59 protein-coding genes (2 of these 59 running past the window's edge) are annotated in these 56,328 nt (G+C 54.5%); 15 read left to right on the top strand and 44 right to left on the bottom strand.

What is annotated here, in order from left to right; all coding sequences use genetic code 11:
- Positions 1–6, bottom strand: partial view of an NADP-dependent oxidoreductase gene (locus tag E5K02_RS23690; RefSeq protein ID WP_135398685.1) — the 5' end (the start) only. 960 nt of this gene lie to the left of the window's left edge; only the first 6 of its 966 coding nucleotides appear in the window; its start codon is at positions 4–6; its stop codon lies beyond the left edge, outside the window.
- Positions 7–135: 129 nt separating this feature from the next.
- On the opposite strand from E5K02_RS23690, the gene E5K02_RS23685 reads away from it, so the two are divergent.
- Positions 136–483 (top strand): winged helix-turn-helix transcriptional regulator, encoded by a 348-nt coding sequence (locus E5K02_RS23685; protein WP_135398683.1) that lies wholly within the window; start codon positions 136–138, stop codon positions 481–483.
- 522 nt (positions 484–1,005) lie between these two features.
- Here E5K02_RS23685 and E5K02_RS23680 read toward each other — a convergent pair.
- From E5K02_RS23680 to E5K02_RS23675, 3 genes are all read right to left on the bottom strand, one after another.
- Positions 1,006–2,865 (bottom strand): hypothetical protein, encoded by a 1,860-nt coding sequence (locus E5K02_RS23680; RefSeq protein ID WP_167856570.1) that lies wholly within the window; start codon positions 2,863–2,865, stop codon positions 1,006–1,008.
- 46 nt (positions 2,866–2,911) lie between these two features.
- Positions 2,912–3,058 carry a hypothetical protein gene (locus E5K02_RS25730; protein ID WP_167856569.1) on the bottom strand — a complete coding sequence of 49 codons (147 nt, stop codon included), beginning with the start codon at positions 3,056–3,058 and terminating at the stop codon, positions 2,912–2,914.
- A 542-nt stretch (positions 3,059–3,600) separates the two neighbouring features.
- Complete coding sequence (locus E5K02_RS23675) at positions 3,601–4,038, bottom strand: hypothetical protein (RefSeq protein WP_135398679.1); 438 nt, start codon at positions 4,036–4,038, stop codon at positions 3,601–3,603.
- Between the two features lie 241 nt (positions 4,039–4,279).
- On the opposite strand from E5K02_RS23675, the gene E5K02_RS23670 reads away from it, so the two are divergent.
- Entirely contained in the window at positions 4,280–4,528 is a 249-nt protein-coding gene (locus tag E5K02_RS23670) for a helix-turn-helix domain-containing protein (protein WP_135398677.1), read from the top strand.
- A 1,141-nt stretch (positions 4,529–5,669) separates the two neighbouring features.
- Here E5K02_RS23670 and E5K02_RS23665 read toward each other — a convergent pair.
- The 3 genes from E5K02_RS23665 to E5K02_RS23655 form a co-directional block, all read right to left on the bottom strand.
- On the bottom strand, positions 5,670–6,419 hold the full coding sequence (locus E5K02_RS23665; protein WP_135398675.1) for a Fic family protein: 750 nt from the start codon (positions 6,417–6,419) through the stop codon (positions 5,670–5,672).
- A gap of 233 nt (positions 6,420–6,652) precedes the next feature.
- Positions 6,653–7,846 carry a DUF5712 family protein gene (locus E5K02_RS25820; RefSeq protein WP_206026012.1) on the bottom strand — a complete coding sequence of 398 codons (1,194 nt, stop codon included), beginning with the start codon at positions 7,844–7,846 and terminating at the stop codon, positions 6,653–6,655.
- A 15-nt stretch (positions 7,847–7,861) separates the two neighbouring features.
- A complete protein-coding gene (locus tag E5K02_RS23655) occupies positions 7,862–8,521 on the bottom strand; it encodes a hypothetical protein (protein ID WP_135398673.1) in 660 nt (219 codons plus the stop codon).
- Positions 8,522–10,334: 1,813 nt separating this feature from the next.
- On the opposite strand from E5K02_RS23655, the gene E5K02_RS23650 reads away from it, so the two are divergent.
- The 4 genes from E5K02_RS23650 (at position 10,335) to E5K02_RS23635 (ending at position 14,060) form a co-directional block, all read left to right on the top strand.
- Positions 10,335–10,685 carry a hypothetical protein gene (locus E5K02_RS23650; RefSeq protein ID WP_135398671.1) on the top strand — a complete coding sequence of 117 codons (351 nt, stop codon included), beginning with the start codon at positions 10,335–10,337 and terminating at the stop codon, positions 10,683–10,685.
- A 910-nt stretch (positions 10,686–11,595) separates the two neighbouring features.
- A complete protein-coding gene (locus tag E5K02_RS23645) occupies positions 11,596–12,579 on the top strand; it encodes a replication initiation protein (RefSeq protein ID WP_135398669.1) in 984 nt (327 codons plus the stop codon).
- A 217-nt stretch (positions 12,580–12,796) separates the two neighbouring features.
- A complete protein-coding gene (locus E5K02_RS23640) occupies positions 12,797–13,693 on the top strand; it encodes a ParA family protein (RefSeq protein WP_135398667.1) in 897 nt (298 codons plus the stop codon).
- On the top strand, positions 13,683–14,060 hold the full coding sequence (locus tag E5K02_RS23635; protein WP_135398665.1) for a hypothetical protein: 378 nt from the start codon (positions 13,683–13,685) through the stop codon (positions 14,058–14,060). Before E5K02_RS23640 ends, E5K02_RS23635 begins: the two co-directional genes overlap by 11 nt.
- A 511-nt stretch (positions 14,061–14,571) precedes the next feature.
- On the opposite strand, the gene E5K02_RS23630 is transcribed toward E5K02_RS23635, so the two are convergent.
- The 27 genes from E5K02_RS23630 to E5K02_RS23510 form a co-directional block, all read right to left on the bottom strand.
- Complete coding sequence (locus E5K02_RS23630; RefSeq protein ID WP_135398663.1) at positions 14,572–15,000, bottom strand: response regulator; 429 nt, start codon at positions 14,998–15,000, stop codon at positions 14,572–14,574.
- A gap of 61 nt (positions 15,001–15,061) precedes the next feature.
- Positions 15,062–17,500, bottom strand: a complete 2,439-nt coding sequence (locus E5K02_RS23625) for a PAS domain-containing protein (protein ID WP_135398661.1) — start codon at positions 17,498–17,500, stop codon at positions 15,062–15,064.
- Positions 17,501–17,619: 119 nt separating this feature from the next.
- Complete coding sequence (locus E5K02_RS23620; RefSeq protein ID WP_135398659.1) at positions 17,620–20,262, bottom strand: PAS domain-containing sensor histidine kinase; 2,643 nt, start codon at positions 20,260–20,262, stop codon at positions 17,620–17,622.
- A gap of 186 nt (positions 20,263–20,448) precedes the next feature.
- Complete coding sequence (locus E5K02_RS23615) at positions 20,449–20,880, bottom strand: response regulator (protein WP_135398657.1); 432 nt, start codon at positions 20,878–20,880, stop codon at positions 20,449–20,451.
- 208 nt (positions 20,881–21,088) lie between these two features.
- The gene (locus E5K02_RS23610) at positions 21,089–21,667 is read right to left on the bottom strand and encodes a BLUF domain-containing protein (protein ID WP_135398655.1); all 579 of its coding nucleotides are present in this window, start codon (positions 21,665–21,667) and stop codon (positions 21,089–21,091) included.
- 26 nt (positions 21,668–21,693) lie between these two features.
- Positions 21,694–22,128 carry an STAS/SEC14 domain-containing protein gene (locus tag E5K02_RS23605; RefSeq protein ID WP_135398653.1) on the bottom strand — a complete coding sequence of 145 codons (435 nt, stop codon included), beginning with the start codon at positions 22,126–22,128 and terminating at the stop codon, positions 21,694–21,696.
- 264 nt (positions 22,129–22,392) lie between these two features.
- Entirely contained in the window at positions 22,393–22,677 is a 285-nt protein-coding gene (locus E5K02_RS23600) for a hypothetical protein (protein WP_135398651.1), read from the bottom strand.
- 1,039 nt (positions 22,678–23,716) lie between these two features.
- On the bottom strand, positions 23,717–24,616 hold the full coding sequence (locus E5K02_RS23595) for a helix-turn-helix domain-containing protein (protein ID WP_167856568.1): 900 nt from the start codon (positions 24,614–24,616) through the stop codon (positions 23,717–23,719).
- A gap of 96 nt (positions 24,617–24,712) precedes the next feature.
- Positions 24,713–24,940 (bottom strand): cyclophilin-like fold protein, encoded by a 228-nt coding sequence (locus E5K02_RS26280; protein ID WP_167856571.1) that lies wholly within the window; start codon positions 24,938–24,940, stop codon positions 24,713–24,715.
- A 4-nt stretch (positions 24,941–24,944) separates the two neighbouring features.
- Positions 24,945–25,055, bottom strand: coding sequence for a cyclophilin-like fold protein (locus E5K02_RS25720; RefSeq protein WP_167856567.1), 111 nt, complete (start codon positions 25,053–25,055; stop codon positions 24,945–24,947).
- Positions 25,056–25,120: 65 nt separating this feature from the next.
- Positions 25,121–25,894 (bottom strand): glucose 1-dehydrogenase, encoded by a 774-nt coding sequence (locus E5K02_RS23590; RefSeq protein ID WP_135398647.1) that lies wholly within the window; start codon positions 25,892–25,894, stop codon positions 25,121–25,123.
- Between the two features lie 73 nt (positions 25,895–25,967).
- The gene (locus tag E5K02_RS23585) at positions 25,968–26,153 is read right to left on the bottom strand and encodes a tautomerase family protein (protein ID WP_135398645.1); all 186 of its coding nucleotides are present in this window, start codon (positions 26,151–26,153) and stop codon (positions 25,968–25,970) included.
- Positions 26,154–26,166: 13 nt separating this feature from the next.
- Positions 26,167–26,655, bottom strand: coding sequence for a (R)-mandelonitrile lyase (locus E5K02_RS23580; protein WP_135398643.1), 489 nt, complete (start codon positions 26,653–26,655; stop codon positions 26,167–26,169).
- A 109-nt stretch (positions 26,656–26,764) separates the two neighbouring features.
- Positions 26,765–27,511 carry an SDR family oxidoreductase gene (locus tag E5K02_RS23575; RefSeq protein ID WP_135398641.1) on the bottom strand — a complete coding sequence of 249 codons (747 nt, stop codon included), beginning with the start codon at positions 27,509–27,511 and terminating at the stop codon, positions 26,765–26,767.
- A gap of 150 nt (positions 27,512–27,661) precedes the next feature.
- On the bottom strand, positions 27,662–28,084 hold the full coding sequence (locus E5K02_RS23570; RefSeq protein ID WP_135398639.1) for a putative quinol monooxygenase: 423 nt from the start codon (positions 28,082–28,084) through the stop codon (positions 27,662–27,664).
- Positions 28,085–28,096: 12 nt separating this feature from the next.
- Entirely contained in the window at positions 28,097–28,498 is a 402-nt protein-coding gene (locus tag E5K02_RS23565) for a cupin domain-containing protein (protein WP_167856566.1), read from the bottom strand.
- 91 nt (positions 28,499–28,589) lie between these two features.
- On the bottom strand, positions 28,590–29,780 hold the full coding sequence (locus E5K02_RS23560; protein ID WP_135398635.1) for an aldo/keto reductase: 1,191 nt from the start codon (positions 29,778–29,780) through the stop codon (positions 28,590–28,592).
- Positions 29,781–29,824: 44 nt separating this feature from the next.
- The gene (locus E5K02_RS23555; protein WP_240737428.1) at positions 29,825–30,484 is read right to left on the bottom strand and encodes a carboxymuconolactone decarboxylase family protein; all 660 of its coding nucleotides are present in this window, start codon (positions 30,482–30,484) and stop codon (positions 29,825–29,827) included.
- Positions 30,485–30,599: 115 nt separating this feature from the next.
- On the bottom strand, positions 30,600–31,019 hold the full coding sequence (locus E5K02_RS23550) for a cupin domain-containing protein (protein WP_135398631.1): 420 nt from the start codon (positions 31,017–31,019) through the stop codon (positions 30,600–30,602).
- Positions 31,020–31,254: 235 nt separating this feature from the next.
- Positions 31,255–31,683 (bottom strand): putative quinol monooxygenase, encoded by a 429-nt coding sequence (locus E5K02_RS23545; RefSeq protein ID WP_167856565.1) that lies wholly within the window; start codon positions 31,681–31,683, stop codon positions 31,255–31,257.
- A 39-nt stretch (positions 31,684–31,722) separates the two neighbouring features.
- Positions 31,723–32,130, bottom strand: a complete 408-nt coding sequence (locus E5K02_RS23540; RefSeq protein WP_135398629.1) for a DoxX family protein — start codon at positions 32,128–32,130, stop codon at positions 31,723–31,725.
- A gap of 74 nt (positions 32,131–32,204) precedes the next feature.
- Positions 32,205–33,161, bottom strand: a complete 957-nt coding sequence (locus E5K02_RS23535) for an MBL fold metallo-hydrolase (protein WP_135398627.1) — start codon at positions 33,159–33,161, stop codon at positions 32,205–32,207.
- A gap of 89 nt (positions 33,162–33,250) precedes the next feature.
- Positions 33,251–33,622, bottom strand: a complete 372-nt coding sequence (locus E5K02_RS23530) for a DUF2255 family protein (protein WP_135398625.1) — start codon at positions 33,620–33,622, stop codon at positions 33,251–33,253.
- Between the two features lie 9 nt (positions 33,623–33,631).
- Positions 33,632–34,636 carry a zinc-dependent alcohol dehydrogenase family protein gene (locus E5K02_RS23525; RefSeq protein ID WP_135398623.1) on the bottom strand — a complete coding sequence of 335 codons (1,005 nt, stop codon included), beginning with the start codon at positions 34,634–34,636 and terminating at the stop codon, positions 33,632–33,634.
- A gap of 23 nt (positions 34,637–34,659) precedes the next feature.
- Positions 34,660–35,298 (bottom strand): SDR family oxidoreductase, encoded by a 639-nt coding sequence (locus E5K02_RS23520; RefSeq protein WP_135398621.1) that lies wholly within the window; start codon positions 35,296–35,298, stop codon positions 34,660–34,662.
- Positions 35,299–35,313: 15 nt separating this feature from the next.
- Positions 35,314–36,309 (bottom strand): aldo/keto reductase, encoded by a 996-nt coding sequence (locus E5K02_RS23515; protein WP_135398619.1) that lies wholly within the window; start codon positions 36,307–36,309, stop codon positions 35,314–35,316.
- A gap of 71 nt (positions 36,310–36,380) precedes the next feature.
- Positions 36,381–36,848, bottom strand: coding sequence for a putative quinol monooxygenase (locus E5K02_RS23510; RefSeq protein WP_206026011.1), 468 nt, complete (start codon positions 36,846–36,848; stop codon positions 36,381–36,383).
- 51 nt (positions 36,849–36,899) lie between these two features.
- Here E5K02_RS23510 and E5K02_RS23505 point away from each other — a divergent pair, with 51 nt between their 5' ends.
- A complete protein-coding gene (locus E5K02_RS23505; RefSeq protein ID WP_167856564.1) occupies positions 36,900–37,598 on the top strand; it encodes a HEAT repeat domain-containing protein in 699 nt (232 codons plus the stop codon).
- A gap of 46 nt (positions 37,599–37,644) precedes the next feature.
- On the opposite strand, the gene E5K02_RS23500 is transcribed toward E5K02_RS23505, so the two are convergent.
- The 3 genes from E5K02_RS23500 to E5K02_RS23490 all read right to left on the bottom strand — a co-directional run bounded on the left by E5K02_RS23500 (position 37,645) and on the right by E5K02_RS23490 (position 39,153).
- Positions 37,645–38,115, bottom strand: coding sequence for a hypothetical protein (locus E5K02_RS23500; RefSeq protein WP_135398615.1), 471 nt, complete (start codon positions 38,113–38,115; stop codon positions 37,645–37,647).
- Between the two features lie 66 nt (positions 38,116–38,181).
- Positions 38,182–38,520: a hypothetical protein gene (locus E5K02_RS23495; RefSeq protein WP_135398613.1), complete on the bottom strand. Its 339-nt coding sequence runs from the start codon at positions 38,518–38,520 to the stop codon at positions 38,182–38,184.
- Between the two features lie 171 nt (positions 38,521–38,691).
- A complete protein-coding gene (locus E5K02_RS23490) occupies positions 38,692–39,153 on the bottom strand; it encodes a hypothetical protein (RefSeq protein ID WP_135398611.1) in 462 nt (153 codons plus the stop codon).
- Between the two features lie 330 nt (positions 39,154–39,483).
- Between E5K02_RS23490 and E5K02_RS23485 the strand changes: the two genes are divergently transcribed.
- From E5K02_RS23485 to E5K02_RS23465, 5 genes are all read left to right on the top strand, one after another.
- Complete coding sequence (locus E5K02_RS23485; RefSeq protein WP_135398609.1) at positions 39,484–40,293, top strand: 3'-5' exonuclease; 810 nt, start codon at positions 39,484–39,486, stop codon at positions 40,291–40,293.
- A gap of 109 nt (positions 40,294–40,402) precedes the next feature.
- Positions 40,403–41,053, top strand: a complete 651-nt coding sequence (locus tag E5K02_RS23480) for a BRCT domain-containing protein (RefSeq protein ID WP_135398607.1) — start codon at positions 40,403–40,405, stop codon at positions 41,051–41,053.
- A 169-nt stretch (positions 41,054–41,222) separates the two neighbouring features.
- Positions 41,223–41,693: a hypothetical protein gene (locus E5K02_RS23475; protein ID WP_135398605.1), complete on the top strand. Its 471-nt coding sequence runs from the start codon at positions 41,223–41,225 to the stop codon at positions 41,691–41,693.
- A gap of 138 nt (positions 41,694–41,831) precedes the next feature.
- Positions 41,832–43,385: a DUF4041 domain-containing protein gene (locus E5K02_RS23470; protein ID WP_135398603.1), complete on the top strand. Its 1,554-nt coding sequence runs from the start codon at positions 41,832–41,834 to the stop codon at positions 43,383–43,385.
- Positions 43,386–43,444: 59 nt separating this feature from the next.
- The gene (locus tag E5K02_RS23465) at positions 43,445–46,699 is read left to right on the top strand and encodes a DEAD/DEAH box helicase (protein WP_135398601.1); all 3,255 of its coding nucleotides are present in this window, start codon (positions 43,445–43,447) and stop codon (positions 46,697–46,699) included.
- Positions 46,700–46,809: 110 nt separating this feature from the next.
- Here the strand turns inward: E5K02_RS23465 and E5K02_RS23460 are convergent, their stop codons facing one another.
- The 3 genes from E5K02_RS23460 to E5K02_RS23450 form a co-directional block, all read right to left on the bottom strand.
- The gene (locus tag E5K02_RS23460) at positions 46,810–48,492 is read right to left on the bottom strand and encodes an ATP-dependent nuclease (RefSeq protein ID WP_135398599.1); all 1,683 of its coding nucleotides are present in this window, start codon (positions 48,490–48,492) and stop codon (positions 46,810–46,812) included.
- 26 nt (positions 48,493–48,518) lie between these two features.
- Positions 48,519–50,960, bottom strand: coding sequence for an N-6 DNA methylase (locus E5K02_RS23455; RefSeq protein WP_135398597.1), 2,442 nt, complete (start codon positions 50,958–50,960; stop codon positions 48,519–48,521).
- Between the two features lie 204 nt (positions 50,961–51,164).
- Positions 51,165–52,124: a tyrosine-type recombinase/integrase gene (locus E5K02_RS23450; RefSeq protein ID WP_240737427.1), complete on the bottom strand. Its 960-nt coding sequence runs from the start codon at positions 52,122–52,124 to the stop codon at positions 51,165–51,167.
- 210 nt (positions 52,125–52,334) lie between these two features.
- On the opposite strand from E5K02_RS23450, the gene E5K02_RS23445 reads away from it, so the two are divergent.
- From E5K02_RS23445 to E5K02_RS23440, 3 genes are read left to right on the top strand one after another with little or no spacing between them, the layout of a single operon-like run.
- Positions 52,335–52,853, top strand: a complete 519-nt coding sequence (locus E5K02_RS23445) for a recombinase family protein (protein WP_317128928.1) — start codon at positions 52,335–52,337, stop codon at positions 52,851–52,853.
- A gap of 18 nt (positions 52,854–52,871) precedes the next feature.
- Positions 52,872–53,030: a recombinase family protein gene (locus E5K02_RS26195; RefSeq protein ID WP_317128927.1), complete on the top strand. Its 159-nt coding sequence runs from the start codon at positions 52,872–52,874 to the stop codon at positions 53,028–53,030.
- A 2-nt stretch (positions 53,031–53,032) separates the two neighbouring features.
- Positions 53,033–53,623, top strand: coding sequence for a Fic/DOC family protein (locus E5K02_RS23440; RefSeq protein WP_135398595.1), 591 nt, complete (start codon positions 53,033–53,035; stop codon positions 53,621–53,623).
- Here the strand turns inward: E5K02_RS23440 and E5K02_RS25715 are convergent.
- The 4 genes from E5K02_RS25715 to E5K02_RS23425 form a co-directional block, all read right to left on the bottom strand.
- A complete protein-coding gene (locus E5K02_RS25715; protein WP_167856563.1) occupies positions 53,595–53,771 on the bottom strand; it encodes a hypothetical protein in 177 nt (58 codons plus the stop codon). The genes E5K02_RS23440 and E5K02_RS25715 overlap by 29 nt on opposite strands.
- Positions 53,772–53,903: 132 nt before the next feature.
- The gene (locus E5K02_RS23435; RefSeq protein WP_135398593.1) at positions 53,904–54,695 is read right to left on the bottom strand and encodes an ion transporter; all 792 of its coding nucleotides are present in this window, start codon (positions 54,693–54,695) and stop codon (positions 53,904–53,906) included.
- Between the two features lie 109 nt (positions 54,696–54,804).
- A complete protein-coding gene (locus tag E5K02_RS23430) occupies positions 54,805–55,716 on the bottom strand; it encodes a hypothetical protein (protein ID WP_135398591.1) in 912 nt (303 codons plus the stop codon).
- Between the two features lie 175 nt (positions 55,717–55,891).
- On the bottom strand, positions 55,892–56,328 hold the 3' portion of the coding sequence (locus tag E5K02_RS23425; RefSeq protein WP_135398589.1) for a T9SS type A sorting domain-containing protein. The gene runs 2,443 nt beyond the window's last position; only the last 437 of its 2,880 coding nucleotides appear in the window; its start codon lies off the right edge, out of view; its stop codon occupies positions 55,892–55,894.

The following is a 56,328-nucleotide window of genomic DNA, read 5'->3' as shown; positions in this document are numbered from 1 at the left end:
TTTCATGCGGACAAAAAGTGGGGTTACTTGAGGGCCCAAAGGTGAAGGAGCAGTATCTTTGCGTCAAGTATGCACTTTTAAGTATCCTACGCACTAAAAGGATACCTTCCTGATTTTCAAATCAAATAATTTGCAATGGCTGCTGATAAACCTACTCCTGGGTGCTGTGTCGACTTCGCGTTTCAGCGCATCGGAGGCAAATACAAGGGCCGCATTCTGTGGTGCATTCACGAGAGCGGCTTGCAGCGCTACGGTCAGTTGAAGAAATCCATCAGCGGCATCACGCCCAAAATGCTCACCCAGACCTTGCGCGAACTGGAGCAGGACAAACTGGTGCACCGCCAGGTGTACCTGGAAGTGCCGCCCCGCGTGGAGTACACGCTCACGGACTCGGGCCGGAAGCTCATTCCCTTTATTGACTATCTGAAGCAGTGGGTGGAAGAGTTGGTAGAGCAAGACCCCACCGTCGACTTGCACGGGTAATGGAGTAGTGGCAGCAGGCCTACCCCGTTGCGCAAAGGCGGTCTTTGGCGCGTGCGTAGAAAGCAGCCATCTGGACGCTACTGTGGTGTGTGCGGTAGTCTAGGTAGACCGGATACTTTTCGGGCGTGCCTAAAAGATAGATGTCACCATGGCTGGGGCTTTGGGGTGGTCTACCTGAGCCGGATGTTTTGCGAGATGCTAGTTCGTTCCGATTTCTCTAGTGGGAATTCCCATTACACCTCTAGTACTACCCCAGTTGCTACAATTGCTCTTAACGCCCAAGTGATAAGGATGGCCAAATTTCCTTAGCGTTGGTTTCCGTTCCAACTCTAGTGGAACCCCGTATAGTCCCGCAGCAGCTTGTCCTGCTTCAAGCGGTGCCGTTCTCCTATCAGTTGAATCTGGTGGTTGTTTAAATCGCTTACCCCAGCTGTGCGCAGAGCTTGCGCTGATTTCACGCTGGTCAGCAACTGTTTAGTCAGCCTAAATAGCTCCTCAACCAACTCCCCACGCGTACGCACTTTAGATTTGCTGAGTCCTGAGTAGCGATTGTGCACAGGGCTGTGCAACATAAAATCTATAGGTATCTTGCCTGTATACTGCTGCTTCAACTCTCGAAAGAACCAAGCGCTCTACCTCGTATTTAAACTCACGTGAGTCCAGTAATTGCTGCTGAAATTTATCCAACCCTTTAGGAGTGGTCACTCGGATTACTTTGTCGCTCCAGCCTCGCACCTCGAAGCCTTTTTTCAAGAGCTGCATGGTAAACAATGCAACCTGCGTGGCAGGTGCCCGGCTTAGTAGCAATCGGAAGCTCAGTTGCACGGGGCTTTCTCCCCGTTGCGGTAGCCGGCGCAGGCGTGCGTATACCCGCCCTTGAGTTTGCTGACGCAGTTCTTCAGCAAATACTGTAAACGCTCTTACTAAGTCGTCCGGCGGCAGCGTTGGCAACTCGAAATTCGGCCATACGGATAAGCCAGTGATATCAGCTTCTGCCATAAACACCTGATGAGCTTCTGCAGTATCTTCTGTGCTATCGTCAGGCATTGGCAACCATCCAACCCGCCGATTCTCGGATTTACCTCGGCTCCATATCCTGTCTGGCCCTTCAGCTATTGGCTCAAATAGCTTAAGCCTGCCTTGGTAGCCTATAGCCTGCCCCAGTAGTACTGCGTAGGCTCGTCGCAGGAGCTGGACACGGTTATAGCGCTGTAGCACGACGTGCTGCGAGGCATCAGCGGCTCGGTAATCGGCCAGCGTTCCGTACATTAGCTCCTGTAGAGCCGCCAGCAGCTCCTTACCTACCTCCTCGCCATCCGGACCATACGTTTCGGTTAACCAAGTCAGCGCCCGAACAGGATTAACAGCTTTCTCTCTTTTCGACAGCTCTTGTATTTCCAAGTAGCTGAAGTAGTTTACTTCTTCACTAACTCCGCTTAGATGATTCGTCAGTATCCAGACGGCTCCAGCTACTAGTTCAAACTGCGTATCAACGTCTAATGGAGCGATGGAATGCCCATATCGCTTTAGCGAAAACGAAACTGGCGAAATTCCTGAGGTAGCAGCATTGGCCTCGTGCAGCTTACGGTAAAACGGTGCCAGCCAGGTCGTGCGGCTTTGAATATCGAAATAGCTAGTAGGTACCGGGGATAAGTTACTATCGTTGACTGGCAGCGCAGCCTGCTCGTGCGGAGCCGCCAACGCTGCTACTGTCAGTCCATCAGCATTCAAGCCGTAGAATACATCTGGGCGTATAGGTGTGGATAATACCACCCGTAGCAGAGGTAGCTCTAAGCTGACAGATTCGCTGGTGAGCGGCCGATCCCCAAGGCTTTCGATAGCCATCAAGGCTTGCTTATTACCGCCTTTGCGCTGTGTATTTAGAATGTAGAATGCTAAGTGCTCAGATGCCAGACGCAGGCCTGTGATCGAAGATCTACTAATTTCGCTACCCTGTCGGCGTTTAGTTAATAAGTTGCCTGGAGTATTTATGTCCGTCACCTGCTGCAAAGGAGCCACCCATAGCACTGGACTTATGAGTGGTGTATAAGACCACTGCTTACAAGTGAGCGTGACAGTTAGTGGCTCCCCGTAAGCAATCGATAAGCTACTATTCCGCGCCTCCAGCCTCCCCTCGCCTTCTGAATATGCTGTGACGTGCAAATTACTTAAGCTCTGCCATTCCTGTCGGTGCGCCTGTAAGTGAATAATCAGATTTTCTCCATCTTGCTCTATGCCAAGGACTGGGCCGGGCCAAGGGCGCTGATTCACCTTAATAACGGGGAAAGTAGGCAACAAAAAATCGGCTGGCTGCCAACCGTTATCCAATTGCACAAGCAGTTTGGACAAAGCTGGAGGTAAGAATTCGTTTTGATGTTCCATAGTGCAATATCTTAGAATTCTATTGCCCCTGAAACTACAAGGAGCGTTACTGCCGGACGAGCTCTTGGCGATAATAGAAGGGTGCTACCACCTTCGTCGTCGCCAGTTGGACCTTCGGTAAGTTAAGCTGGCGCAACAAGGCTTCATTGCGCTTGTGGTTGATGCCCTTAGACACGGCGATGCGTTGGATCATTGCCCACTTAAAGTAACTGAAGTTCCATGGCTTCCAAGGCCGATCGATAGTACTATAAATCTTCTTGCAAAACGGATATACTGTATACCTTACCATACCCTAACAAACTGCTGGAAGACGTGACAACCCAATGAAGTAATGCGGGCACTCGCTTGGATCAGGGAATGTAAGGGTATTGCAAGAAATGTTATGCGGAATGCCTATATAGAACCCGATGCGTGCGCCTGTGCTTCAACCGGCTGGGAAAAGAATTACATGGGCACTTGGAAAGCTAGAAATACCAAGCATCCTGTAGTAATACTGTGAATTTAACTTGCTGCATATTTTTCGGCTAGCGCAAGATGAAGTGGGTTTTTAACACTTTGTTGTAGTAGAGCCGACGTCCCTCGAGCACCCGGCAAGCCCTGCTGCTGATAGAGCGTCAGTTCAGATAGGTGAGTCATACCTTAACTTTTTGCCGCAGGGTTGGATGAGGCCGTACGGAATGAGAATGCGTTATGTGAGCTCGGTCTACTGATAGCAGGACAGAAAAGGCCCACTTTTTACAATGGTTTGATTTGCTGCAATACATCTTGCGCTAATACGCTTTCGAAAAAAGCAGGTGGAAAGGAGAGAGTCAGGTTGATTTCTCCCTGCCATAGTATCGGGTTAGGCGAGTATTGACAACGGATGTATTCCGCATACCGGACAAACTCACAGGGCTTGCTGGTGGGATCCGTGCTTTCCCAAATAGCTGAAAACTGAGAGGCTGGAAGTGGACATTTTTTATATATCGCCCCCAGCAGGGTGTAGGTGGCTTCTTCTTTTTCAAGAAAGCAGATGCCCAACTGACTTTCCATGTCCATCCACGCGTGGCTGCCCAGGGTCAGAACGACGTACTTTTCGTAAGGAAGGGAGTTGGGCGTGATGAAATTATAGATGCTTTCCTGATCGAGGTCGCACTGCCATCGTTTGCTCAGCTGGGCTAGGAAGTAATCCACGACGTCATGGCTGATCGCGTGGGTATCTTGGATACGGGCTCCGGTTAGGGTTCGACGAGCGTACAGGGCCCTTAGCCGTAATGCCGAAGGTGGGGGTATTTCAACGTTCATACTGCTGATACCTGCTGGTTCCTTTAACGTGAGGGAGTAATGGCACCCGTACTCGCGCAAAAGTATCTGTTTTCCACAATAGGGCAAATTTGCCCTAACATCTGATAGAGCAAGGTTCCTCCTTTGCGTAGTGAAGTACGTCCGGGACCAAGAACGTCTTAATCAGTTTGGGCGTCGGCTGCGACAGGTGCGGCAAGCGAAGGGATTTACCCAGGAAAGTCTAGCAGCCGCTGCGGATTTGGAGCTTAGTCAGATTGGTCGGATTGAACGCGGTGCCATTAATACCAGTTTGAGCACGGTCTTCATTTTAGCGCGTGCACTACAACTGGATGTACGCGAGCTATTTAACTTTTCGGCCGGCGGCGAACCAGAGATATAGTTCAGGCGGGCAATTGGGTGGTCACTAAGAGAACAAAGCCGTTGTGGCGAGGCATCTTCCGGCCCACATACAACTAGCCCAGGAAGATGAACCTTTGTCATAACCAACTTTGGGATCAGCCTCCTCTTTTTGTAAGTAGATGTCGTTTACACGTTAGTGCTACCTCTTCCCTGCTGCTAAAGTCACGAAACCTAATCAGAAGGATCCAGTATGAACTTTCGAGGGGAGCCGAGTGAAGAGACTATAGTCTCTTCACTCGGCTCCCCTCGAAGAGCGACCTCTTGTGGAAGAAGCGCAGGCGCCAATGCTTGGCGGCATTACAACTTATTGGAGTGTAGGGATAAGAGGTTTTAGAGACGAACCCAAGATCACTTTAAACAGGAAGCTATATAGTTTAATAGCTGTTATGGCAGAGGTGCCCTGCGGTATTTCTCTACTCGCCCGCAGCATATGGATGCAACTGCGCACCGGTTAATAACGGCACGTGTCGGCAAGGGCCGCTTGGGCCAGGGGGCTGCTCTGAGACCTGTACTCGGTAGCCATAGCGGCGGAACAGCCGCTGAAACAAACGCAAGCGCTCTTGAGTAAAGGCCGTACGGCTCATCCCTTCTGCTCCTTTCGGGGCAGTCAATAAAGAGCGTACTACGGCCTGGGGTAGGCGCACGTGGCGGCTGAGGGAAGAAACATTCCAGGGACGCAACGGATCATTGTTGCGCTTGAACCATTGCTGCAGATGCTGCCAACTGTCAGGTTGTTCATAAATGGTGCGATGTGTTGGCATGAGAGTGAACGTAAAGGAAAATTGGGGACTAAGGTACAGCGAGCTCAGAAAGCAAGACTAGCGCAGAAGCATTCGGTCCGTTGTGCTATTGAGTGTAAGCGTTTTTTTCTGGCCCTACGTATACTGTGTCCTGACATTAGGATGGCTACTACAAGATTCCCTAAGGGGAATGAGTGAGGCGCAGTTGTCCTAACACACTGATATAACTCCTATTTGCGCGGGGAAAAGGTAGTTGTGAGGGGTGTACTTTGCGCACGCTCCTCCATGTTTGATTACCGAGGTACTCTTGCCGGGTATGGTAAAGTATACTTCTCGACGCTTTACTTCATCGACACGTATGGCTCGTTCCTACTCGCTGAGTTAGCCTGTAATCAAGGCCCTGCCCTGCTGCATATCACGCTGGTGTTCGGACTCATGAGAATGGCGAGTAGGCTCAGGAGTCAGCTCACGAAGAGAGGCTCTACGCAGTAATTCCGCTTCGAGGCCTTGCGCCGGCGTGGTTACCTTCCCTAATGCAGTAACTAAGTCCGAGTAGTCTGCTACGATTCCTTGTTGCAATGCCCGGTCTGCATGCAGTCGTAAATGTAGTGACTGCTCCAGATGCATATCGTAGCCGGCACCTTTGGCGATCTGCTCGGTGAGCATGTTCAACGTCGCCTCATTTCCACCCCGGAACGGAGCTACCTGGTTGTACTGGTCGTAATAGCTGGCCAAGCGCTCAACAAACTTTTTCTGATCTAGTCCGCGCAGCTCGTTTTCCTGCTTAAGCTGGTCGCTGATTTCGTTGAGCCGGTCATTGACATTGACAGGCTTCTCGAACGTTAGCGGTGCCCCTGTAGCCTCACTATTACGGTTGCGCAGCGTTGGATCACTCATATCCCGGCGTGTCTGACCTGCCCAGGGGTAGGTATCCTGCAGCAGGTAAGCGTGCATCCTTCGGAAATGGTCGGCATCATACGCACCGCGAATAATTTTCTGGCTGGTTTGTACCTCCCACTGGCGGAAATCACTGGCTACTGCTTGCGCGAAAGCCAATACAAAGGGGTCTTGGATCTTGAAAAAGTTATCGGGCGGTCCTGCTGGCCCGAAACGGTCAGTAGTGCAGTTCATATCGGTTTAGCTTAGTCGTGCACGATGGGACAAATAGTAATCGCCGGCAGAAAGAGTCAAGATGGCGATCATACCGAAAACGGGCCCACTCACTCCAGAGAATCTTTCGATAGCTACTATTGCCATCGAGAAGTAAGGACAGGTGTGCAAAGTTATATCGCTATCAAATTTAATCGCAATTATAACAAAATGTGTTTGGCTTCTGCTGCCCAACTAGAAAGGCTGATGGGGAATTAGTCTCGTTCCCACTCCCCACGCACATCCTTTGTATGCGTAGTAGACGCCATCGCGTTGCTCAGCTGCTCGATACCACTAAGCAGTTTGTCATGTAGGGCACGGCCAGGCGTTGGCCGGGGAGGGAGTGATCTGAGCGATTTTCCGCCAATTAGATCATCTCCTGCTCCCGGGGCAGGTAAGGTCAAAACCGGATTGGCCTTGCCTGTAGCCAGTAGGTGATAGGGGGCTATAACGGGTCTACTGGCAGTTGCTTCCCGACCTATTCGGCTCAATCGCCCATGGAATGTTTTGTCGTATGCTCGTTGTTCTCCCGCAGCTTTTACTTGTTCGAAATCAAGTTGCTTTTCCGGACTCAGCTTTAAATTAATGCGGTCAACTTGGGCCTGTAAACGTTTGTGCTGAGCTTGATCTAGCTCGCCAGAAGTAAGATTTCTTACTTCTGATTCGCGCTTTCGCCTTCCTCCAGCCAGCGAATTTTTCTGCCTTTCGACTTTGCGGTGGCGTATCTCTTCGGCCCGTTGCTGGACGGTTTGGGGGGAGGATGGTGGGGGTACTATAGGTTGCCATTCGCCGCTGATCGAGGCGAAGCTGATCTTTTTATAGCTGAACTTCTGCTCGAAAATCAGGTTCCCAGCTGCCATGAAATGGACCCGATTAAAACGAGCAGCTGCGCCCAAAGGACTCAGCGTCGTCTTCTGCTGTGCATCACGAGCAGACACCATGATGTGAATATGCGTCTGGAGTCCCGGTTTAACGGTGCCACTGGGCAGATCGTCGGTACCTCGGGCGACGCGGTAATTGTGCTGGGTAGCTACCCACACGAGATCTTTTTCTGTGAGCTTCTGCCCATTTTTCAGCACGAAGTTTTCCGCATAGGCGTGCATCACGTCAGTGGTATACGCCCGTAATTTGGTTGAATCATTGTTAATATGCTCTAGCTCTCGCTCACTGGGGCTGATCACCAGAGAATAAAATTTAACATCGTTCAATCGTAGTCCCTTGTGATTTGTATCGAGCAGTCGTACTATCTGATCACCGCTTAGGTCCGTAGCCGAACTGTTGAAAAAGGCGACACTATGCCCCTGCTTCTTAGCATCCTTCTCAAGATAGTTGCTGGCTTGGCGTGCACTACCCTTGTTGGAATAAGCATTCCTTCCGTTGGTTGCCGGGTTAATAATTTTAATATACATACGAGGTAACAAGGCTTAATAAGTGTCTTTCGGCCCAGCGATAGTAGGCGTTGGCAGTTCGTTAGCCGGAGCATTGGCTGTTGAGGTGACCTGCTTAGAATTAGGCAAAATAGGTACAAAGTTTTGCTTCTTTTTGGCAACCATGGTATCCCGCACCTCATCTTGATTGGCCGTAACACTGTTCAGTGTTAGTCCTTGTCGGGTCAGCTCCAGATAGATTCGCTCGGTCAATTTGCGTGCAATCAGGGCTTCGGTACCCGCCAGCAGAAGCTCATGAATTAGCGGAGCGTATACGTTTTCCTCTTGCTCTGTTAGGTAGCTGAACAGGGCGCTTTCCTGATTTTTCAGCAACCCCAATAGCCGGTCATTGAGCAACGTTTGCTGCTTTTCCAAACGTTGCCCGAGCGCATTAAGCAGTAGTTCCAGACGATCACTTCGTTTGTCGATACGGTCCTGAATGATTGCCGCCTCACGAGTTCGATCCGTCACTGGATTTAAGCCACGTTCTGTGAAATAAGCGACGGCAGCCGTTGCATAAGCAGACTTCGTGAGCTTGCAAAGCTTCGAGGTTTTGGCTAATTGGCCGTGTACAGCGGGTTCAATGCCAACAGAAGTGTAAGTCTGCATACGCGTCTTTTTTGTCTTGCGAGACAGGTCAATTTGGTCTTGTTCCATAAGTGAATGCGTCGGTACAAAGGGCTTATTCGTGAGTTTTCACAATAATACATTAATGCAATTAATATTAATTGCAAATAAGACAAAAGATAGGGTTGAGTAATTGATTATTAGGTGTTTAAAGGCATATTTCAAAAAAGCTATAGTCTATGGCTATTCGAGCCAATTTTGACGTCCACTTTTGCTGGTGTTTATTTGGCTAAAGAGCTCTCAATTAGATTCTTATGAGGTATATTTAAGAAAGTTCCTGATTTTTGCTCCTAATTCACTAACTGTCATCGCTTTAGCGTGAACTGTGTGTTGGCCCTCTTGCTAACTATCGTTAGCGCTTTTTTAAGCCGGCTACCCTAGGGCTAAATCGGGTCTGCATTTCGTGGGGTTGTCTGCGGCGGATCTACCGGCCTTGCGGCTCTCTGGCCCCTGCTGTCTCCGCAGCGTCCAACCAGCTTGGACCCTCTACTCCCCGCCCTACCCTGGCCAGCTCCTGGTGCACAGTCAGCCGTGGCTTCTGCCTGCTTCCCCTGTCGAGCTGGTACCGGGTGTGTCGCTGGACGCTTCCCTCAACCCGGGGTGAGTTCTTCGCTCAGGTACTCCCCTGTGCTGCACCTCTCCGGCCTGGCTGCTTCCGCTGATCACCGACACCTGCAGCAGCTCCGGAGCCTCCGAGTTTCTGCCGACACGTCTTCCCTGCGGTACCCGGCTGCCCACTGCTTCACACCTGGCACCCTCGCGCCTGCACCCGCCCTCGTGCGTGCGCGACCTCTGCTCGACGTGAAATATGGCACTCCCCTACCCGGCCCCTTTCGAGGGCGCACCTGCTCCCACTCTGGGTCCAACACCCTTCCACCTTCCTTGCTCGGAACGTCTGGCCGCTCCTCTGACAATTTCTCTCGGTGGCCATCCCTACTGTTCGGGAGTTGCCGCTTCTGACAGTTGCACGGTGGGTACTCCTTCAAGCCGCTCCTGCACCCTCGCCTGTCTACTACCCGACGCCCCCACGCTCCTACTTGCCCAAGCGGGTGCTCGCCCGCCTGTTCTCTCCCCTGTGTTCACGCCTACCTTTGTACCTGCCCGTGCTCGCTTGCGCATACATGCGCATGCATGTACGTACGCACGCACTTGCGCGCGACTCCTGGAAATGCTAGTGTTCCTGATGGAGCTATCGACTGGAAAAGCACAAAGGGCAATTGGGCTACCAACGCACTACTGCTTCGATGCCATCAACCCCGATTTGTGCTACTGGCTTCCCGCTGGTTGTTCGCTTTTTGTTGTATCCTGGCTGCTGATGTTTCTTCAGCTGCTTCAGAATCCTCACTTCTCAGGATTTAAGCCAATGTTCTTCCCGCCAGTACTAGCCGTTGCCATAGTAGTCAAATACCGATGCTCTATAAAATCCAGAGTTGCGGGCTCGACCACGCGTACATACGTGCGTATGCGCGTGAACCTCACTGGTTGTTAATTGGATGTAGCGTACTATTCAGATATCCGGGAGTACAAGATTTTGGGAAATCCAGGAATGGGGGTACAAAGAGAAATTCTAGAAAGTCCATTTTAGTCTAAAACCGCATTCTGGCCATATCCTACTTTGTACTATTATAAACTGGCTAGAATTCCTCCTTTACCGGATTTTATACCTCGCATGTACGCACGCAGTACATACGCGCCCGCACACATGGACCTGCTCACTCGACTGTGCGTCCATCTGCGCATGGGCTCGTGAGACGAACCATTCAGAAAATCCTGTACCTTGCTTTCCACTCGAACGCACTACGCGCAAGAGCACCTTTATCACTACCCCGCCACTTCTTCTCCCATGAGCCTTCCCGAAAATCACTCCACCCCTGGTCCGGACGTAGCTGAGGCTTCCGCAGAATCTACACCCACCAGTTCGACGGCCACTGCTGCTCCCGCTCGTTCGGGCTCGTCGGCCACTTCCGGCAAAAAGAAAAACAACACGCCGACGCCACCCGTGACCGAGCGCGTTGGCCAGGCGTATCGCCTGACGCAATCCCTGGACTGGGGCGTTCGATTTGCCTGCCTGATGCTGGAGCAGGAAGATGGCCAGCGTCGCACGGGCCAGGACTTCGTGGACGAAGCCATCCGGGCCCAGCTCGACCGCCTGCGCAAAAAGGGCATGGCTTTCCCCGACAAGCTGCTCGAGTAAGCGGCTTCCATTGGCCCCTGCAGTTTCCCTCGGTGCTGAGGAAACCTGAATCTTCTCCGGAGTGGTTCGGGTTTTCTTGTTTTGCGCGTTTTTAAGCCCGTCACTGCACGATCAGCTTTTGAGCATCTCTCTATACATGTTTGTGTACGTTCCTCTCACAGCGTACAGAAAACTATTAGATTAAGACCGTTTCTATTCTTCTCTTTCCTGTTCTGTTGCTAGTTCATATGAGGCCATTACCCATTTTAATTGTTAATTAATAATAAATATTTAAATAGTACAATCGCGTTTCCTGGCTTCCTATTTGGCTGTTTGGGCTGCGCCGCTTTGTTCCACCTTGAGTTATTCACAACCTTAGAAGCCCTTCCTCCTCGCACGTAGCACAACGTTGTGAGATATTGTAAGTAATTGTATTATTTGTAGGGGTGTGTAACGTACTGAATCACAGACTGTAATGCAATTTTAATATAACGGTTAATCCGTGAACTATAACGGCTAATCTGTGAACTATAACGTTTCGTAAGCGAACTATAACGTTTCGTCCATCCAACTATAACGTTTCGTCTGCGAACTATAACACAAGTTATAAACAGTAATAGTTGTCGTTTTCGAACCACTGCGTTTGATCGTAGCCCTACCGCTCGCCCAAACACAGTCCTCAGCGATATCAATTTGTCGTAAAGTAACCATCAGAGGCAAACTGCGGCCTGCTATCTGCCTGATAACTAGTTGTTTTTGCGATTAAATTTAATCGCAAAAACGTAAACTATAACGTTTCGTCTGCCTAACTATAACGTTTCGTCTGCCAAAATATAACGTTTAATCATGCTAACTATAACGCCGAACCAGTTGTGTAATAGTTCTTATATTGGCAACGTAATCAGGCACCTGCTTACTTTCGCCCCGTTGCATGACTGAATTATCCCCCATTCCCGTAAAGTCCCAACAGATCCGTCAGCACAACGCGCTGACAACGGCCTACTACAACTACACTGAGTTGCAGATGGATCTGATGATGTTTTTAATCTCGAAGCTTCGTCCGACCGCCGACGATCTAGTGTACCACCTGCCCATTTTGGAACTGTCGAACCTGACAGGCAAAACTTACAACTACAACTACCTGCAGTCAGCAACCGAGGATATGGGTTCGCGCATGTTCAAGGTCAAGACGGAGAAAGCTCTCAAGCAGGTCTGGATGTTTCAGAGCGTAAACTACACGGATGGTAGTGGCTCTATTGAAATGCGCCTTTCCCAGGACATTCTCCCCTACTTATTTGACTTAAAAAGTAATTTCACCACATATGAAATTCATGCGGCGCTGAAACTTTCCAGTAAATACGCTAAACGTATTTACCCGATGTGTTCTCAATGGAAGGACAAAGATGCCACTCCAATATTTCAATTGCATGAGCTTAAAGAAATCTTAGGGCTCGTCGATGGAAAGAAAGAACTTTATCCCTTGTATGCTAACTTAAAAAAACGGGTATTAGATATATCTATAGAGCAAATCAATCAGCTCACAGATCTTCATTTGGAATTGGTGGAAGTCAAGAAAGGCCGTGCTATTTCAGCTATCGGCTTCAAAGTGCGTAAGAAAGATTCTTACGCGTTACCTATCCCATTTCCAACCTCTGAGGCTCCTCCTGCACCGGCTGGCATTTCGGATTATCAATTCGATAATGCCGAACGCCTCTTGGACGAGGTGCGAATTAACGACCCTAAATTGCGCCGTCAGATTTTATCTGACCCTGACACGATTAAGAAAGTACTTCGGTTTGCTCACGACATGCGCACCAGTAAAGTCAAGGCCACTACTAACCCTGGCGGCTTGCTGCTCACTATCTTGGGCTTGGTGGACGCCAAAGCCAAACCGCGTAGGCAAGCCAAGAAATAACATTAGCGTCTCACTCCGCAGCTGCTGGCTCAGCTTTCCTGTTGGCGGTACAGACTGCTCAAACATTGTTTGGGTAGTTTGTACCGCCAACAGCGTTTAAGATGCAAACTGCGTTCTCATTGCAAACCATGCTATCACTGCAAACAATGTTTGCAGTATTTGTATGTCAAACACTGACAACTATGTTTGATATTAAAACCATTTCAACTATGTTCGCATGGCAAACAACGTAAGCCTCTTAAACCTTTCAATCATTGTTCGCATGGCAAACAATTCCGAAGCTCACAACTGTTGGGTTATCGCAGTAGCCAATAACAAAGGTGGAGTCGGCAAGACCACCAGTACCGTAGCCATCGGTTCGATCCTGCGGTCCATGGGCCACCGCGTGCTGCTCTGCGACCTGGACCCCCAGGGTAACCTGACTACACATCTGGCTGGCTCCAACCTGGAGGTCTCAGGCCACATGGGGGATGTACTGGCCGGCTCTGTACCTATAACGGAAGCTATCCTAACGTATGAACCAGGCAAGGATGCCAGCGGTGCATTGAGCAAAGCTCCTGAAGCCGCCCAGTTGGATTTTGTACCCGCGTCCTACGAGATGAATATGTTCGAGAGCGGGCTGCAGAAGAAGAACGGGTATGCTACGCTGTTGCGAACCGCTTTACGGCCTGTCCGCCCGCACTACGACTTCATCTTACTGGATACGCCACCCAGCCTCCAAACGTATACTATTGTCTCCCTCGTGGCCGCCGACGGGTATTTGATTCCGGCCGAGCCAGAAAAATTCAGCTACGACGGGGTAAAAGCAGTTATGGAAGCTGCAGAGAACGTGAAAGACCGGCTCAATCCGGGCCTACTTTTGCTGGGCATCTTCTTCACCTGTTACAACGCTGATATTCGGAATGTCACCCACAAGTTGGTCGTCGAGCAGATTGAGAAAAACTACGGTGCAGAATCCATACTGCCCAGTGTTCGTAAAGATGCGGCTCTGGTGAAAGCGCAAGTCAACGCCCAAACCATTCAACATTTCGCACCCGATTCGCGCGCCGCTGTGGATTACCATGAACTGACCGCCCAGCTGCTTACCCGCTTAGTCCAAGAGCATGTCGACTGACAAGAACAGCCCGTCGGTGCTGGATGCAGCACCTAGCAACCCGCCGAAAAAGCGCAACTTTTTGCCGCAGGAAAGCCTGCCCACCGAACCCGAAACCGCAGCTACTCAGCAACCCAACGCTGCGCAAGCTAGCCCAAACAAACCGGCTTCATCAGGCAAATCGGCAAGGGGCAAGAAAGAACCCGCTTCCAAACGGGTACCCTGGGCATTCCGGGTGCTGCCTACCATTATTGAGGACTGGGACGCATACATGGCCACCCTGCCCAGGCACATCTCCCAACAGGACGTAATGGAGTACCTGTTGACAGATTTTCTCAAACGCAAACCTAAACTGCCCGATGAACTCCTGAAGCCACCCATCCGGTAGGCCCGCTGACAAAGGGCAGTAGGGAAGTAAAGACACGACTTCTGCCCGAACACGCCCAGCGCCCGGGCAGAAGTCATTTCAGCAGGGTAGGGGAGGGGCTGCTCTTTTGCCGACTGCTTAGAGCAAGGACTCCCATTCCTCCCCATAGTTTGTATCATCGTCCGAGCCGAAGAACTTGCTCAAGTCAGTATCGGGGTTCAGTAAAGTCACCGTTTCTGTTAACTGATTTTCTTGGACTAAAAGAGAGGACAGCGCTTTTCTTATTAGGGCGCTTTAGCTTGCGGAAGGCTATGAGACGAGTGGTGCAAGAGTGGGGCCTAGGTTGTGCGGGGGCGTTTCTCCTCTCGGCCACTCGTTGAGGGGAAACGCTCGACAAACGGGTGAACCAATCGTCTACTCACACCCTGTTTGGCGCCACCACACCTGCCGCGCGCTGCCGAGAGGCCTCTGCTAGGCAAGCCGCTGACCGCTGCCGCCTTGGATGCGGTCCTGCCACCAGTGTAGGTGGAGATTAAAGCGTAGGCAATTCCTGGTGGAACTGCGTGCGCAGCAGCCGTTCCACCTTTTCGGCCGTTAGCGGTTTGCCGATGAAGCCGGCTACGACGCCGAGTTGCTCGACGCGCGCCACGTCCTGCGGGTGCATCGACGTGGTAAGCATCACGATGACGATGGCCCGCTGCTGGTACAGGGGGAGTTGTTGATACTCTTTCAGGAACTCGATGCCGTTCATACCGGGCATGTTCACGTCCAGAAAAATCAGCGTTGGACAAGCCGGCGCATCGGGCGGTGTGCAGGACGTGGCCAGCACCTGCAGGGCTTCCCGACCATCGCTGGCGATGCGCACCTGGGGCGTGACGGCCAGGCGTTCAAGCAGCTTGCGGTTGAGGTAATTAGTGGTCGGGTCGTCATCGACAAGCAGGATGCAGCGGATAAGGGACATGCAGGAGGGTAAGGCAAGCGGACAACTAGTGGACTAGGATAGCCGTGGGGAGCGAGGCGGGTTAGCGGGGAAAATACACCGAGAACGTGGTACCCTCCTCGACGCGGCTAGCAACGGTGATACGTCCGCCGATGTTCTCGACCATGCGCTTGACCATGTACAGGCCTAGGCCCGAGCCTTCCACGTGCGTGTGCAGGCGTTGGAACATGCCAAATAGCTTTTGCTCGCTGGCCGCACTCAGTCCGAGGCCATTATCCTGCACTTCCAGCACAACGAAAGCATCCTCCAGGCGAGTGCGTACCTGCACCACAGGCGGGCGGTCGGGGTGGTGATACTTGAGGGCGTTGCTGAGCAGGTTGTACACCACCGAGCGCAGGTTTTTTTCTGCGAGTGTCAGCAGGGGGCAGTTGTGCACGTGCACCAGCAGGCGCCCGCCGGTTTGCTGCAACAGCGGAGCCAGGTCGAGGCGCACATCTTCGAGAACGGCTGCCAGGGCCACTTGCTCCGTACTGGGGTCGTGCTCTTGTTGCAGCTTGCTCACGGTGGTGAGGTGCTCGATGGTACGCTTGAAGCGCTCGACGGAGCCTTGCATCAGGCCCAGAATGAAGGCCACTTCGCTGCCGGGCGGTTGCTGGGGCAGTTCGTGGCGCAACGTATCGAGCAGTCCTTCAATATTGGTGATGGGCGCTTTCAGGTCATGCGAGGCCGTGTAGATGAAGTTGTCCAGGTCCACGTTGGTGCGCTTGAGTTGCTGGTTGAGGCGTTCCAACTGCTGACGCGCGCGCACCTGCTCGGTGACGTCAACGGCGATGCACATGATGTCGCTGACCTGGTCGTCGGCATCGCGCAGGGGCGCGTAGGAGAAGGTATAATAGCCCGTTTCCCCGTCGCGGTGGTGCGGCAGCTGCGCGGCCTGCTCCAGGGCCACGTGCGGCTGGCCCGTCTGGTAGACCTGATCGAGCAACGCCCGGTAGCCTTGCGCCGCCAAGCCCGGAAGCAGGTCAAAGTAGCGCCGGCCCAGCATCTGGTCGGGTGCGTAACCGATCATCTCGCCCATGCCGGGGTTGACAATGTCGAAGATGTATTCCGGCCCGTGCACCACGAAGAGGGCTACCGGGGCCTGCGCGAACGCTTCTTTCAGTTGCCGCTGGTGGACGGCGTGCTGCTGCCGGGCCACCACTCTGTCGGTCACGTCCACAATGAAGGCCAGGATGCCTTGTGTGCCGCCCTGCGCGTCGCGCAGGGGCTGGTAGATGAAATCCACGTAGCGCTGTTCCGGCCGGCCGGTCGCCGGGTCGTAGAGGTGGGCAGGCATTTCCTGTCCCCGAAACGCGACGCCCGTGGCATACACCTGGTCGAGCAGGCCGAGAAAGCCTTGGGGCACGACCTCGGGGAAAACGTCGGCCACGGTTAACCCCACCTGTGTGCGCTGGCCGGAGAGGGCCTGGTAGCCCGCATTGAAGAAGGAATAGTGGTGCTCGGGCCCGCGGAGCGTGGCAATGGCGGCCGGCACTTGCCCCAGGATTTCCCCCAGCAACTCTTGCTGCTTAAGCAGGTTGGCCCGGTGTTGGTCGGCCAGGCGCAACGCGGCCTCCAGCGCTCGGGTACGTTCCTGCACGCGCGCCGTCAGTTCGTGGTTGAGGTGCTGCACTTGCTGGCGGGCGGTGACGAATGCGGTGACGTCGTAGGCGAAGTTAAACACGCCGTCGATGTGACCGTGCGCGTCGCGCAGGGGGTGGAAGGAGACGGTGTAATAGCGCTGCTCCGGATGACCCGTGTCGCTCACGTCCACCCACGTTTCCTGTTCCGGATCATAATGAGGCTCGCCGGTCCGGTATACCCGCTCTAGTTTCTCAAGGATGCCCTGGCCCCGCAGTTCGGGCAAGGCCTCGCCGAGGGGCAAGCCCAGCAGGTGCCGGCTGCGAAACAGTTGCTGGTAGCCTGGCGTGACCAGGTCGTAGACCAAGTCGGGGCCGCGGAAGGTAGCCACGCTGGCCGGTAGGTGCAGGAGCACGTCGCGGAAGCGCTGGCGTTCGGCTTCGGCTTCGGCCCGGGCGGCCTGCTCGCGGGCCTGGCTCGCGCGCAAGGCCATTTCCACGGCGGTGCGGGGCTGGTCGGCCGTATCGGTGAAGCTCACCAGCAGCCCGTGGCCCGAGCGGCGGGCCGCCAGGCAGTAGTCGTTGTCGTAGCCGTCGGCCTGGTAGCTGACGTTGAACGTGCGCGGCTCGCCGGTCAGGTACGCGTCAACATGACAGGCAAACGTGCCGTGCGCCTCGCTGTGTGGCCATTGCTGGCGGTGCGTCAGCGTGGGGTGCTGCGGCAAGCGCAGCATGCGCTGGGCCGCCGGGTTCAGGTATTCGAACCGAAAATCGAGGACGGTGCCGGCGGCGTCCGTGACGGGCGTGTAGTATATGACGCCCGTCAGCGAGACGGCCAACAGGTCAACCAACAGCGTTTCGGCAGGGGCAAACGCCAATAAGGCGACAGCAGGGTCGGACATGACAGAAGAGAAGAGGGGCAAGCAAGGTACGCACCAAACGAGCGACGCCCAGGAGAAGGCAGGACGACTTGCCAGGCGGGTATACGGCGGTTTCTGCTCAGCATACCCCTTCTACTAACTCAAGGCGTTTTTTCCTGGCGGATGTACACGGCAAGCGTCGTGCCTTCCCCCGGGACGCTGCGCACGTCCACCCGTCCACCGGCGTTTTCGACCATCCGCTTGACCATGTACAAGCCGATGCCCGAGCCCTCTACGTGGGCATGGAAGCGGCGGAACATCTGGAACATCTCGGCCTGCTTGTTGGGCTCCAGCCCCAGGCCGTTGTCTTGCACGGACAACACCGTGTACGCTTCCTGCTGCCGACACGCAATGCGTACGCGCGGCACCCGGTCGGGATGACGGTATTTCACCGCGTTGCTGAGCAGATTATAGACCACCGAGCGCAGGTTCGTGGCCGAAAACGGTACGGCCGGGCACTCCTGCACGTCGATCTCGATCTGGGCACCGGCGGCCGCCAGGTGGGGCTCCAAATCGCGGCATACGTCTTCAATCACCGGCCGTAGCGCCACTGCCATGCCGTCTTCTTCGTGGGCTTCCTGTAGCTTGACTACGTCGCTCAAGTGCGCGATGGTGCGCTGAAAGCGCTGCACCGCCTCTTCCATCATGCCCAGCAGCGGCCCGACAGCGTACGTGTGCTGTACCGGGCCAGGCAACTGTTCCTGCAGTGCCTGCAGCAGACCTTCAATGTTGTGGATCGGGGCTTTCAGGTCGTGCGAGGCCGTATAAATAAAATTGTCCAGGTCAATGTTGGTACGGGTCAGCTGTTCGTTCACTACCTGAAGCTGCTGCTGGGACTCGTGCAGCTGGCGTTGGGCTTCTTTGCTGGCGGTGATGTCGAGCACGAACTCCACACATTCCCCCGTGCGTAAACGCTTACCGGCAAACAAGCCCCACCAGCGCGAGCCGTCCGGGCGGATATACTGCTTTTCGTAGGGCGTATTCTGCCCGAGGGTGAGCAACTCCTGCTGGGAGCGGCGCGTGGCGTCCAGGAACTCCGGCGGCGTTATTTCGTCCCACTGCACCCGGCCGCTGACGAAGTCCTCGTGCGTGAAGCCGCTCATCCGCTGGAAAGCGGCATTGGCATCGTGTATACGGCCCTGCAGGTCAAAAAAGAGGACGCCCACCGTATCGATGGACAAGGCCTGCTGCAACCGCTCTTCCGAGCAGCGCAACGCCGTTTCGATTTGTTTGTGGTCGGTGATATCGTAGCTGACGGCCAGCGCGGCTTCCACCTGCCCCGCGGCACCCAGTAGGGGCACTCCGCGGGTCAGGAACGTCCGGCCATGGGCTTCCAGCTCGACGGCAAAGGGGTGGCCGGCCAGTGCGGTCCGGTAATTAGGCTCGTGCTGCTGCCACAAGTCCGGCGGCATGACTTCGCGCACGGTACGGCCCAGCAGGTCGGCCGGCGCCAGGCCGGCTTGGTGCAGGGCCTGGCCTTCAGCTAGCTGGTAGCGCAGCTCCTGATCGACGACGAACACGGCCCCCCCGGGCAGATTTTCGATCAGGGCCCGCAGACGCTGTTCGCTCGCCTGCAAGGCTTCCTTGGCGCGCTTACCGGCGTCGATATCCACGATGACCATGGCGTGGCCCGTTACATTTCCCTGATGGTCCGGTAAGGGTACGGCGCTGACTTGCGTCCAGACCGCAGTGCCGTCGGACGGCGTATACAGCATGTCGGTGCCCGGCACGACCTTCTCCCCGCGCAAGGCCCGCGCCCCGGGAAACTCGGAGCGCGGCAGCGGCCGTCCGTCTGGGTGGTAGGCGCGCCAGCGCGAAACGGGCGTGTCGTCGCGCCAGGGTGCCAGCCCGTTCGGCAGGTAGTGTTGCATCTGGCGGTTGGCCAACGTCACCCGGCCTTGGATATCCATGACGCCGACTCCCACCGGCAGGGCTTCAAATACGGCTGCCAGCTGGGCTTCGCTCCTGCGCAGGGCCGTTTCCGCTTGCTTGCGGTCCGTGATGTCACGGAAAAACACCGACAAGCCCCCTTCACGGGTGGGGTAGATGAGGGTTTCAACCCAACTGCCGAGCAGCGGTGAGACGGCTTCGTCGTGGGCCGGCTGGCCTGTCTGGAGCACCGCGTAGTGCTGGTGGTAGGATTCGCTACCAACCGCTTGGGGAAACTCGGTCCAGTAGTGCCGGCCGAGCAATGCGTCCCGGTCGCGGCCCCAGAGCCGGGCCGCGCGCTGGTTGACGTAGGTAAAGCAAAACGCCGCGTCGAGCGCGTAAAATGCGTCGGTCGTACTTTCCAGGATGTCAACGGTGTGTTCGTGTGCGCGGCGCAACGCCTCTTCGGCCGGGCGCGGCAGCTCGTTCGCCGGTTCGGCAACGCTCACCAGCAGCATCTCCCCGGCGCGGCGGCCCTGCACCCGAAACCGGCGGGGACGACCGTGCACCTTAGTGGACAGGTCGGCCTCGGCCAGTTGGCCCGACACAAATGCGTCGCGGTGCAACGTCCAGCCTCCCGCAGGCAGGGTATCCGCAAACTGCTGCCGGTAAGTCGTGGCCGGGTGGGCCGGTAAGCGCAACAGGCGCTGCGCCACCGGGTTCAGGTAAGCCACGGCGAGGTCGTCAAGGTGTCCGGCGGCGTCGTACACTGGCGTATATAGGATCAGGCCGGACAACGATACCTCGAACAGCATCTCCACCATCGTATCGGTCGCAACAACCGCCGCCAGGGGCGAACCAGGAGAAACAAGCATAGCAGCAACTAAGGCAAAGCCCCGAAGATAGCGCGTCAGACGCGTGACGCGCCAGTAGTTAGGGATGGAACGGAACGTAGGCGCTTCCCAGCGGGGGTACGGCGGGGTCAACCGACGTAGCCGCGTGGTTGGCCGCGGCAAAACGCGACCGCTACCACGCGGGTTCCCGAGTGGGGAAAGTGCTTCTTATCCGTCAGGTGAGTCGGCTGAAAACGAGGGGAAATGCTGTTGCAACAGAAGTTGAATTTTTTCCGCGGTCAACGGCTTGGGAACGGTGCCCGCAATGGGTAGCGTTTGCACCCGCGTCAGGTCACGCGGGCTTACCGAAGTGGTCAGCAGTACAATGATGATGGCCCCGCGCTGGGCCAGCGGTAAGTGCTGGTAGGCCTCCAGAAACTCGATACCATTCATGACCGGCATGTTGACATCGAGCAAGATCAGGGCCGGGCAGCCCGTATCCGATGCCGTACACAGTTGCTGCACCGTGGCCAGGGCCTCGCGCCCATTCAGGGCCACGACCAGCTGCTCGGCCACGGCCAGGCGCGTAAGCAGGAGTTTATTCAGGAAATTGGTCGTCGTGTCATCATCGACCAGCAGGATAGTAGAGAGCTTAGACATACGGGTACAGAACGCCTCGGCAAGGCCACGCAGGCCAGCATGAGGGGATGAGTTATCAGGACAAGAACACCGTAAAGGTAGCGCCATTGTTGAGTTCGCTGCGTACCAGGCGGTAGCCGCCGGCATTCACAACCCGCTTCTTTCGTGGGTACAAATTCTACGAAGTACGCTACGCAGATAAATGTTATGGTTCGTTGTCGTACGTTGCCTAATCGGGGCGCAACCCGAAGGCCCGAAATAGGGTCTGGATATGGTGTTCGTTCACATCCGGGATCGGCGGATCGTATGGGCCGGCCGCCAGCACGCTGGCCACCTCGGGCAGGGCTACTTGCCCAAAGCCCATCGTCCATTCGGCAAACCGCCGCACCGGCTCGGGTCCTTCGCCCACGGTGACCACCTGCCAGTGGCGGGTGTCGGCCTGGATGCGGGCATAGAGGACACGCACCGCGGCCTCCGGTCCTTCCAGGACCTGCACGAAGCGCCCGGCACTGTAGAGCAACAGCCCGGTAATCTGGTGGTGAGCATTATACTGCTGGGACTGTACCAGCAGTTCGTGTAGGGCGTCGGTGGATAAGGGATGCACCGCTTGGCTGCGGTAGACAATCTGATAGATGCTTGACTCCAGCAACTGAAGCATTTCGTCTAAGCTGAGCAGGCCCAGCTGATACTGCTCCAATAAATAGCGTTCGTAGCGGCGTGGCGCTAACGGCGTATTCGCGGTCACAGCAATGGCCCAGGCCACGGCCTGCCGGCGTTGCGCTTCGGTATAGGGGAAAGAATCAACCATTGCTTCCGTGTACGTACGGGGGACGACTAGCGCTGGGATACGGCCCCGGCTTGCTGGTGCAGCAACCAGGCTATGGCCTCCGGCTCTTGCTCAAAATACTGGTAGCGCATGGGCAAGTCGCGCACGGCCGTCGTCACGGCCCGGGTAGCCAGGCGCGCAAAGGCGTTTTCGGCCAGGATAACGGCACCGAACCGATAGCCGCCTTCGACGACGGTGCGGGGTAGCCACTGCTGAATTACAAAGGCTTGTTCCGCCGGCGTAAAGGGTGTCATCAGCCGCTGATCGACTAGCAGGCCGCCATCCCCGCGCTGGGCCAGCAGGCGGGTGACATGCCCAAGCAGCGAGGCCATAGCGTCCGCATCGCGCGAACCGGCGTGGTAGGTGAGACGAGCAAAGCCTTGCGGGTCATCGACGACGCGGCCAACGGCATTTTCATAATAGATGCGGTAGAGCGGAAGCATAGACAAAGATATTCCCCTCCGGTACGCAATGCCAGACAGAGCACCGGAAAGCCCCCCTTTACCCCTAGCAGCAGCAAGGAGCGATGGCAACCAAGGCAAGAGCAACCTGGTCTCCCAGCGGCAGCCGGTCTGTTTCGCCGTCACGTGGACTAGGTGCTGAGCGCGGGAGAAGGTAGGGGAGCGGCATCGGCGGGCCGTGAAAAAACAGGCCCCAAGGATTGCGTGACACCCGTGGACGGTACCGGCAGGGGCCGGCCATTCTGCTTAGGTCGGCGGATGCCGCGGGCAGGGGCACGAGGGCTTGCTCTGGGGAATGGCGTAGGCGTGATTGAAGCAGACTTCGGCGTCGAGCAAGAGCCGCACCAGCGCAATCGGGCGCGGCGCGGCGTCGAGCAGGCGCGTGCAGCAGTGCTGGAATTGCTGTTGTTGCGTTTCCGTTAGGCGAGACGCCATATGCTGTTGTTGCACCATGTCGGCTAACACCGGAACAGCCGCGCGCTGATCAGGCTGGTGGCAGGCCACCTGTAAAGAATGAAGAGCGGTTCTCATCGGCCTGTAGGGAGAGTAGGCCTTCACGTACGTGCGCTGGACCAAAGAAGATGTTGCTCCTGGACGCGCTTACAGCTCCTCTATCGAGGTATTCGGGCGGCGGTTAGGCAGCAGGGGCCGAGGAGCATGATGTACTTGGCAAAAGATGCATTCGGGCCACCCCTTGGGCTGGCCGACGATCCGCTCGACGGCAGGAATACTCTGCGCAATCTGACAATCCGGATGGGTGTGGTACGCATCTACCACCCCAATTCCCCGAGTATACGAATAAAACGGAAAGGCTATATCCATCGCGAAGCCCAACAGCAGGATCGCTAAAAAGTTGTGGGTATACCGAGTACGCCCGCAAAAAGTGCTACGCACCTGCTTTCTAGCTGCCGGCCAGTACTTTGTCCGGTGGAAAAACCCTCGTTTGCCTGAACCTTGTGTTCAGTGAAACGAACCTTAAAATTTTGCTACCGACCAATTCAAAGACCTGTAGACCAGCCCGAATGAGCGGCCAGCCCGCTGTTGCCCTACCTGGCCTACTCCAACTTTGGTGACCATGTGCAAGCCAGTACCAAGCGCCCACGGTAGCTAGCTGCGTAGCAGCGACTTGTTGCGTACGCGAAGCAGGCGGTTCTGCTTAACTCCCGTTAGGTGAAAGAAGTGTAGCCGAGTGAAGATTCAGTAGCGGTCGTTGAAGAAGCCATGAGAAACGCTGCCCACCACCAAGCGGTTTAGGAGTTTTAATGACCGTTGAGTGGTAACATACTGAAAACAAAGCAGCTGTAAGTCTAGATGTGACTTTTAGACCAAACTTTTAACCAGGGCCCATAAGGGACTAGGGGCCCAGAAAGAAATGGTGCGGGCTTTCCACCACCAAGTGCCCGACGTGAAAATGGAAGTCAAAAAGCGTTGGGCTGACGACTACGCTTCCGACTAGATTATTTACGCTGGGACGTCAGCAATCATCAAAGGCAGCGAGCTGACCCTATAAGCCAACAGCAATGCCGTGGAGCACTGGTTATTCCCCAGCTGCCTGCCCCAGGGTACTTTTTTACCCTGCGTTCCGGAAGGCCAAGGGGGTAATGCCGACGTGCTTTTTAAAGAAATTGGTAAAGTACGTGGCGTACTCAAAGCCCAGGCTGTCGGCGATGTCGCCTACGCTCCAATCCGTGTGCAGTAACAGCACTTTGGCCTCGCCCACGAGGCGCTCGGCGATGTGCGTGGTGGTCGACTTGCCAGTTATCTCCTTTACCGAGCGGTTAAGGCTGTTCACGTGTATGGCCAGCCGGTCGGCGTACTCCTGGGCGTTTTTGAGGATGGGCTGATGAATCTGCGTGGTCACCGGAAACTGCACGTCGAGCAAGGTTAGAAACAGCGCCGTAACACGTTCGGCCGCGTTGACGGGAGCAATGTGCTGCGAACTGGCCGGCTGCATCCGCGTGGCCTCGTGAATCATGATCGAGAGCTGGTTGCGAATCAGGTCGAACTTGTGCGGGTAATCCGTGTCGTACTCCTGGCGCATGCGCAAGAAAGTGTCGGTCAAGTAGCGCAACTGCGCTTCATCCAGAAAGTACACCGGATTGCCATCGACGCGGTACAAGACAGATTCCATCAGACTGACCCCGCGCATGGCCGATTGCAAAAAATCCTCGGTAAAGGCGCAGAGGAAGCCTTTTTGCTCCCCCGAACTCTCCACCGGCTCCCACGAATAGGGCACCAGCTTGTTGGTAAATACCAGCGCCGGCCGGTCGATGTGGTAACTACGGGTTGCGTAGTGCAGCTCGTTTGCGCCTTCGGTCACCAACAACACTTTAAACAAGTCGCGCCGGTCGAAGGCGGCCATATCGCAGTGTGCTTCGGCTAGGGTCATGACCGCCACATCCTGGATAATGGTGGTAAGTGGCGGGCGGTTCATGGCCGCCCTGGTGGCGGTAGCTAGGTTTTCTGCCATCTGGTAGGGCAGCATCTTAGAATAAGGACGCTGTAAGTAAGTACCAGTAGACAACGCGTGGGCTAATAGATTAGTTACGGACATAAGCCAAACAAGCTAAGCTAACCGCTCAAGGCCTACCTGCACTGCGCTTATTCCAGGAATCGATAGGGCTTTCCTGCTCACATTAAACAGGCCAAGGGTACTAAGCCCATAGGAATAGTTGAAATTTCTGTCAAACAAGGTCAGATTGCCCCAGAGGGCATAATATGTACGGTTGTCAGCGGCCGGCTGGTAGCCGACCGTCGCCTCAGCAGTGGCTGGCTTGCGAGGTAAGTCACTGATTTTCTTAGTGCCCGCGCAGGGGCAACGTCAAGGGAAGCAACGCAGCAAATTTGCGCTCGTTCGGGTTGTCGGTCAGGGTAGCGGTGAGGGCCGTGGTGCCCAGCGTAATACGCATGTTACTCGTAAGTTAGGGCCAGCCTAGCGCCGGGTGTGCCATCACGACGAAGCCCCCCGGAGGTATTAGATAATGACCTGGCCGCCATCTACCGCCAGGGCATGGCCTACCACGAAGGACGAGCTTTGCGAGCACAGCCACACGGCAGCATTGGCAATTTCTTCAGGCAGGCCCGCCCGGCCGATGGGCTCTTGCTCAATCACCTGCTCACGCTCCTTTTCGGAGTCATGCGTGAAGCGGTCCATCATGGGGGTGTCGATGTAGCCGGGGCACACCACGTTGATGCGCAGGTTATAGGGCGCGTAGTCAAGCGCCGCCGAGCGCGTGAGGCCAACCACGCCGTGCTTGGCGGCGCAGTAGGCCGCGTTGTTTTTGACGCCAATCAGGCCGGCCCCCGACGAAGTGTTCACGATGGCCCCGCCGCCCTGCGCCAGGATGAGCGGAATCTCGTGCTTCATGCACAAAAAGGTGCCGCGCAGGTCGGTGTTCACGATGCGGTCCCACTCGGCCATTTCCAACTCGGCGGCGGGGGCCTTGTGCTGCTCCACGCCGGCATTGTTGAACGCGAAGTCGAGGCGGCCGAAAGCCTCAATGGTCTGGGCCAGGGCAGCCTGCACCTGGGGCTCATCGGTGGTGTCGCACGACATGGCTAGGACCTTGCCGCCCTGCTCCGTTACCAGGCGCACAGTTTCGTCGTTGTCGGCGGGCGTGATCCCCACCACGGCCACCTGCGCGCCCTCACGAGCGAAGGCCAGCGCCGCGGCGCGCCCGATACCCGTGCCTGCACCGGTGACGAAGGCCACCTTGCCCGCAAATTGTCCTGCTTGATTCGTTGCCATAAAAACTGGTGATCAGCTAGGTATATTGTTTTAAGCGCTAAGGTCAATAGCCCGACTCTTTGTACATGTGGGCCTAATGGGGCAGAATATCCGCTTGGTACACCTGCTCCATCCAGGCGACGGGCGGCACCTCTTCTATGGCCGCGAACACCGACGCTTCGTCCGTGCCGGCGATGCCCATGGCGCGCACGATTTGCGCGGCCAGGCGCTGCTTCTGCTCCTCGGTAGAGCCCAGCGCAAGCTTGATGCTGTGGGCCATTAGAAAGGGGCGTCTAGGGCTTATAGCTGTTGTATTCCTGGTCGGTCACGGGCTCCAGCCAGGTCACGATGCCCTTTTCGGTGTTCACGTTGAGCGAAACGTGCGTCATGCGCTGCTTGGGCGAGGCGCCGTGCCAGTGCTCCACGCCGGGCTGGGCCTTGATGACCTCACCCTTGCGCAGCAGCCGGACAGGCTGGCCTTTTTCCTGGTAGTATCCCACGCCGTCGGTAATGAGCAGAATCTGACCGGCTGCGTGCGTGTGCCAGTGCGAGCGCGCCCCCGGCTCGAAGGTCACGTTGCCGCTCACGACATTAAAGGTCGGGTCGTCCTTTATTAGGGGGTGCATGTACACCACGCCCGTGAAGTTCTGAGCCGGGGCCCGCTCGCCTCGTGGGAAAGGGCCGGCTTGGTCAGGCGTTGGGGGTTGGTGGCCGGTAAATCCTACCAGCAGGGCACCCGCGCCCAATGCTACGGCAAGTTGTTTGATTCGGGAAGTGGTCATGTGCGAAAGCGAAAAGGAGTGAGGTGAAAGGCCAACTTGGCCCCTGGTTTGGACCAGCCGAACCAGGAGCTAGGTTGTTAAAGAGAGCGCTAGGTAGCCGCCCGTTTTCTCAAAACTCCTGACTGGTCGGCCGGAACAGGATTTCGTTGATGTCCACGTCCTCGGGCTGGCTCATGGCGAAAATGACAGTCCGGGCGAAGGAATCGGCCGGGATAGCATAGGCTTCGTAGAAGCCGCGCATTCCGGCGGCCGACTCGGGGTCGGTGATGCTGTTGGTCAGCTCGGTCGCTACCGCGCCGGGCGAGATAATGGTGGTGCGGATGTTATAGGGCTTTACCTCCTGGCGCAGCCCTTCGCTCAAGGCCCGCACGGCAAACTTGGTGGCCGAGTATACGGTGCCCCCCGCCGACACCTTGTGGCCTACTACCGACGAGACGTTAATGATGTGTCCGCTTTTTTGCTCCTTCATGTGGGGCAGGGCGGCGGCAATGCCATAGAGCACGCCCTTGATATTGATGTCAATCATGTTGTCCCACTCGTCGAGCTTGAGCTTTTCCAGGGGGGCTTGCTGCATCAGGCCAGCGTTGTTCAGCAGCACGTCGAGGCGCCCGAACTGCTGCACGGCCGCGTCCACCAGGGCCTTCACTTGGGCGTGGTCGGTTACGTCGGTTTGCACGGCCAGGGCCTTGCCGCCCTTGCCGGTGATTTCGTCGGCCAGGGCCTGAATGCGGTCGCGGCGGCGGGCGCCTAATACCACGGTGGCTCCTTGCTCGGCCAGGGCGCGGGCCGTGGCTTCGCCCTGCCCACTGCTGGCGCCGGTGATGACAATTACTTTGTCGGTGATGTTATTGCTCATGCGTGAAATGTTGAAAATGGAATGCTGATTGCCAGGGCATTTACTACAGTATTGCCTTGGAAAAGTGAGGTCAAAATGGGAAGTCCGGTCAGTCCAAGCGGATGGCTTGGTTGCAGTGGGTGTCGCGCAGCGCTTGCTGGCGCTGGGGCCTTATTTGATTTTCAGCTCCGGAATCAGCGGGTCCGTGTCAATAAGCTCCAGTGCCTGCACCATGCTGAGCGTCCCCTGTTTATACTTCAAAAAGTGCGGCGTTTTCACGTGCGCCTGGTAGGCGGCCTCGGTGGCATACATCTCCAGGATGGTCAGGTGATTCGGGCGTTTCGTTTCGAACACTGCGTAAAGCGACAACACGCCCGGTTCCTTGCTCATCGAGGCCTCAATTTCTTCCTTCAGGAAAGCCTTGTAGCGGTCGAGCTGGGTGGAGTCCACCACGATGCGGGATAAGCGTACCTTCTGCGGCTTTTGCGCCGGTACCTGCGCCGACTGCGCCGGTGGCTTAAGGCTACAATTACTGGTTGCCGCGGCGGTGACGAATAAGAGCGCTGTTTGTAAGATAAGATGGGAAAAGCGCATGGGGATGGCTGATTACTTGTTGAATTCCTGCTCCGAGACTTGCTCGAACCAGGTAACGTGCGCCTGCTCAACGTGGTCGGAGATGGTGATGAGCACCACGCGACTGGTGGGGGTAGCCCCGTTCCAGTGCTTGACATCCGGGGGTATCACCACCGTATCGCCCTTCTTAAGCAGCTGTTTGGGCTGGCCCTCCTGCTGGTAATAGCCTTCGCCTTCGGTCACGTACAGCACCTGCTCGGCGCCGGGGTGCAGGTGCCAGCGGTTGCGTCCGCCGGCCTCGAATACGAAGCTGACCAAGCTATAATTTTTGCGGGCGGAGAGCAGTTTTAGGTAGCCCGCGCCGGTGTAGTTGATGGTATCGACCCGCTGATATGTGCGCAGATCGAGCTGCTCGCCGCCCGCTTTCTCTGGCAACCTGGCAGGGGCTTGGGTCGAGCGGCAGGCGCCGAGCGCTGCGACGGTCAGGGCAGTTAAAAGCAGGTGCCTGTTCATGGTTTAAAGGCGTTTACTTCGAAGCCTGGTTTTCCTGCTCCGGGGGGTAGCGGCTGCCGACCAGCGTGATTTTGGCCAGCGTGGCCTCCAGCTGGTTCCACTCGCCTTTGGCAATGTTGCTCGTCAGCGAGGCCATATTTTCGTGGAAATGCGCCTCCTTGGTCGTACCCGGAATGGGTACTACCTGCTCGGGCCGGGCCAGCAGCCAAGCCAGCGAAATCTGGGCCGGCGTCAGACCGCGGGGCTGGCCGAAGTCGAGCAGCGCCTGCACGAAGGGATAGTTGGCTTTCAGGGCTTCGGGCGTAAAGCGCGGCAGCCCCAGGCGGTTGTCGTTGCCGGGGTAGAACTTGGTCTGGGCGTTAAGCATGCCGGTGAGGTAGCCCCGGCCCACGGGGCTGTAAGGCACGAACCCGATACCCAGTTCCTTGAGGATTGGGAACACGGCCGTCTCGGGCTCGCGCCACATCAGGGAGTATTCGCTCTGCAGGGCCGTGACGGGCTGCACGGCATGGGCCTTGCGGATGGTGGCGGCATCGGCTTCGGACAGGCCAAAACGCTTCACTTTGCCCTCTTTGATGAGGTCTTTCACCGTGCCCGCCACGTCTTCAATGGGCACCTTCGGGTCGGGCCGGTGCTGGTAAAACAGCTCGATGGCATCCACCCGCAGGCGCTTCAGCGAAGCCTCCGCCACTTTCCGAATGTTCTCCGGCCGGCTGTTGATGCCCCGGTCTTTGCCGTCGCGGATGTCAAAGCCGAACTTGGTGGTGATGTTGACTTTGCCCTTGAAAGGCGCCAGTGCTTCGCCGACCAGCTCCTCGTTTAGGAACGGGCCGTACACTTCGGCCGTGTCGAAGAGGGTAACGCCCGACTCGGCCACTTTTTGCAGCAGCCGCAGCATGGTTTTCCGGTCGGGCACCGGCCCCCGGTGGTAGCTCATGCCCATGCAACCAAAGCCCAACGACGTTACCTCGAAGCCAGCCTTGCCCTGGCCCAGTGTGCGGTGGGGTAAGGCCGGCGGCGCGGCCAAGCTGGCGCGACCCGCCTCGTTGGCGGCACCTAGGGCGTTACCGGCGGCGCTGCTCAGCCAGCCAGGTGCGGCTAGTAGCGCAGAACCCAGCACCGCCCCGTTTTTCAGAAAATTGCGGCGCTGATTGCTCAGCTCCTGGTTGGGCTGCGGCAGCCCATTATGCGAGTTCGTAGACATAGCTAGGTGGATGGTGGAATGGTTGGGCGTGAGGCTAGCAACCGCTATTTCTTAATTTCCAGCGCTTTAGTCAGCACCGCCCGGCCAGCATCCGCTTCTTTTTTGCCTATGCTCTTCTCTTCCAGAGTCAGCACCTGCCGGATTTGGGCTTCGGTAAGGCCGGTGTTCATGCCCATGCCGATGTGCGCTTGGAGCATCGGTTCGACGCCCCCCAGGCTTACCAGCGCCGCGATGGTCGCCAGTTCCCGCTCCTGAAAGGTGAGCACATCACGCTCGAAGATGTCGGCGAACAGGTGCTCTTTCAGGAACACGTCAATCACGGGGCTAAAGGCGTTGGCCCCGGTTTTGGGCCCCGTTTCGGGTTTGCCGGTGAGCTTTTCCAGATTCTTCTTGCCGCGCTCGTACTTGGGCTCGGTGCTGCTGATGAGCGAAGCTTCTTTGCCGAGCGCGTCGTGCTTGCCCTGAGCTTTGCGTTCCTCGACTACTTTCATCAGGGTGTTGATGCCCTGCAGGCTGCGTGGAAAGCCGCAGTAGGCGTAGAGTTGCGCCAACACCTCTTTTTCCTCGTTAACAGTCAACCCATTATCGAGGCCTTGGCCCAGAGCCTGGTGCAACTGAGGCAAATCGCCCTTAGCAGTAAGGGCCGAGATAGTAACAAGGGCTTGCTGCCGTTTGGTGAGCGGCTCGGATTGTTGCGCGTTCATAGGAATGGAAAAAAGCAGGGAAAGGGCAGCTACTGCCGCCCAAAAAGGAAGTCGTTTCATTGCTTGAGGTGAGACTAAGAGGGTAGCGAACGGGGTGTAAGGAAATTAGCCAAGCTTATGAGCCCTGGTGAGCTGCTTGGTACTCCTCGTCCGTAAGGGGCTCCAGCCAATCGGCTACTCCCTGGCTGGCACTGGGGTTGATGGCGTAATGCGCAAAGAGGCTGGTAGCCGTAGCCCCGTGCCAATGCACCACGCCGGGCGCAATGCTAACCGAGTCGCCGGCCCGCAGCAGCTGCGCCGGCTGGACCTTTTCCTGGTAGTAGCCAGCTCCGGCTGTTACGACCAGCAGCTGACCACTCGGGTGCGCGTGCCAGTTGTTGCGCGCGCCCGGCTCGAAGGTGACGTAGCCCACCACGCAGTCGGTGGGGTTACCGGGGGGCGCGACAAGGCTCACCCAGGCCGTACCGATGAAGTTTTCGGCAGCGCCCCGCACGGTGTTAACCAGGCTGCTGGCATTCGGTGTTTGGTCGCTCATGGTTTTTCAGCTTAGGGAGGTAGCACGTGGTAAGGCGTACTGCCTTACTCATGACAAAGGTCCTCACCCTGCTTCCGGGCTGAAAAAGAGAATCAAACAGCTTTTTACACAATTCAAACAGATAGGCTTACTAAAGCCTGCTCCACCCTGCAGTAAAGCAGACGGTAGGGAGATTGACAGGAAAGGGGATGAGCTAAGTATATAACCAGTTGCAATCCTAGATTTTATATAAAACCTAATCTTTCAGTTTCCGGAATATGGTTGGCATCGTCTCGGCATCTATCGCCTTCATATCTATCAACTGAAGCGCCTTGACCATGTTAAGCGTAGTGGTTTTATACTTCTGAAAATGGGGGGACTTGATGTGCGACTGATAGGCTTCCCGGCTGGCATAGATTTCCAGTATTCTGATGCGCGTACTGTCTTTCTGCTCGTACATCGGGAATATGGAAATGACGCCGGGTTCTAGTCTCACGGAAGCTTCGGCTTCACTTTTCAGGATGGCTTTGTAGGCACGCAGGCTGTCCGGATAGATTTCAATCTCCGAAATGCGCACGAGCATCTCGCCTCCGCTTGCGCTTTTCGTGACCGAAGCGGTACGGCAGGCGCCCAGCATAACCAAGAGACTTAACGCCAGAAGTTGTGCCCTCTTTGTTCCTTTCATGTTGCTGGCTTTTGGGTTAGGTTTTTAGTGGCTATGGCTCTACTTCTGAATCAGATAGTCTACGGAAAACTTTCCGCTACCTGTTAATAGCAGCACCACATAGACCAGTAGAAAATGCAAGGCAGGTTCGGCCTTGGCAAACGGGTCATTCGCGTGAGCCACCACCACGGCCACTAGCATATTCACCAAAAGTATCAGTGCGGCAAATCGAGTGGCCGCACCCGCCAGAATGAGCAGGGAGCCAATAATCTGGGCCAAGAGGGTTAGCGCAAGGGAGAGCTGCGAACTCATGCCCAGCACCGCGGGGAACGTGTTAGGGCCGGAAAAGAGCATCTCTACTTTGGGAAGCCCCTTTGAAAGCATCCATGCTCCGATGGCAACCCTTAAAATAAGTAAGGCTGCATCCGTAGCAGTTGAATGTTGAGTGTTAAATATTCTGGTGGTCATGTTTACGATTTTTGAGGCCCTGTTCCCATTAGAATTTCTCTCACTGTCCATCGGCGTGGTTGCAGTGCGCAGGGCTACTTCAATTTTTTCAGCCGCTTCAGGGTAAGGGGCTCACCCGGTGCCAGCACCTGAATGCGCGCAGGATTAACAACCAGTTTTTTCAGCTTCTCCGGGTCGGCATTAAAGGGGGCGAAATCAGGCGAATCGACCGAGCCCCAATGATTGAGCAGCAGCGGCGTGTTGGGATACGCATTGGCGATTTTTACCGCGCCGGCCAGCCCAAAGTGCCATTCGCTGTCCGAGAAATCAAACAAAATGGCATCCGGCGTCGGGTACTGCAGGTGCTCGGGCAGCAGTCGCGAGTCGCCGGGCGCCCACACGGTGCCGTCGGGCGTTTCCAGCCAGAAGCCGCAGGCATCCTCCTGCTTGAAGTAGCGCTTGCTCATGCCGGGGTACACATTCTGGTAGGCATGGTCGGCCCGCGTGAGTTGCACGCGCACCTTGCCCACCTGGAACGTATCGCCGATGCCGTGCCCCACGGAAGGCAGGCGGCGGTTTTGCAGCAGCGAGTCGACGTAGACCGTGGAATGGAATGCCTGGGTTACGCCGGCCAGCGCGCCGGTGGTGGGCACGCTGTAGTGGTCGTTGTCGGCGTGCGTAAGCAGGACAGCATCCAGGCGCGGCACCTCTTTTGGCGCGATGGGAAAGGTGATGAGCAGGGGCATGTCAAACCCATTCAGCAGCGGGTCAATCATGATGTTGGTGCCGCGGCTGTTAATGAAAAAGCCCCCCATGCCCAGCCAGCGCAAGGTTGTTTTACCGGACGCTTTAAAGGCCTTTGCCCCAAAGGGCTGGGTCTTCGGCGCTTTGGCCTGGTACTTTTTGGGCTGTGCCGGGGCCGTCGGAACAGTGGTCGTGGTGGCCGGAGTAGTCTGTGCCCGCCCGCTGACGACTGACGCAAATACGACTCCGAGGGCCAGTAACCAGGCAGTAATCGGATGCGTGAAAGGAAGCCAGGCGGGCTTGCTCATGAGCGTGACGGGTTGGGAACGGGCATAGGTGGGGATAAAGAAGTAGGTGATTCAGTATGATAGCGCGGGTTTTCGAGACCCTGTCCTGGTTAGCGCGGCACGACCCGCACGGTCGCCGCCCGCGCCCGGGCACTGACCATGGCCCCGAGGTAGGGGCTGCCGTGGTACTTGGCCCGGTATGCCGCGTCGATGGCATCATTAGCCGCGCCTTCAACCGCTTCAAAGGCTACCTCCTTCGTCAAGCCCGCCGCCGTGATGCGGCCCGCCTGCTGCTGCCGGGCCGCTTGGTACCAGCGTGACTGCTGTCCGTGATAGGCCCGCACGTAGAGGGCCCCGTCAACGGTCACCGACCAAATCCAAGTGGGCGTGCCGTAGGTTATGCCATCCTCCCGAAACGGGGCAATGTGCAGGTCGTCGGTGGCCGTGATGCGGCTCAACTCGTCATTCAACCAAGTGCTCATAGGGGGCTCTTAAAAAGTAAGGCAGAGTTTACCGAAGTGACGGCCAGCCTCCAGGCTGCGCAGCGCCTCCTGAATTTCCGGTACGGAGTACACTTGGCCGATAACGGGGTGCAGGTCGCTGCTTTCAATGGCCCGACTCATTGCCAGGAAGTCTTCGGTGCTGCCCACCTGCATGCCGATGATGCGGGCTTGCTTGGCCAGCAGCGCCGGCACATTGATGGAGGCCTGTGTGCCGGCCAGCAGGCCCATAATGGCGATGTGCCCCCCGATGGCCACGGCCTTGATGGAATTGTTGAGGTTTTCACCGCCCACGGTTTCTATCACTGCTTCCGCGCCCCGGCCGTCGGTAGAGTCCCGCAGCTCCTCCAGCCAGTTGGGCTGGGTAGCGTAGTTAAAGGTGAAATCGGCCCCTAGCTCGCGGGCTCGCGCCAACTTGGCGTCATCCTTGGAGGTGAGAGCTACGCGGCAACCTCGTGCCTTGGCAAATTGCAGGGCAAAGAGCGACACGCCTCCTGTGCCGTGCACGAGCACCGTTTGGTCGGCCGTAAGCTGGGTGTACTTTAGGGCATTCCAGGCGGTGAGGCCCGCAATGGGTAGCGTCGAGGCTTCCAGGGGTGTAAGGTTGGCGGGCTTGCGCACCAGGTGGGTCGCCGGCACGGCCACGTACTCGGCCAGGTAACCCGGCAGGCCCACGCCGGTACGCTGGCTGACGTCGGTTTGGGCGGCAGTAGGTGTCCCCTCTTTCCACTGTGGAAAGAAAACAGACGTCACCTCGTCGCCCACGGCCAGCGTCGTCACCTCGTTGCCGAGGGCTTCGACGATGCCGGCCGCATCGCAAATAGGCAAATGGGGCAGTTTGACTGGGACACTGCCCTGGATGACCATCAGGTCGAGGGCATTAAGCGAGAGGGCCTGTACCCGTACCAGCACCTCGTGGGGAGCGGGTACGGGCGTGGGCTTGGCGTGCGGCACGAGGTGGTCGATGCCGAATTGGGTTAGCTGAAAGGCTTGCATATAGTGATGAGTCGTCGAGGAGCCTACAGCCAGGCGTGTTTCTCGCCCGCCGTCCCGGGCTTGCTGACGCCCAGGTTTTGGCGCTCCTCCCCGCCGGCCGTGGTGGCCAGCTTCACCACCAGCGCGGCCACACTCTTCCGCGACACTTCGGTACCTTTCACCGACTCGTTGCGTCCAACGATTTCGTAATCGACCTCGTCGTAATTAGTTAGCCAAGTAGGCCGCAGAATGGTATAGTTCAGGTCAGACGCCTCGATGATGTCCGATGCCTGGCGGTACCGCTCCAGGATGTTGCCCAGCGTTTGCTTGTTCCACTCCCCGAAGTTGCCAGTGACCTCGTTGTAGATGCCAATGGCGCTGATGAAAATCAGGCGCTGTACCCCCGTCGCCTTCATCGCCGCCACGAGGTGACTAACCTGCTGCGCCAGGTCTTCCCCGGCCAGGTTGGCATAGACTACGTCTTGCCCGGCCAGCACTGCCCGCAGCTTGGCTTCGTCGTTTACGTCGCCTTCCACGATATGCACCCGACGGGGGTCAGGGTTGGGGAGGCGATGGGCCGCACGCAGGTACAGCCTCAGTTTCGCGTCCGTTTCTGCGAGAAATAACTGGGTGGCAACCCGGGCAATCTGCCCGTGTGCGCCGAGAATTAGGACCTTGCTCATATGTGCACCCGGCAACTAGCGGCCGGTCATTTGCTCGTGCGCCTCGGTATAGCGGGCGCCCTGTACCGGAATCTGGTCGGCGGCATCCGTCAGCTGCTGCACGTCTTCCGGCGTCAGCGCCACCTGCACGGCGCCCAGGTTTTCCTCCAGCCGGGCCAGCTTGGTGGTGCCGGGGATGGGCACTATCCAAGGCTTTTGGGCCAGCAGCCACGCCAGCGCAATCTGAGCCGGGGTGGCCTGCTTGGTTTCAGCAAAGCGCGTAATCAGATCCACCAGTACCTGATTGGCCTGCCGGTTTTCGGGGCTAAAGCGCGGCAGGGTGCTGCGGAAGTCGGTGCTGTCGAGCGGGGTACTCTCGTCGATTTTACCTGTCAGGAAACCCTTTCCCAGCGGACTGTACGGCACGAAGCTGATGCTCAGTTCTTCGAGCAGCGGAATGATTTCCTGCTCGGGTTTGCGGTACCACAGCGAGTATTCGCTTTGCAGCGCCGTGAGCGGCTGCACGGCGTGGGCCCGGCGAATGGTAGCAGCGCCCGCCTCCGACATGCCAAAGTGTTTCACCTTGCCCTCGGCAATGAGGTCTTTCACCGCGCCCGCTACGTCCTCAATCGGCACGTTGGGGTCCACGCGGTGCTGATAAAACAAGTCGAGGGTCTCTACCCGAAGGCGCTTGAGCGAGGCTTCGGCTACCTGCTTGATGTGGGCGGGCTCACTGGTGATGGCTGACCAGCGGGTGGTGTCGCCAGGAGCCGCCCGAAAGCCAAACTTGGTGGCAATCACCACTTGGCCTTTGAACGGCGCCAGGGCTTCGCCCAGCAACTCTTCGTTCAGCAGAGGGCCGTACACTTCGGCCGTGTCGAAAAAGGTGACGCCGCGTTCCACCGCGTCGCGCAGCAGCTGAATCATTTCGGTCTTGTCCTTGGGCGGGCCATACGACCAGCTCATGCCCATGCATCCCAGGCCCAGGGCCGATACTTCGAGGCCACTGGCCCCTAACGTGCGCTTTTGCATAACCGTTATCGGTATTAATGAAAGGATTGCCGTCCCGTTCCCTGTGAGGGCGGGAGCAGCAACCCCAATGACTAAAATTTGCCGCTGCGTTGGGGTTTCGCTTCCAGCACGATCGGCGTAGTTTCTACCAAGACCACGGACTGCACCATCTCCTTGACAGTGGCCCTATACTTGAGAAAATGGGGCGCCTTCATGTGGGCCTGCCGGGCCGCTTCGCTGGCATACCGCTCCATGAGGGTAATGTGGGTAAGGTTCTTCTTATCGGCGACGGCGTAGAGCAGGAGCACACCCGGCTCGATGCGCATCGAGGTTTCGACTTGCTCCTTCAACGCCGCCCGGTATTGGTCGAGCTTGGTGGCATTTACCACGACGCGGGCCACCTGCACGTGAGAACTGTCCATTTGCGCCAGAACCCGGCCGGGCAGTAGCAGCGGCGCTAGCACGGTCAGGACGAGGCCAAAGACGGAGCACAGACGGCGGGCAGGGTTAAGCGGGCCACTTAAACGAGCCGGGATTATGGTAACCAGGGAGTAGTTCATGGTCAATAGATTAGTATGACAAAGCTACTGGCCACCTCCAGGGGCTGGTGAATGGTTTTCAAACAGCTTTTTACACTTTTCAAACTGACTGCTTGGCAGCATTTCAGCTGTTATCAATGTAAACAAACAGGATTATCCATTCCTTTTCTCTCACACGAATTGGAAAACGTCTTAACCAAATGCTCGTTTCGCTTTAATGACCGTTTTTGTGAACGAGTACGCCTTTATGAAATCATGACAACTCCCGAAGGCTTGGCTTTCCTAAGAGCGCATCAACCGATGCCCGATGATGAAGTTCTAAATCTGCAGCCTGAGCTAATGCTGGCCTACGACGAAGTTCGCCGGCATTTTGTGGAGCACCCGGACCCGGGCTGCGTGCCGTTATTGCTCAACTCCTTTGGCGGATGGAATGGGTTTGGCATGTACCAAATGGTCGAGGAGGTCTTCTATCAACTGGACGAACAATTGGTGACGGAAGCCCTGTTGCGCAACCTGCGGGACGTGGCCCGGCTCGGCACGTGCACCTTATACTGGAACGTGCAGTTGTGCATCATCTTCCCCCACCCTGGCATGTTGACTGTTTTGGCCCAAGTCCTGAACCATCCCCTTGCGGACCTTCGGATTACGGCGGCGTATGCGTTGAGTCAGTTGGAGCCGGCGACAGTGGCCACCCTACTGCAACAACAACTAGCAGTAGAAGATGACCCCGACGTAGTAGCGACGTTAAGCGAAGTGCTGGAGGAGCTATAACCCTCCTTCAACTGAACAGGCCTAAGTTTAGGGCAGGACCGTTTGGCTAAACATTATTGTCCGCGCTAGGCTCGGTTTTCGCCAAGTAGAAGGCTCCCCGGAGGCTGACAAAAGTATCGACGGCTTGCTCAAGGAAATAATCACTGGAATAGCTCTCCTCGGCCGGCTCGTCCAGTGCTTGGCCATCGACAAAAAGCTTGAGTTCGGCCCCCGTGGCCAGCAGTAGGACCAAGTCTCCGCCGGATTCCAGGCGAGCGCCGACGAGCGTTTCGCCCTGGTGGACGGACAAGGCCGCCGCCAGATCCTCTTCCGGGTCTTGCCAGGTGCAGGCGATGGCCCCGGCACGCAGCAGCTTCCAGGAGCAATACACCATCAGGTAGCACACCTCGCCCGTGGGCGCCCGCAGGTGCAGCGTGAAGATCGAGCCCGTCCCGACTCCGGCCTTAACGGCCTCAATGGTCGTGTCGATTAACTGCGCCACCGCGGCCGCAAAGGCAGATTTACTTATTAGTTGCATGGACTAAGATAGGCAACCGAACGTTCGTTTAGCTTTCGGACCGTTTTAGTGAACATGTAGATCTCCTTAAGCAAACTCCGAGAGTCCCAAACTGAAGTGCAGCCCTTGCTGATTGACTTTCTCAAAGGCCGCTTTGAGGGCTTCCGACACAAACACAGATTTCTCCCCAAATCGGTACATGTCAAGACCATTGCCGATATAAGCTTGAAGCGTGTCGGACTCAACCGAGCGATGAATGCGGATTTCTAAGTAGTTGTCCCAAACGAGGTGGCGCACACCATCCGTCACGGTGACTGGATTGATGTCAATCTGCCCTTCGAGTTGCCGCAGCACCGTTTCGTACTTCTTATCAAATAAGATGTAGTCATAGTTGGTCAGCACTTCGGCTGGTTCATCATACTGCATAACCCGGAAGGTAGAACCGTCTGTTCTCCACAACAGCAGTCGGGTAAGGGCCTGTGATGTTAAGTTCCAAAGTGCCATGGATTGTAAATTTGCTTAGCCAAAGTAACTACTATCTCAACCATCTGGATAAACGCTCTTTTCGGTAGAACGACCGTTTGCGTGAACGTACTGCTAATCACTTGACTTGGACTGTTCCTGGTAGAAGCCACCCCGGATACAAGAGAAGATGCTCTCGGCACCCTGGGCGAAATAATCGCACGAACTGTATTCGTCGACAGGGGTGTCTTGCGCGGAGCTGTCAACAAAGAGCTTGAGTTCAGCTCCGGACTGTAGCGATAGTACCATGTCTCCACCGGAGGACACCCGGGCACTGACCACCATTTCGCCTAGGTGAGCCAACAAAGCCGCCGCCAGGTTTTCTTCCGCGTCTTGCCACGTGCACGCCACGTGGCCAGCTTGCAGCAGCTTCCAGGCGCAGTACACCATCAGGTGGCACAATTCGCCGGCAGCCGTCCGTAAGTGCAGATTGAAAATGGAGCCGGTTCCGGGCCCTGCCTTCACGGTCTCAACCGTGCTACCTACGACGAGGCGTATAAGCGCTGCGGAAAAGGCTGCTTCAGTGAGTTGCTCCATAAACAAAGGTAGACCAGTAATCGCTCCTTTTAATGTACAACTCGGACAAAGGGTGGTAAGGAGGGAAAGTACTACTGAAATGGGTCGGAAACGGTTCAGTAAACTTGTTCAGTAATCAAAGTACAGAAAAGGTGTTGGTATCGAGGAGAAAGCTGAACTTAACTATATGAGCCGAAGGACCTATCCGTAGCTCTAGATAAGAACTATTGCCCGTAAAATTCAGATAGATACGACCCCTAAAATAGCGTGACCATGCTCTATGGATTTATCCCAAAATTTGATAGCATTGTAGAATGCCTACATAGTGATGTGAGCAGCTAATTCTACTTTATGCTTCGTTTAGTACGGCCGTTGGTTGTCTTCGATTTGGAAACCACGGGAACAGATACCGTCAACGATCGAATCGTTGAAATATCCATCCTGAAGATATTCCCTGACGGTACCCGTGAAACCAAAACCCGCCGATTACACCCGGGGCGTCCCATTCCGGCAGGGGCCACGGCCGTGCATGGAATCAGCGACGCAGATGTGGCGGCGGAGCCTACCTTTAAGCAAATAGCCAAGGGCTTGCTGGCCTACTTATCTGGCTGCGACTTGTGCACCTTTAATGGGAAGCGGTTTGATGTACCGTTGCTAGCGGAAGAATTTGCGCTGGTTGGCTTAGACTTTCCCTCCTGGGACACGTCCGTCATTGACGTCTCGGACATCTACCGCATTCTGAACCCGCGCACCCTTGCCGCTGCGGTGACCCAATATCTTGGTCGTGATCACACGCAAGCTCATACGGCCGAGGCGGATACTGCGGCGACGTTTGAATTACTCGAAGCGTTAGCTCATGGTCCATTAGCTCAGTTTTTACAGACCAATGACCAGGTGTGCGCCGATGAACTGTTCTGCCCCAGTGGTCTCAGTGACTTCGGTGACGGGGTGCATCACGGCCACTCGCGTGCCATCCGCATCGATCCGGCAGCCAAGATGATCCGCAACCCAGAGGGTATTATCGTCTGGAACTTTGGTAAGCACTTTGGCCAGCCGGTGACCCAGTCAGACCCAGGCTACATCAACTGGATCATGGGCAAGGACTTTGCCCAAACCACGAAGCTGACGGTACGCAAAGTCATGGACCGCCTCTTGGTGTAGACGTCGCGCTTGCTCGCCGGGCATTCGACTATCTCTCAGCGAACCAGTGCCTCCGCGTAGGTTCTCCCGGCATACGTATTCCTGCACTATCCTTTTTTCCTTTTGTCTGATGAGTACATACCCTACCCTGCTGGACTTACACGGCCAGCCTCTGCAACTCTTTAACCGCGCCAATAACACGGCCAAAGCCGTAGACCAACTCGTGGGCATCTGCACGGGCATCTTGGCCGACGGTGAGGTCAGTGAGCGCGAAGCCATCTTCTTTGCCGAGTGGGTGCGCAAGCACGCGGCCGATACACCGGTCTGGCCATTAACCGCTGTACTGAGCCGTGTAGAGCGCATCTTCGAAGACGGTGTTTGTGACGCCGAGGAGCGAGCAGAGCTGAAAGAAGTGATGGAAACGCTGTGCGGCTTTACGCAAGCGCCCACCCCCAAAGCGGAGACATTATCGACTGCTTTGCCGCTGTGTGTACCGCAACCCCACCCGCTGGTATTCATGGACAAGCAAGTCGTGGTGACTGGCAAATTTGCCTATGGCGCCCGCACGGCCGTGTTTGAGGCCATCGCAGCGCTGGGCGGGCAGCCCACCGATTCTTCTCCAACCCGCTCCACCGATTACCTGGTCATCGGCGTATTTGCCAGCCGCGATTGGATCAACACCAGTCACGGCCGCAAAATCGAGAAGGCAGTGCAACTGCGCGACAAAGGCACCGGTATCCGCATCCTCTCCGAAGAGCATTGGCGTCAGTTTGTTGGCTGATACCACGCAAGCCGCTTCGGAGTTGTTTACCCAGTGTCAGCGTTCCTTCCGTGTTGATGGCTGGCGATCGTGCAAGCGTTGTCGCGCTGCAGGGCACGACTAATTGAATACTTTTTTACTCATTTTCTAGTCCGTTCTACGAACTAGCAGAACCCTATTACCTCTCTTTATGGAAGACTTTTTACTCGCTGGAGAAGAACTCCTCAACTACACGCCTAACCGGGTAGTCCTGCTCACCTCGTACCGGATTCGTTACAATGCTGCAAACGCAAGTGAATCGCGCTTGGTGTCTATCATGTTGGAAAAGGTCAGTGCCTGCGAGGTGCGGTATCAAAGCCAACCCGCATTGGCAATAACCGGCATCTTGCTAATCTTAGTCGGCAGCATAGGCTTCTTCCAATCCGGTAATGGGCAAATGTTCGGCGTTGTGGCGGCGGCTGTCGGTTTCGTGTTGGTGCTCGCATACCTAGCCAGCCGTCAGCATATCGTTAGCATCACTTCTGACGGGGGGGCGCGTTTGGGCTTTGCCACCAAAGGGCTGAAACGTGAAGCGGTAATCGCTTTCATCGACAGCGTGGAAAAAGCAAAACACGAACGCGTGGAGCGGCTGCATCAGATGAATGGGGGTGTATTGGTGTAAGCCCGCCTAGGCTACGCTAGTTTAAGGCTGGGAATTATTGCAAAATCCGGAAGCTATTGCAATAGCGTTCAGTAAGTTGACCCATGCCTGCGGGTATGTAGTCAACATCCTGTCTCTTCTATAAAATTCTCATTGACGATGAATACAATTGTGTTAACGGGCGCGTTGGGCGTCACGGGATTACTCTTGCTATGGCTGTTGTGGCGCCTGTGGGCAGCCGGGAAGCGCTACCATGCTTTGGAAGCCAACCACCTAACTCAGTTGGGACAGCAGGCTGCCGCCGCTGACGAGCAGCAACAAGCCTTGCGCATCGAACATCAGCAGCAGTTGCTGCGCTATCAAGTCATTGTAGACGTTGAAGCGGAGCGAGCGCGCATTCAGTCGGATATCGCTACCGAACGGCAGCAGGTATTGGCGCAACTAGATGAGGCACGTCGTCAAGCAGAAACCGATCAGCAGCGCGTATTGGCAGAAACGGACGCCAAGCGACAGCAGATACTAGCTGATCTTCGGGCCAAGGAAGCCATCCTCCACGCTGATCAACAGCGCATGCTGGCATCGATGACCACGCAACGGGCCGAAACCGACACGTTGCAGCAGCGCCTGCAGCAACTGCGGGCTGACCTACAAGTCCTCGACGAACAAGCCGACCTACAGGGGTTTGGCTTTTACCAGCCGCGTTATTCTTTTGATACTTCCGTCAGCTACCAGTTGGAGTTGCAGCTGATCCGCGAACAGCAGAAACGCATGATTGCTGCTAAAACGGCTGCTACCTGCGAAGCGGAGTGGACCGTCAACGGCAGCGTGGTCGAAGGCCGCAAGCAAACCAACCAGACGCTTAAGCTGATGCTGCGCGCTTTCAACGGCGAGTGCGACGCCGCCGTAGCCAAGGTTAAGTACAATAACGTGACTGTGATGGAAGCCCGCATTCGCAAGGCGTACGAAGTGGTCAACTCACTGGTAGTAGTGCAGCGGGCCACACTGGCATCGGCGTACCTGGAGCTAAAGCTCAAGGAACTGTATCTGGCACACGAATACCAGGAAAAGCTGCAGGCGGAAAAAGAAGAGCAACGGCAGATCCGCGAACAGATGCGGGAAGAAGAACTGGCCCAACGCGAAATCGAGAAAGCCCGGCTGGACGCCGAAAAAGAAGAAAAACGTTACGCAGACGCGTTGCGCAAGGCCCAAGAAGATGTGGCCACGGCCAACGGGGCGAAGCAGGCCAAACTACTGGCGGAAATTCAGCAGCTACAGCTCAAGCTCGCGCAGGCCAGCACCAATAAGGAACGTGCCCTGTCGCGAGCCCAACTCACCCGTTCCGGGCACGTGTACGTAATTTCCAATATCGGCTCGTTCGGGGAAGACGTGTACAAAATCGGTATGACTCGCCGGCTGGAGCCCATGGACCGTGTGCGGGAGCTGGGCGACGCCTCGGTGCCATTCCAATTCGACGTGCACGCCATCATCTATTGCGATGACGCGCCGACACTAGAAAATACGTTGCACCGAGCTTTTCACGAGCGGCGCGTTAACCAAGTCAACCACAAGAAAGAGTTCTTCAGGGTTTCCCTGCCCGAAATTGCCGACGCAGTCCGGCAGCACCACGCCGAAATTGAATTCACCCTGGCCGCGGAGGCGGCAGAATTTCGCAAAACGCTGGCGCTGCTGAATACCGTAGCAGCCACAAATTAACCACGAACGATCGTAACAGTTGCGGCGCGGTGACAAGCATCCGCTGCATTTCCTATCCTATGCCTAGTCAAAATTTATACTTGCCGCCACAATATCGTGTTCAAGCTTCAGCGCACGGCGCTATCGTCGAGCAATTAGAGCATCCTGGTTTGGTCATCCAAGAAGCCTCGCCCATACCAGCCACATTGGACGGCGTACGGGGCTACCAATTCAACCTGCCCTCAGGCGAGCCGGTATTTGTGACCAAGAGGCGCTTTGCATTAACCGAATCGGGGTGGCATGTACTGCTGGCCGACGATGGGTTGTTCCCGGCTTCTACCGAAGAGGCGCAACGTACGCGTGCGCGGTGGATGACACCCGTTCCATTGCCCCTCCCAGCTACCGATGAACACGCCCGCCACGTGCGCCGCTCATGGACCGGTCGGGTTAGCATTGTGGAAGAGCAGGAAAATGAAGAAACGCAGGAAATCCTCTCGGGGCTGCGTTCCCCGCAGGTAGGGGCCTTGTACGCGGCCTTAGCACACTGGAAGACCAGCGAGGAGCCGGCCACCATCGTGATGCCGACGGGAACGGGCAAAACCGAGACCATGCTGACCGCTTTTGTACACCAACGGTGCGAGCGGTTGCTAGTGGTTGTACCCAGCGACGCGTTGCGTACGCAAATCGGCCACAAGTTTGTCTCCATGGGCCTACTGCGCCAACTGGGTATTCTTGCCGCCGAGTCACTCTACCCCGTTACGGCCCGGCTTACCAAATCGCTGCAAATCGAGCAACAGGTCGACGAGGTGTTCATTCCCTGCAACGTGGTGATCACGACCATGGACATCCTGCACCGTTGCGCGGAGCCCGCGCTGCAGCGCATGGTGGACCACTGCTCGCACGTATTCATCGACGAGGCACACCACATCAGTGCCCCCACCTGGACACAAGTTAAGCAGGCGTTTGCAGTGCGGCGCATTTTGCAGTTTACCGCCACCCCCTTCCGCAACGACCGCAAGCACGTCGAAGGGAAAATTATCTTCAATTACCCGTTAGCAAAGGCGCAACAGGAAGAGTACTTCAAGCTGATTCGCTTTCAGCACATCTGGGAGTTTAACCCTGAAGCGGCAGACCAGGCAATTGCCCAGATTGCGGTGGAGACATTGGCCGCAGACGCGGCGGATGGCCACGAGCACCTGATCATGGCCCGGACCAACAAAGTGGAGCGCGCCAAGCAGGTGATTAAGTATTACGAAGCCTACCCAGGGCTAAATCCGGTACTGATTCACAGTGACTTACCTGATAAAACAAAGAAGGCCTGCATCAACGACTTGCGGACCGGGCGCTCGAAAGTCGTAGTCTGCGTGAACATGCTGGGAGAGGGTTTCGATTTGCCCGAACTCAAAATCGCTGCCATCCACGACCCGCACAAAAGCCTGGCCATCACCTTGCAGTTTACCGGGCGGTTTACGCGTTTCAAGCGCACCTTAGGTGACGCCATGGTAATTGTGAACTTGGCCGACGCGGAAGTGCAGGCCGAGATTCGGGAGCTATTTGCCGAGGACGCCGATTGGAACGTGTTGCTACGACAACTCAGCGGCGCCACCACCGGACGCCAGGAAGACTTATCGGAATTTTTTCGAGGATTTGAACCCTTACCCAAATTCTACTCGCTGCAAAACGTCACGCCGAAGATGAGCACGGTGGTGTATGCGACTCCGGCCGAGGCGTGGCGACTGGAGGCATTGGACGAATTGTTCAAGCCGGAGCAGCGGCTCGACCCACCCAGCATCAATGCACAGCGCAATGTCGTGGCCGTGGTAACTAAACAGTCCGAGTCGGTCGAATGGGGGACGACGCGGGAGCTACGCGATACCGTGTGGGACCTGCATTTGCTTTATTGGAATGCGGATCAACGATTGCTTTACATCAATAGCACGGTGCGTGGGACGATGCATGAGGAGCTGGCCAAGGCCTTATTCGGGCCCACTGTGGTCATGAAGCGGGGCAACGACGTGTTCCGCATCCTACACGGCATCACCCGCTTAGCCCTAACAAACTTAGGACTAAGCCACATCATCGGCGGTGCCGTGCGCTTTACCATGCACATGGGGTCGGACGTTTTCCAAGGGCTATCACAGGCCAGTCAGACGGGAAAGGGCAAATCTAATACGTTCGGGTACGGCTACCGCGACGCCAAGCAAGTAACGGCAGGATGCTCGGTTAAGGGTAAAATTTGGGCTTACCGCACTGCCGGCACGGTGTTGCAGTGGGTGGAATGGTGCGACGAAGTCGGCGAGAAGATCCTCGACGAGACCATCAATGCCGAGGAAATTTTCAAGCATCTGGTCAAGTCTGAGCCCCTGGAACAGCGGCCCGAAGCTGTGCCCTTAGGCATGGAATGGTCCGACAGTGTGCTGGCCCGTCCAGAGCACACAGTTGAATTTACTATCAATGGGATCAGCTTTCCCCTATACGAAGTGGGACTGCGCGTGCTCACACTGGACGACTATAACCCGATCCGTTTCGAACTGTTTAGTGACGGGCATTCGGCGGTGTACGAAATGGTGTTTGTCGACAAACGGGCCAGCTACCAACCGATATCAGGTGCTGTTTCGGTGCTCTCCGGCCGCAAATCGTATTCCTTGACGGACTGGTTAGAAAAAGAACCGCCCACCTTCTTTTTTCACGACCGATCCATGATTCAGTACAACACACTGCTGAAAATAGAGCCGGATCACTTGCCATACGATACGGACAAGATCGTGGACTGGGACTGGACGGGCGTCAACCTGAAACTCGAATCCCAAGGGCTCGCCCGTAGCAGCAATACCATTCAGTACCGCGTCATTCAAGAGCTCAAAAAAGCGGGGTACGATGTTATTTTCGATGACGACGACAGCTATGAGGCTGCGGACGTAGTCGCTATTCGGGCAACGCTGGACAAAATTCGTATCGAACTCTATCACTGCAAGTTTTCACAGGAAACAACACCAGGAGCCCGTATCAAGGATTTATATGAAGTCTGTGGGCAAGCCCAGAAGAGCGTCCATTGGTATCACGATCCAGTACAGTTATTTAAGCATTTGCAACTGCGCGAGGGCAACCGCGCGAAGCAAGGCAAGGCCAGCCGCTTCGACATCGGTACGGTAGCAAAGCTTAAGGAGCTCGAGAAACGGGCTCGCGTACTGCCGGTGGAAATGGCCGTGTACATTGTGCAGCCTGGTCTGTCCAAAGCCCAGGTTTCAGAAGACCAGTTAGACTTACTCGCAGTAACAGAGTTGTATTTGATGGAGACGTACCAGCTGCCATTTACGGTTATCTGCAGCGCGTGATTGGTGTAAGATACTTTGATATATTATACCTGATTAAGCACTACACCATAGATTGTGAAAGCGATCTTAGTACCGATAACCCTTCATTGTCGGTACTAAGATGACGAATATTAAGACTCCTTTATTTTAAGTATCATATTAAAGACGTGTTTGAAGTCCTTGAACTCATCATTTGGGAAAGTGGAGCAATCAGCTTCCAAAGACTTTTTTATGTTGTCTTTTGTTACTACGGTGTCAAGCCCTTTGAATGCACGAAGTATATATTTATTCAATAACTTTTTACTTAAATAATCCTCTATATTAAAATTGTCCCCACCTCTATAAGTAGGCCTTACAGGATACATAGCTACCCAGATTGAGCCCTTTTGTCTATAACCTCCGAAATTATTTGTGTTATAAACGTTTGGTTTTTCTCGTTCAAATATTTTATTCACAGCAGACCATCCTGATTGATCTCTATCGAATAGAGCGATAATATGCTGGCCTGGTTTAGGAGTAAATTTCTTCGTCATTAATTTCACCCCTTCAGCGCCTCCACAAGGCAAATATTCGAATTCAAGATCTGAGAATCTTGAGTCGGATAACTTTAAAACTTCTAAGGCTTTTTTCAGGAAAGTTTCATCTGATTTACCTTCGATGAGCAGAATATCATTCCGGGAATTTAGAAATATATTTTGCTCCTGATATGACCATATACCGTCGGTTAGTGAATGTATTACTTCTTGTTTTTCTTTAGATTCAACAACAGCATTGTTGTCTGAATCTTTGGTTAGCATGACGATATGATCTTTGTCAAATGAATGCGTGAGAGTTGGCGAATGAGTGGTTATTACATTTTCTCTATTTTCATATGAAGCTAATAGTTTCTGAAACGATGCTTTCCTAGATATATGAACATGAGAGTCAGGTTCATCTAATAATATTAATGAGTTTTCATCACTCACTATTTCAAGTACAGCTTGTATTAAAATTAATTTCTTTTCTCCTTCGCTTAGAGATGTTGCTGGTAATCCATTGTTAATTTCGATATTTATCTTGTTAATTAGTTTATTCCCTTTAGGTAGAAATGCGGCTGCTATATAGCGAAAAAATGTTCTCTCGCTGCCAAGGTATTCAACCTTGGATTTAAGCTCTTCTAATGTAAAACGGACAATTTGTTCTCTGTTTGGGTTAAGTTGTTTTACAAGTTCCGTAACAGGGTTATCTCTCCATCTTAACAGCGTATTGTTATCGAAGTGAAGTTCGATGGCGTCGATTGACTTTATACCTAAAACATTAAGACAAAAATCTCTTAATTCAGTAAAATCATCCAAATTGTATAGATGGAAAGTAAGAAGTGCTACGTTCCAATAATACTTATTTATATATACCATTTCAGAAGTTGGAAACGCGCCTCTGATTAATGAATCTATATACTCCTTATAAAAAGGTTCGTAATAGTTATCCCAGAGCCGGCTTTCCTCACCGCTATACGAGCACACAACCTGGCTCGGAAGTATCTGCTTACTAACTACATCATCCGATTCGTCTACTTTTACATTATAGACCCGACCATCAAAATTTATTAAAATCTTTTTATCTGCAAGTATATATTCAAGATCATAGGAAAACGATGGATTATACCTAGGGTCATATAACCCGGCAAAAACACTTGTTAGTGCTTCTAATATATTGCTTTTACCGCTTCCGTTGTTGCCTATTAATAACGTAATACCCTTCTTTCCAGAAAAGTCTAGTTTAAAATTATTTAAATTTTTAAATTTATCTTTTATGTGAAAAAAATTAAGTCTCATGTTTCAAATATCTTGAGTTTGCGGGTTTATCTTGCTTTGAAAATTTCTGTTTCAAAATTTGCTAAAGCTCTTGCTTCGAGCTTTTCAGCTTCAGCTCTCAATTCTTGAGCTCGCAGATGGTCTTTTATCATATCTTCCTGTTTTGACAATGGTGGCAAGGGGATTTCCACATTTAAGAACAAATTTTCGTCTAGGCGTTGACGATTTGTACTACCACTGCTACAGCTTTGACAAAAACGTATAAATTCTTTAGTGCCAGTTAAGAGTGATAAAAAGTAGGGGTTAATCAGGCTTGTGTTGATGTCAAAAGCTAAGAAGTCGTTTGTGATAGCAGCACCATCTAACTCTCTAGGTGCAATGCCTAGAGCGCCATTTCTTGCATCAATTTTAGAAAGCACAAACTGACCAGCTTTGAGATAAAATTGCCGTTTTGTGGCAATGTCACGGCCAAGCTTTTTGTCTCTTAAATATACGCCTCGATTATTGATTTTTATGTTAACACGTTTGTATTCGATATCATCCATGATTATAAGCTCATTTTTATTGCGTTGTAAAAAGTCACCTAAACGGTGCAATGGATATGCATCATTATAGTTGAATTTATTCTCGATTGCAAACCGGACGCTCCAATTTAATAAGTCTTTGAGTTCAGTAAATTGTAAACGATTATTGCTGTTATTAGAACGAATAAGGTACTCTGATCTGTTATTATCAGTATGATCTGGTCGTGTTACAAACGTGCTTTTGTTTAATGTGTCAGAAAAATTGCTCTTAACGCGCGATATTTTTGGCTTGGCTGAGAAGTCTATAATATAATAAGGACGTTCTGGCTCGTGCCATAATCTATTTTTGATTCTGTATTCCCCATATTCTGCTGCTATAGCTGGTAGCTGATTTTCAGTAGCTGAACCAGTGCTACTGATACCAGCGTGCTTTACTTCTACTAACGGCACAGTGTAGGATGTTTCGGTTCTAATAGCTTTCCTAATAGTATCTATATCCTTAATATTTGGATTTGTATTCTTTTCGTCCACTAATTTTTGGTATGCTACTCTTTCGTCGACACTAAACTTCTTCAAGAAAATTACAGAAGCCTTGACGGTAGCTCCAGAAGCCATAAAGACTTCTTTTGGAAGGCTAGTTATATTCAAAATTTTAGCTTTGCTCTCAATGAAGTCCCTGACTCTAGTTAAATTAGAGTTATTTAGGACACCTTCTGGTAAAACTATACCCATACGACCACCCGGCTTTAATAAGTTTAAGCATCTTTCTAGAAATAATACTTCTGTAGAACTTGATATATTACTCAACTCGAACAAGTCTACTATAGGCTTTCCTTTTGGTTTATCTGAACCGCTATCGAATTGTGCATATCCGCGTAGCGGCTGAACTACCAACCTTTCATAGTCGTCACCATATTGTGCTTTATAATGAGTTACCTTATCTGCTTGAGGAATGTCATTAGCAGTCACACGTAGGCTCTTATCGATACGTGCACCGAAAGGTGGATTAGTTAAAATAACATCAAATCTTTCCTCGAAGATACCATTGATATTAAGTAATCCATCGTGATGATGTACTCCTCCATGGCCATCTCCATGCATAATCATGTTCATCTTCGCCGTGCGAGCCATGCGTGGGTTCGCATCAACACCGAATATACAATTATGTGAAAGCTGGTAAAGCCTTCCGTTCGTGTTCTGTAAATCAGTTTCAGTATCGAGAAATGTTATTAAATTATTTAGCTCCTTTGAATATGATTTATTTTCTATTTTCGATCTTTCTCTATCAATCTCTGTCTTTGCTGATTTTATTTCAGCTTCTATGTTCGTGCGAATATATTCAAATGCTTTAATCAGGAATCCTCCTGATCCACAACAAGGATCACATATCAATTCCCCCTCTTGGGGGTCCAATACTTCAACAATATAGTCTACTACCGTGCGTGGTGTAAAAAATTGCCCAAGCTCACCACGAAAAGTGCGGCCTAAAAATTCTTCGAACGCTATTCCTTTTACATCATCAGAAGTTTCTGATAAATTATATTTTTCTAACTCTTTAATTATTAATAAAAAGGTTGACTCACGTAGTTTAAGCGAATCATTGGGATCGAATAATTCATCTTTTTCAAAAGCACGTTTAGTGCTATCAAAGAAAAATTGATAAAATGGCTTTGATAAAGCATCGATTCCTCGTACTTTTTCGTCACTCTTTTTTAAATTTAAGAATTCCTCTTCTGAGAATATGGAATTACTGCTCTTCTGTTCTCTTTCATATCTTATTTTAATGAACAGTATTTTAGATATCTCATCAAAAGCAGCTTCCGGAGACAATTTATCATTGTTTCTTATGATATTGTGACATTTAAAAAGGAGCCTTGAAAAGTCATCCCTAGTAAATACTTTATGCTTATGTGTGTCTATTTGAGAAGTGTTACTCTCTCTATTTTCTTTCTGTGTTGCCGCCATTAGATTTCAGAGACTGCATTCGAAAATTAGTTAGCAGTATAGAATTTCTTGTATTCAGAGTTCAATGGGTATTGAGACTAGTTTGCGTTGAGTTTATCCCAATTGCATCACTGATAAAATCAATATTTGCAATTTCATAAACAAAGACTCAAGCATCAAATGTAAGTACCTCAGCGCTATTTTCAATCAAAGAATCACTATGAGTCATAGCCCTAGCTCTTTAGCTGCATTATGTAAGCGAACGTTGTCGAGTCGTGTGTAGCGCCGAATCATCGCTGAAGTCTTATGCTTAGTCTGGTTCATCACCTTACCATCATCTGCTCCATTGAGCTTGGAAACCGTAACGAATGAGGCCCGTAGCGAGTGGGCCGTGTACTGGGTGCCCAAATACTGCTGAACAATCAGGTTTATATATTTTGTAGTCATACGTCTAGCGGTCAGTTGATTGTTTTTGCGCAGTGATACGAACACTGCCCCCTGAGCATGGTTAAGTAACCGCAGCCAAGCTTGCAAGGATCGGATGGGGCATAATGCCGGATCCGGAGAGTAAAAAATGGCTTTCTCTTCAGCCTGACCTTCTTGGTTAGTTTTGCTCTGCGGTAGCGTGACCACTAAGCCCTCGTCATCGAACGCCAAATCTTCGATATTAAGCGCTTCGAGTTCTGAGCGGCGAAATGCCCCAGTAAAACCCAGCAGCAACAAGGCCCGATTGCGTAGCCCGGCGGACGTACTCACGTCGATGCTTTTGACCGTGCGCTTGAACGAAGCCAGGGAAAACGCCGGCGCCTGCTTTTGCCTAGTCTTTTTCTCGCGGGCAATGCCTTTAAGTAGCACCTTTATTTTCTTGTCGGCAGTAGGTGAGTCCAGCCCAGCCAACTCATGCGCCTTAGCAATGGCCGCCGCGTGCCGTTGAATGGTGGCAAACTTTTTCCCCGCGTCGGCCAGCTCCGCCAGAAATCCCACCAATGCTTCGACCGGCGCCGGTAGTGACGTCAGCTCGTGCAAGGTGCACCAAGCCGTGAAGCGTTTCCAGTCGCCGGCGTAGGCGCGCACCGTGTTAGCCGCTCCGCGCAGGCCGGACTCGACGTATCGATGCGATGATTCCACCAAGTGCGCGGGCACTTGCGGAGCTGGTGCGGACGGGGCGGCGGGCAGGTTGATCACGGTAGCTATATAATAAAGGAGTAAGCCGCCGAAAACCGAGGCTTTTCTCGTCTACAAGATAAGGACTGATAAGTAAACTTTATCAGTCCTTATTAAAGAGGACATCGGTAGAAGTTACCGAAAGATCTTCTGTATAACCTTTAACAAACGGTCGTTTAATAAACGTTATATCGGCTATCTTGCGCCAACTTTCCTCCCAATCGCCCCTTGATGCTGTCGTCGACTACTAAGAAGTACATCCCCTACTACCGCGTCTCTACCCAGAAGCAAGGGGCCTCTGGTCTGGGCCTCGAAGCCCAGCAAGCCGCCGTGCAGAGTTTCGTTACAAGTGCGGGCCACGTGGTGGGCGAATTTGTCGAAGTCGAGAGCGGGAAGAAGAACCAACGCCCGCAGCTGGCGGCCGCCATCGCCGCGGCCCGGCAACACGGCGCCGTACTGCTCATTGCCAAGCTCGACCGACTCTCGCGTAATGCGGGGTTTATCTTCGCCCTGCGTGACTCGGGGGTGGAGTTTGTCTGCTGTGACATGCCCGATGCGAACACGCTTACCGTCGGGCTCTTCGCCGTCATCGCCCAGCACGAGCGCGAGACCATCGCCAAACGGACGAAGGATGCACTGGCCGCCAAGAAGGCCCGGGGGGCACAGCTCGGGACGCCGGCCAACCTGACGCCAGCAGCCATTGAGAAAAGTCGGCACGTGCGCCAGGCCAACGCCCGCGATAACCAGTAAAACCGCCAGGCCGCCCGGTTGGTAAGTCTGCTGCATGCGCAAGGCCACACCCTGCAGCAGATGGCCGATGAGCTCAACGAGGCGGGCTACCGAACCAGAAGAGGAAAGGCGTTCTTTCCCATGTCCGTGCAGCGCTTACTAAAGCGTGCTACGAAAGCAGCAACAGTAACGTTATAGGAATGGGACATTATACCGATGCGCCGGAAGACAATCGGCTCGGCATTACCAACAAGGAGGAACTCAACGAACAGGAGGCGCTGGGCGTAGCAACCGTCGAGCGCTACTTGCTGGAGGAGTTGGAGTATCCAGTCGACCTATCTACCTTCTTACTACAAGATCTGCACCGGCGCGCCTTCGGCCATCTCTATGAGTGGGCTGGGCAATGGCGTACACAGGTGCCGAACGTCGGTGCTTACCTGCCACCGGCTGCCGCTCGGGTCCCCATGCTGCTGTATGAGTTCTTTGACGAACTGCGTCACCGGATGGGGTTGTTCGCCGAGGAGCCCACGCGTGACCAAGTAGCGGAGCTGTTGGCCTATGCCCATCATCGTCTCGTGGCCATACACCCGTTTACCAATGGCAACGGACGCACGGCGCGTTTGCTCACAAACCTATTGGCGTACAACTATGGCTACCAGGAAGTAATCCTGTACCAACGGGAGAAAGGAGAAGGCCGAGCGCAGTATCTACAGGCCATTCGTCAAGCGGATGCCTATGATCTACAGCCGCTCCAGCACTTGATCAGCGCGCAGCTGCAGCCCCTGGGGTAGCTGGTTGGGTTTGCTCGTAGAGCGCTTCCAAGCGGTCCACAGAAACCGTTTGATTCTCCAGGGCCATGGAGGCATACACCGAGCGAATCACCATGGCTTTGACCACGGCTGGATCCTGTAGCTGACGGTAGCGGTCCCGGAGTTTCATGTAGCAAAACTAAAGTATTACTTTAAAATAAAGTACTCCGATGTCTATGGGAAAGTTCATTGCAATGATGATTGTGGGCCGTTAACCAACCCCTAATGTACAGCTTCACTACTTGTTATGCACCAACAACTCCTACAGTTTGTGACCGCAATGCGGGCAGTACACGGGTACTTCCGTGGCAATACGCTGTTGCGCAAGCTGCTCGGAAAAACCAGCCGCGAGTATTCCGGTGGGTAAAGCAAATAGCCCCAGCCCGAGTACAGCGATAATGCTACTTAATAGTTTACCGGCCACGGTAATTGGATAGACATCGCCATACCCCACGGTAGTCAGCGTGGCGACTCCCCACCACATCGTTTCGGGTATGCTACCAAACTTATCGGGCTGGGCTTCACTTTCCACCACGTACATCAGGCTGGAAACTAGCACGAGCATCAGCCCAATTACGCCGGTAGTCACCAGCAATTCCGGGCGCTTACGCCGAACGACCTGACCAATTACCTGCAGGGCCCGCACATAACGCGCCACCTTCAACAGACGAAATAGGCGTAGCAGCCGAAGAATGCGCAGATCAATGCCTGCAATGGACAGGTAGAAGGGTAGTATTGCCAAGAGATCAACTAACGCCATGGGCGTACGCATGAAGCGTAGCCGACCTCCGATAGAACGTTGAAACCGGCGGTCTTCTACACACGACCACACCCGTAGGGCATATTCGAGGGTAAATACATAAACCGAAACAACCTCGATGGCAACAAAGTAGGGTTTGTACGAGGCATATAAGCTTTTCACAGAACCAAGCACAACAGCCGCCCCATTCAACAGGACCAGTCCTAAGAGGATGCCATCGAACACACGCTCAAGTCCTTGCCCTCCATCGTGTGGATCAAAGAGCTGATAAATATAGGCCCGACTTTTACTCATTAGACTCTTAACACGGAATAGCACACTCAAACAAACATAGACCAGCAGACACGACTACCCTGTCGGCATAGTAGTATCTGCTGCTTGCCAGCCTACCTGTAATGGCTTTCTAGAAGCACTTCATACATTCGCGTAACCCCGACGCCTGTGCCTCCTTAGTCCGCATGATTAGGGTTTGATAGGTACACCGGTTCATCGCCGAGCAGCCCTCACTAGCATGGTAGACTTCGGTGCGGCCATTGCCACAGATATATACTTTTGGGCCACTGGATACAGCGGGGCGAGGAGCCACTTTGGCCTTTACCTTCCCCTTGGTGCTAGTGGGGCGCGTAACAGCGGAATAGGAACTGGCTACCGCTTTAGGCTGGCTCGTAGTCGCTTCCACGGCAGCGGCCGGGTCCTCGGTGGCCAGTTGTTGCTGAGCCAGCGCAGAGAGGCTATCCTGTACGTGACGGACTCGGGCGAGAATAACGGCTCGCAGACTATCCGCCGTTGCCTGTCGGCGGCGAGCCACCTGCAAGAGGCTATCCTGCCGGGCAACCGCTTTTTGTTGGGCGAGCTGTCGGGCGAGTTGTTCCCGTTCACGGGCAGCCGTGTAGCGGGCCCTACTCTGCTGAGTATAGAACTGGGCCTCCTGCTCATAAGGCAGTACGTCCCACTTGGGTTGTTGCGTGCGGATGCGTTGGATGTAGAGCGAGGAAGTAGCGTTATCGAAACTAAACTCCTGTTCCGGCTGGCGGTACTTTGCGTTCGCAGCTGCCAGATAGTGCTCCAGTTCCTGAATATCGGTCGATGCCGCTCCGCGCAACTTGTTCTCCGGCGTGCGCTTGCTAGCTATCGAGTCCTGGCCGACCCGGAAATAGGTCACAAACTCCCCTGGCTTGTTGGCCCGGTTCTTTAGGGCTTTAGAGCCTGCTTGGGCACCGTTCACCAGCAGAAGTGCCGCGCTTCCAATTGGGAATTGAGCGGCGACCATATGCGGAAGAAAGCAAATAAGGCAAAACAGTAAATGTTTTTTCATATCGTAGAAAATAAGGCCATCAAGATAGAAAAAGTACTACGGTTCAAAACATTCATCTTGCTCTCTAGTAGATATGCTTATGACAAGAGGAGGTGGAAATCAGGATATCCTACTGTGACCAGAAAGGCCCCGGCGTACGATACGCCGGGGCCTTTCTTAGTGCCTTAGTGCTATGCTACTGTGTGACCAATAAACGCTGATAGGTGACCTGAGAGCCTTGCAGCACACGAATCAGGTACACTCCGCTCTGCCACTGCTCCGAAGGAACAGTCAGCGTGTGCGAGCCGCTGGCTTCGTAGACTTGCTGGCGAAGCGTGGTCACGGTCCGGCCCATGGCATCCAGCACGTCGATGGTCACGGGCTCCGCGGCAGACAGATAATAGGAAAGTGTGCTGTTACCGGTGGTTGGATTGGGAAACACCTGCAAGGCCAATGACGGCTGGGCCGCCTGCGTACCGGTAACCACGTTGCGCGTGTACCAGATGGGCGAGGTGACAATCCGGTCCCCATCCTGTTCGAGGATGATGGCGTAGTAGTAGGCCGTGCTACCCGTGGCGAGGGCCGCATCCGAGAAGGTCAAAGCGGTGGTACCGGCAACCGAAGTCAGCGCCT

Origin of the sequence: Hymenobacter metallicola (genome assembly GCF_004745645.1) — a bacterium.
GTDB classification, from domain to species: Bacteria; Bacteroidota; Bacteroidia; order Cytophagales; family Hymenobacteraceae; genus Hymenobacter; species Hymenobacter metallicola.
This window is presented reverse-complemented; position numbering and strand designations above follow the sequence as displayed.

Excerpts from the sequence above, each read along its gene's own strand:
- E5K02_RS23685 (WP_135398683.1), top strand. The coding sequence starts at position 136 with ATGGCTGCTGATAAACCTACTCCTGGGTGCTGTGTCGACTTCGCGTTT.
- E5K02_RS23680 (WP_167856570.1), bottom strand. The coding sequence starts at position 2,865 with ATGGAACATCAAAACGAATTCTTACCTCCAGCTTTGTCCAAACTGCTT.
- E5K02_RS25730 (WP_167856569.1), bottom strand. The coding sequence starts at position 3,058 with ATGATCCAACGCATCGCCGTGTCTAAGGGCATCAACCACAAGCGCAAT.
- E5K02_RS23665 (WP_135398675.1), bottom strand. The coding sequence starts at position 6,419 with ATGAACTGCACTACTGACCGTTTCGGGCCAGCAGGACCGCCCGATAAC.
- E5K02_RS25820 (WP_206026012.1), bottom strand. The coding sequence starts at position 7,846 with ATGTATATTAAAATTATTAACCCGGCAACCAACGGAAGGAATGCTTAT.
- E5K02_RS23655 (WP_135398673.1), bottom strand. The coding sequence starts at position 8,521 with ATGGAACAAGACCAAATTGACCTGTCTCGCAAGACAAAAAAGACGCGT.
- E5K02_RS23650 (WP_135398671.1), top strand. The coding sequence starts at position 10,335 with ATGAGCCTTCCCGAAAATCACTCCACCCCTGGTCCGGACGTAGCTGAG.
- E5K02_RS23645 (WP_135398669.1), top strand. The coding sequence starts at position 11,596 with ATGACTGAATTATCCCCCATTCCCGTAAAGTCCCAACAGATCCGTCAG.
- E5K02_RS23640 (WP_135398667.1), top strand. The coding sequence starts at position 12,797 with ATGGCAAACAACGTAAGCCTCTTAAACCTTTCAATCATTGTTCGCATG.
- E5K02_RS23635 (WP_135398665.1), top strand. The coding sequence starts at position 13,683 with ATGTCGACTGACAAGAACAGCCCGTCGGTGCTGGATGCAGCACCTAGC.
- E5K02_RS23630 (WP_135398663.1), bottom strand. The coding sequence starts at position 15,000 with ATGTCCCTTATCCGCTGCATCCTGCTTGTCGATGACGACCCGACCACT.
- E5K02_RS23625 (WP_135398661.1), bottom strand. The coding sequence starts at position 17,500 with ATGTCCGACCCTGCTGTCGCCTTATTGGCGTTTGCCCCTGCCGAAACG.
- E5K02_RS23620 (WP_135398659.1), bottom strand. The coding sequence starts at position 20,262 with ATGCTTGTTTCTCCTGGTTCGCCCCTGGCGGCGGTTGTTGCGACCGAT.
- E5K02_RS23615 (WP_135398657.1), bottom strand. The coding sequence starts at position 20,880 with ATGTCTAAGCTCTCTACTATCCTGCTGGTCGATGATGACACGACGACC.
- E5K02_RS23610 (WP_135398655.1), bottom strand. The coding sequence starts at position 21,667 with ATGGTTGATTCTTTCCCCTATACCGAAGCGCAACGCCGGCAGGCCGTG.
- E5K02_RS23605 (WP_135398653.1), bottom strand. The coding sequence starts at position 22,128 with ATGCTTCCGCTCTACCGCATCTATTATGAAAATGCCGTTGGCCGCGTC.
- E5K02_RS23600 (WP_135398651.1), bottom strand. The coding sequence starts at position 22,677 with ATGAGAACCGCTCTTCATTCTTTACAGGTGGCCTGCCACCAGCCTGAT.
- E5K02_RS23595 (WP_167856568.1), bottom strand. The coding sequence starts at position 24,616 with ATGGCAGAAAACCTAGCTACCGCCACCAGGGCGGCCATGAACCGCCCG.
- E5K02_RS25720 (WP_167856567.1), bottom strand. The coding sequence starts at position 25,055 with ATGCGTATTACGCTGGGCACCACGGCCCTCACCGCTACCCTGACCGAC.
- E5K02_RS23590 (WP_135398647.1), bottom strand. The coding sequence starts at position 25,894 with ATGGCAACGAATCAAGCAGGACAATTTGCGGGCAAGGTGGCCTTCGTC.
- E5K02_RS23585 (WP_135398645.1), bottom strand. The coding sequence starts at position 26,153 with ATGGCCCACAGCATCAAGCTTGCGCTGGGCTCTACCGAGGAGCAGAAG.
- E5K02_RS23580 (WP_135398643.1), bottom strand. The coding sequence starts at position 26,655 with ATGACCACTTCCCGAATCAAACAACTTGCCGTAGCATTGGGCGCGGGT.
- E5K02_RS23575 (WP_135398641.1), bottom strand. The coding sequence starts at position 27,511 with ATGAGCAATAACATCACCGACAAAGTAATTGTCATCACCGGCGCCAGC.
- E5K02_RS23570 (WP_135398639.1), bottom strand. The coding sequence starts at position 28,084 with ATGCGCTTTTCCCATCTTATCTTACAAACAGCGCTCTTATTCGTCACC.
- E5K02_RS23560 (WP_135398635.1), bottom strand. The coding sequence starts at position 29,780 with ATGTCTACGAACTCGCATAATGGGCTGCCGCAGCCCAACCAGGAGCTG.
- E5K02_RS23555 (WP_240737428.1), bottom strand. The coding sequence starts at position 30,484 with ATGAACGCGCAACAATCCGAGCCGCTCACCAAACGGCAGCAAGCCCTT.
- E5K02_RS23550 (WP_135398631.1), bottom strand. The coding sequence starts at position 31,019 with ATGAGCGACCAAACACCGAATGCCAGCAGCCTGGTTAACACCGTGCGG.
- E5K02_RS23545 (WP_167856565.1), bottom strand. The coding sequence starts at position 31,683 with ATGAAAGGAACAAAGAGGGCACAACTTCTGGCGTTAAGTCTCTTGGTT.
- E5K02_RS23540 (WP_135398629.1), bottom strand. The coding sequence starts at position 32,130 with ATGACCACCAGAATATTTAACACTCAACATTCAACTGCTACGGATGCA.
- E5K02_RS23535 (WP_135398627.1), bottom strand. The coding sequence starts at position 33,161 with ATGAGCAAGCCCGCCTGGCTTCCTTTCACGCATCCGATTACTGCCTGG.
- E5K02_RS23530 (WP_135398625.1), bottom strand. The coding sequence starts at position 33,622 with ATGAGCACTTGGTTGAATGACGAGTTGAGCCGCATCACGGCCACCGAC.
- E5K02_RS23525 (WP_135398623.1), bottom strand. The coding sequence starts at position 34,636 with ATGCAAGCCTTTCAGCTAACCCAATTCGGCATCGACCACCTCGTGCCG.
- E5K02_RS23520 (WP_135398621.1), bottom strand. The coding sequence starts at position 35,298 with ATGAGCAAGGTCCTAATTCTCGGCGCACACGGGCAGATTGCCCGGGTT.
- E5K02_RS23515 (WP_135398619.1), bottom strand. The coding sequence starts at position 36,309 with ATGCAAAAGCGCACGTTAGGGGCCAGTGGCCTCGAAGTATCGGCCCTG.
- E5K02_RS23510 (WP_206026011.1), bottom strand. The coding sequence starts at position 36,848 with ATGAACTACTCCCTGGTTACCATAATCCCGGCTCGTTTAAGTGGCCCG.
- E5K02_RS23505 (WP_167856564.1), top strand. The coding sequence starts at position 36,900 with ATGGTTTTCAAACAGCTTTTTACACTTTTCAAACTGACTGCTTGGCAG.
- E5K02_RS23500 (WP_135398615.1), bottom strand. The coding sequence starts at position 38,115 with ATGCAACTAATAAGTAAATCTGCCTTTGCGGCCGCGGTGGCGCAGTTA.
- E5K02_RS23495 (WP_135398613.1), bottom strand. The coding sequence starts at position 38,520 with ATGCAGTATGATGAACCAGCCGAAGTGCTGACCAACTATGACTACATC.
- E5K02_RS23490 (WP_135398611.1), bottom strand. The coding sequence starts at position 39,153 with ATGGAGCAACTCACTGAAGCAGCCTTTTCCGCAGCGCTTATACGCCTC.
- E5K02_RS23485 (WP_135398609.1), top strand. The coding sequence starts at position 39,484 with ATGCTTCGTTTAGTACGGCCGTTGGTTGTCTTCGATTTGGAAACCACG.
- E5K02_RS23480 (WP_135398607.1), top strand. The coding sequence starts at position 40,403 with ATGAGTACATACCCTACCCTGCTGGACTTACACGGCCAGCCTCTGCAA.
- E5K02_RS23475 (WP_135398605.1), top strand. The coding sequence starts at position 41,223 with ATGGAAGACTTTTTACTCGCTGGAGAAGAACTCCTCAACTACACGCCT.
- E5K02_RS23470 (WP_135398603.1), top strand. The coding sequence starts at position 41,832 with ATGAATACAATTGTGTTAACGGGCGCGTTGGGCGTCACGGGATTACTC.
- E5K02_RS23465 (WP_135398601.1), top strand. The coding sequence starts at position 43,445 with ATGCCTAGTCAAAATTTATACTTGCCGCCACAATATCGTGTTCAAGCT.
- E5K02_RS23460 (WP_135398599.1), bottom strand. The coding sequence starts at position 48,492 with ATGAGACTTAATTTTTTTCACATAAAAGATAAATTTAAAAATTTAAAT.
- E5K02_RS23455 (WP_135398597.1), bottom strand. The coding sequence starts at position 50,960 with ATGGCGGCAACACAGAAAGAAAATAGAGAGAGTAACACTTCTCAAATA.
- E5K02_RS23445 (WP_317128928.1), top strand. The coding sequence starts at position 52,335 with ATGCTGTCGTCGACTACTAAGAAGTACATCCCCTACTACCGCGTCTCT.
- E5K02_RS23440 (WP_135398595.1), top strand. The coding sequence starts at position 53,033 with ATGGGACATTATACCGATGCGCCGGAAGACAATCGGCTCGGCATTACC.
- E5K02_RS25715 (WP_167856563.1), bottom strand. The coding sequence starts at position 53,771 with ATGAAACTCCGGGACCGCTACCGTCAGCTACAGGATCCAGCCGTGGTC.
- E5K02_RS23435 (WP_135398593.1), bottom strand. The coding sequence starts at position 54,695 with ATGAGTAAAAGTCGGGCCTATATTTATCAGCTCTTTGATCCACACGAT.
- E5K02_RS23430 (WP_135398591.1), bottom strand. The coding sequence starts at position 55,716 with ATGAAAAAACATTTACTGTTTTGCCTTATTTGCTTTCTTCCGCATATG.